This is a genomic window from Pseudomonas sp. CFBP 5748 (assembly GCF_053850495.1).
On record NZ_JBSPTN010000003.1, the window covers coordinates 603,320 to 644,831 of the forward strand.

General features: G+C 63.3%; 10 protein-coding genes (1 of these 10 only partly in view). 4 read left to right on the forward strand and 6 right to left on the reverse strand.

Going from position 1 to position 41,512, the window contains the following annotated elements; translation table 11 throughout:
* The 3 genes from ACWNZ1_RS09945 to ACWNZ1_RS09955 form a co-directional block, all read right to left on the reverse strand.
* Window positions 1–26,233, reverse strand: the 5' portion of a protein-coding gene (locus tag ACWNZ1_RS09945) for a non-ribosomal peptide synthase/polyketide synthase (protein WP_456027613.1). 2,864 nt of this gene lie to the left of the window's left edge; 26,233 of the gene's 29,097 nt are visible here — the first part of the coding sequence; it begins with the start codon at window positions 26,231–26,233; its stop codon lies beyond the left edge, outside the window.
* 390 nt (window positions 26,234–26,623) lie between these two features.
* Window positions 26,624–28,330 (reverse strand): cyclic peptide export ABC transporter, encoded by a 1,707-nt coding sequence (locus tag ACWNZ1_RS09950; protein ID WP_135845727.1) that lies wholly within the window; start codon window positions 28,328–28,330, stop codon window positions 26,624–26,626.
* 34 nt (window positions 28,331–28,364) lie between these two features.
* Entirely contained in the window at window positions 28,365–29,426 is a 1,062-nt protein-coding gene (locus tag ACWNZ1_RS09955) for a TauD/TfdA family dioxygenase (RefSeq protein WP_135845728.1), read from the reverse strand.
* Window positions 29,427–29,769: 343 nt separating this feature from the next.
* On the opposite strand from ACWNZ1_RS09955, the gene syrB1 reads away from it, so the two are divergent.
* The 3 genes from syrB1 to syrC all read left to right on the forward strand — a co-directional run bounded on the left by syrB1 (window position 29,770) and on the right by syrC (window position 33,840).
* Complete coding sequence (gene syrB1, locus ACWNZ1_RS09960) at window positions 29,770–31,617, forward strand: syringomycin E biosynthesis L-threonine--[L-threonyl-carrier protein] ligase SyrB1 (RefSeq protein ID WP_256453221.1); 1,848 nt, start codon at window positions 29,770–29,772, stop codon at window positions 31,615–31,617.
* 17 nt (window positions 31,618–31,634) lie between these two features.
* The gene (gene syrB2, locus ACWNZ1_RS09965; protein WP_135845730.1) at window positions 31,635–32,567 is read left to right on the forward strand and encodes a syringomycin E biosynthesis L-threonyl-[L-threonyl-carrier protein] 4-chlorinase SyrB2; all 933 of its coding nucleotides are present in this window, start codon (window positions 31,635–31,637) and stop codon (window positions 32,565–32,567) included.
* 61 nt (window positions 32,568–32,628) lie between these two features.
* Window positions 32,629–33,840, forward strand: coding sequence for a syringomycin E biosynthesis aminoacyltransferase SyrC (gene syrC / locus ACWNZ1_RS09970; RefSeq protein ID WP_135845731.1), 1,212 nt, complete (start codon window positions 32,629–32,631; stop codon window positions 33,838–33,840).
* 379 nt (window positions 33,841–34,219) lie between these two features.
* Here syrC and ACWNZ1_RS09975 read toward each other — a convergent pair whose 3' ends face one another.
* The 3 genes from ACWNZ1_RS09975 to ACWNZ1_RS09985 all read right to left on the reverse strand — a co-directional run bounded on the left by ACWNZ1_RS09975 (window position 34,220) and on the right by ACWNZ1_RS09985 (window position 37,358).
* Complete coding sequence (locus ACWNZ1_RS09975) at window positions 34,220–34,831, reverse strand: aspartyl/asparaginyl beta-hydroxylase domain-containing protein (RefSeq protein ID WP_210644676.1); 612 nt, start codon at window positions 34,829–34,831, stop codon at window positions 34,220–34,222.
* A 155-nt stretch (window positions 34,832–34,986) separates the two neighbouring features.
* The gene (locus ACWNZ1_RS09980) at window positions 34,987–36,357 is read right to left on the reverse strand and encodes an MFS transporter (protein WP_456027614.1); all 1,371 of its coding nucleotides are present in this window, start codon (window positions 36,355–36,357) and stop codon (window positions 34,987–34,989) included.
* Window positions 36,354–37,358, reverse strand: coding sequence for a cupin-like domain-containing protein (locus tag ACWNZ1_RS09985; RefSeq protein WP_135845734.1), 1,005 nt, complete (start codon window positions 37,356–37,358; stop codon window positions 36,354–36,356). Before ACWNZ1_RS09985 ends, ACWNZ1_RS09980 begins: the two co-directional genes overlap by 4 nt.
* A gap of 297 nt (window positions 37,359–37,655) precedes the next feature.
* On the opposite strand from ACWNZ1_RS09985, the gene ACWNZ1_RS09990 reads away from it, so the two are divergent.
* On the forward strand, window positions 37,656–41,512 hold a 3,857-nt coding region (locus ACWNZ1_RS09990), incomplete at its 3' end, for a non-ribosomal peptide synthetase (RefSeq protein WP_456027615.1).

Here is a 41,512-nt window from a genome sequence, read left to right on the forward strand (position 1 = left end):
GCTCGACCGACTCGACCACCAGCCGCGCCTCACGCCAGACCACCTGCATCGGCTCGACCAGGCCCTCCCAGAGCACACCGGTGCGCAGGATATCGTGACGGGAGACGACGGCTTGCAGTGCTTGGGTGAAATGGTCCACGTGGACGAAGCTGTCGAACGCGAACATCACGTATTGCAAGTAGGGATCGCCCTGGGCGGCGGCGATGTGGTGATACAGGATCCCTTCCTGCAACGGCGCCAGGGCGTAGATATCCTGCACATTCGTCACGCCACCTGGCACCGTGGCCACGATGCGGTCGATGGCGTCCTGGTCCAGATCGGCCAGGGGCAGCATGTCCGGGGTGATCCGCGTGCAACCGTCCGGAATCGCGTTGCCCGGCACCACGACTTCTGTGTGCCCGCCCACGGCGGCGGCCAACGCGGCCAGCGTCGGTTGGCCGAACAGCACCCGCACATCGGCACTCAAGCCGACGTGGCGCATGCGCTCGATCAGCTTCACCGCCAGCAGCGAATGACCGCCCAATTCGAAGAAATTGTCGTGACGACCGATCCGCTCGAGGTCCAGCAGGTCTTGCCAGATCGCGGCGATGATCGTCTCGGCCTCGCCTTGCGGCGCTTCGTATTCACGGGTCGCCACCGCCGATTGATCCGGCACCGGCAAAGCCTTGCGGTCGAGCTTGCCGTTGGTGGTCAGCGGGAACGCCTCGAGGACCACGAACGCGCCAGGCACCATGTAGTCCGCCAGCGAAGCCAGCAATTGTGTACGCAGCTCGGTGGCTGACGGTTGCGCGCCGTCTACGGCAATCACATAACCCACCAGGCGCTTGTCGCCCGGCGTGTCTTCACGGGCAATCACCAGCGCCTCGCTGACCCCCTCGCAAGCGGCCAAGGTCGCTTCGATCTCGCCCAACTCGATACGGAAACCGCGGATTTTCACCTGGTCATCGTTGCGGCCCAGGTATTCGATGCTCCCGTCCGCCAGCCAGCGACCGAGGTCACCGGTCCTGTACAGGCGCGCCCCTTCACACCCGCTAAAGGTGTCGACGATAAAGCGTTCCTGGGTCAACTCGGGACGATTCAGGTAACCCCGTGCCACACCCGCGCCGCCCACATACATCTCACCCACCACCCCCACCGGCACCGGCTCGCGCTGGGCGTCGAGCACGTACAGTTGCAGGTCGGGAATGCGCTTGCCGATCGGGCTGACGCCGGTCAACTGCGCGTCCGCCGCTTCTAGCGGGCGATACGTCACGTGCACCGTCGTCTCGGTGATGCCGTACATGTTCACCAACTGTGTCCCGGCGTTGGCTACACGGGCATACCAGGGCTTGAGAATGCCGGTTTCCAGCGCTTCGCCACCAAAGATCACCTGGCGCAGGCTGTGACGCAGATCGCTTTCGCCCTGGGCCACGATCAGTTGCCGGAAAGCGCTCGGCGTCTGGTTCAACACCGTGACGCCGGCCTCGCATAGCAGTGCGTAGCAGTCTTGCGGGGAACGGCTGACCAACTGCGGTACCACCAACAGGCGGCCACCATGGATCAACGCCCCCCAAATCTCCCAGACCGAGAAGTCGAAAGCGAAGGAATGGAACAGCGCCCATACATCCTGCTGGCCGAACTCGAACCAGGGCTGGGTCGCCGAGAACAGCCGGGCGACGTTGCGGTGCTCGACCATCACGCCCTTGGGTAACCCGGTGGAACCGGAGGTGTAGATCACGTAGGCCAATTGCGACGACGTCAGGCCAGGCACTTGCGGGTTGACGGTGGACTGGCTGCGCAACGCCGGGTTATCGAGCTCGATCACCCGTATGGACTCTTCGGCCAGCAGCACATGGGTGGCGGCATGCACCACGATCGCCACGGGGGAACTGTCCTCGAGCATGTAGGCAATGCGTTCGGCCGGATAAGCCGGATCCAGCGGCACATAACCGGCGCCGGACTTCAAGATGCCCAGCAGGCCGACGATCATGTCCAGGCCGCGTTCGACACAGATCGCCACCCGGTCATCCGGGCGAATGCCCAGCGACAGCAGGCGATGGGCGAGCTGGTTGGCCTGGGCGTTGAGCTCGCCGTAGGTCAGCGCCTGATCCTCGAACACCACCGCTACCGCGTCGGGTTGCGTCGCGACCTGGGCCTCGAATTGACGATGGATCATCGCGTCATGGGCATACGCCGCCTCTGGCGCATTCCAGGTTTCCAACAGTTGCTTGCGTTCGGCCGGTGGCAATACCGCGAGGTTGCGCACCGCCGTCTGCGGCGCGTGTTCCAGGGAGTCGACCAGGCTCTGCAGGGTCACCTGCACATAGTCACAGATACGTTGCGCACCGATCCGGGACTCGACCTGCACCGTCAGGCTGAAGCCTTCGCCCAGGTCATCGACGTTCAGCGTCAGCGGATAGTTGGTGCGCTCCTCGCTGGACAACATTTGCATGCCGCTCCAGGCCGACAACCCCTCATCCGTCACCTGCAGCGAACTGTGGCGGAAGTTCAGCAGCGTGCTGAACAGTGGCGCTGGCGAGGCCACGTCACTGCAGCGTTGGGCCAAGGCCAGGGACGCATGCTCATGCCCCAGCAACCCGGTCAGGCGTGCATGGGTGGTCTTCACTGCATCCCGCACGCTCCGCTCATCCACGGGCACGCAGATCGGCAAGGTGTTGATGAACATGCCCAGGGCCCGGTCAGCCCCGTCGCCGCCTTGCAACCGTCCCAGCAGGACCGTGCCGAAGACCACGTTCTCCTGGCCCGAGGCCACGGCCAGGACCCGGGCCCAGGCCAGATGGACCAGGCTGGCGGCACTGACACCAAGCTGGCGGGCTTGAGTCCGCAGGCGCAGGCTCAAGGCGTCATCGACAAACACTTTCACTTCCTCGATGCCATGCCCGTCGCCCTGGACCTGGGCCAGGCCGAATGGCAGCGTCGGCTCGTCGATATCACCGAGCATCTCGCGGAAGAATTTTTCGTGTTCCTCTTCGCTCGTCCCCAGACGGGCCTGGGCCACGTAGTTGCGATAAGGCACCGATGCGCTCAGGTGTTCATCCTGACCCAACAGGTACATTTGCATCTCGTGCTGCATCACATCCAGGGCCGTGTGGTCCAGGGCCATGTGATGGAACAGCAGGATGGCGACCCAGCGATCCAGGGCCTCGTCCCGGGCGTAAGCCAGGTGCAACAGCGGGGCCCGGCCCAAATCCAGGCGGCTGTGCCGCGCATCGAATCGACTGGCCAGTTGCGTGGCGATGTCGCCGGCCGAGGCATCGAGAACAATGCACTGCGGCGCCAGCACCACCTGGCGCCAGACCACTTGCACCGGCTCATCCAACCCTTCCCAGACCACACTGGTGCGCAAGATATCGTGGCGATCGATCACCACTTGCAACGCCCCGATGAAGGCGTCGAGGCGTTCACGGTTGTCGAAGGCGAACTGGGTCTGCAACACATAGGGGTCGCCTTGCTCGGCGGCCAAGTGGTGATAGAGGATGCCTTCCTGCAACGGTGCCAGCGGGTAGATGTCCTGTACGTTACGAACGCCACCCGGCACGCTGGCGACGAGTCGGTCGACGGCGTCCTGGCTCAGGTTGACCAGCGGCAACAAGTCCGGGGTGATGCGTTCGCAATCCAAAGCAATCAGGTTCGCCGGAACACTCACCTCCCTGCCGCTGCCAATCGCCGCGGCCAGTGCGGCCAGGGTCGGTTGGCTGAACAGCACGCGCACATCGGCGCTCAAGCCGGCCTGGCGCATGCGTTCGATCAACGTCACCGCCAGCAACGAGTGGCCACCCAGCTCGAAGAAATTGTCGTGGCGACCGATCCGTTCCACCTTCAACAACTCGGCCCACATGCCGGCCAAGGCCTGTTCGACCTCACCCTGCGGCGCCTCGTAGGCCTGGCTGGCGTAAGCCTCGGCATGCGGTGCCGGCAAGGCCTTGCGGTCCACCTTGCCGTTGAGGGTCAATGGGAACGCCGGCAGCATCACGAACGCCGCGGGCACCATGTAGTCAGACAGGACCGTGGACAATTGCTCGCGCAACGCGGCAACGCTCAGCGTGACCTGCGGCTGTGCAATGACATAGGCCACCAGGCGCTTCTCACCCGACTCGTCGGCCCGCACCATGACCACTGCGTCCTTCACGCCATCGCAGGCGACGAGTTTGGCTTCGATCTCGCCCAGCTCGATGCGGAAACCGCGGATTTTCACCTGATCGTCGTTACGTCCCAGGCATTCCAGGTTACCCTCCGGCAACCAGCGCCCGAGGTCGCCGGTGCGGTACAGCAACGCGTCCGGTTCATGGCTGAACGGATCGGCGATGAATTTTTCCGCGGTCAGGTCAGGTCGATTCAGATACCCCTTGGCCACGCCCTTGCCGCCGATATACATCTCGCCGACGACACCCAATGGCGCCAGTTGCTGGCGCGCATCGAGCACATAGACCTGGGTATTGCCAATTGGGCCGCCGATGGGCACGCATTCGGCGTCCGCCGCCACGGCCTTCACCTCCAGGGTGGTGGCGTAGGTGGTGGTTTCGGTCGGGCCATAGCAATGCACCAGGCGCAAACTGGGCGCCAGGTCCAGCAAGCGCCGGAACGACGCTACGTCAGCCCGTTCGCCGCCGCACAACAGGATGCGCAAGCCGCCAATGGCCTCCGGGATCAGTTGCACGTACTGATTGAAAATCGCCGTGGTCACGAACAGCACCGTGACGCCCGCGTCCTCCAGCACTTGGGCGAACTGCGCAGGCTCCAACAAGGTTTCGTGGTCGATCACCACCACCTGGCCGCCATTGAGCAAGGCGCCCCAGACGTCCATGGTGCTGGCGTCGAACGCCGGGTTGGAAGCAAAGGCGATCCGGTCGCGCTCATTGAAATCGGCGTAACCGTTGTTGATCACCAGGCGGTTGATGGCCCGGTGCGGCACCAGCACGCCTTTCGGGGTGCCGGTGGAGCCCGAGGTGTACATGATGTAGGCAATCGATTCACTGGACTGCGCCAGCGCCGGGTTATGCCGCAGCCCCTGGTCGTCCAGCGTGTCCAGGTCGATGCGCGAGGCGCCCTCAGGCACAGTCTCGGTACTGAACGTCAGCAGGCACCGGGCCTGGCAATCCTCGAGCATGAAGCCCTGGCGTTCCAGGGAGGCATTGCGGTCCAGCGGCACATAGGCCGCCGCACACTTGAGGATCGCCAACTGACTGGCCAGCAGCTCGATGGAGCGTGGCAGCAGGATCGCCACGCAGTCGTCCGGCTGCACGCCAAGACCGATCAAGTGATGGGCCAGGCGATTGGCCCGCTCGTTCAGCTCTGCGTAAGTCACTTGGCGCTGCCCGTGCACCACTGCAATTGCATGTGGCAGGTGCGCCGCCTGGGCCTCGAACAGGGCCAGCACGGTCTGGTCCTGCGGATAGGCACGCTTGGTGGCGTTGAAATCCACCAGCAGCTGGTTGCGCTCGCTTTCCGGCAGGATCTCCAGGCGGTTGAGTGGCGTCTGGGGCGCGTGTTCGAGGGCCTGTACCAGGCTTTCCAGGGCGGTGTGCATGTAGGCGCAGATGCGCGCCGCACCAATCCCCTGCAATACCAGGGCACTCAACAGGAAGCCATCGCCCAGGTCATCCACCGACAGGGTCAGTGGGTAGTTGGTCCGTTCTTCGTTGCCCAGGAACTCAATACCCTCCCACGCGGCCAGGGTTTCATTCAAGACCTCGGTCGCTGCGCCGGCGCTGTGTCGATAATTGAGCAGCGCGCTGAACAGCGGCAACGGTGCAACCACGCCGCTGCAACGCTGGGCCAAGGCCAGCGAGGCGTGTTCATGTCCCAACAACCCGGTCAGCCGTGCGTGGGTGGTTTTCACCCCCTCGCGCACGCCTTGGCTGCTCACTTCAACCCGCAACGGCAAGGTATTGATGAACATCCCCAGCGCCCGGTCGGCGCCATCGCCGCCCTGCATCCGGCCCAGCAGGACCGTACCGAACACCACATCGTCCTTGCCTGACACACGCCCCAGTACCTGCGCCCAGGCCAGGTGGACCAGGCTGGCGGCACTCACGCCCAACTGCCGGGCTTGAGCCCGCAGCCGCAGGCTCAACGTCGCCTCGACAACTTGCCGGGCGTGCTCGATGTCCTGCCCGTCGCCGCTCACGTCCTGCAAGCCGAACGGCAAGGTCGGCTCGTTGACATCGCCGAGCATCTCGCGGAAAAACCCTTCGTGTTCTTGTTGACTCACACCCAGGCGTGCTTGCGCCACATAGTTGCGATACGGCATCGCCACAGGCAGTTGGTCGGCCTGGCCGAGCAGGTGCGCCTGCATCTCTTGCTGCACGACTTCCAGCGCCGTGTGGTCGAGGGCCATATGGTGGAACAACAACACCGCCACCCAGCGCTGGTTGACCGCGTCTTCGGCAAAGACCAGACGCATCAGCGGCGCCTGGGTGATGTCCAGCCGGTAGTGTTGCGGGTCGAAACGCTCCTGCAACTGCGCCGCGATCTCGCCCTCGGCAATGTCCAGGGCAATCTCTTCCAGATGCAATTTGGCTTCGCGCCATACCACTTGGATCGGTGCGTCGAAGCCTTGCCACACCACACTGGTGCGCAGGATGTCGTGCCGATCGATGACGTGTTGCAACGCGTCCACAAACGCCGCCAACCGGTCGCGACTTTGCAGTTCGAACACGGTTTTCAGCACATAGGGGTCGCCCTGCTCGGCGGCCAGGTGATGGTAGAGAATACCGTCCTGCAGCGGCGCCAGTGGGTAGATGTCCTGCACGTTCGGCGCCCCTCCTGGCACCGTCGCCACGACCCGGTCAATGGCCGCCTGATCAAGCTGTATCAGCGTGAGCATGTCCGGGGTGATCCGTTCACAGGCCGGGACAATCCGGTTCACCGGAACAGCCACCTCGCGGCCACTGCCGATGGCCGCACCCAGTGCGGCCAGGGTCGGCTGGCTGAACAACACCCGCACATCGGCGCTCAAGCCGGCCTGGCGCATGCGTTCGATCAGCGTGACCGCCAACAGCGAATGGCCGCCCAGTTCGAAGAAATTGTCGTGACGCCCCACTTGGTCAACCCGGAGCAGCTCGGCCCAGAGTTGTGCCAATAGCTGCTCGATCTCGCCTTGCGGGGCTTCATATTCGCGGCTGACGTAGGCGTCGCTGTCCGGCGCCGGCAGTGCACGGCGGTCGAGCTTGCCGTTGGCGGTCAACGGCAGTGCGTCGAGGCGAACATAGGCCACCGGAATCATGTAGTCCGGCAATTGCCCTTGCAGGTGAGTACGCAGGGTTTCGATGTGCGGCGCAACGTCCAGTGCCTGCGGCGTGAAATACGCCACCAGGCGTTTCTCGCCCGGGGCGTCTTCACGCACCAGCACTACCGCTTCCTTGACCTCGTCATGCAGGTTCAACCGCGCTTCGATCTCGCCCAATTCGATACGGAAACCACGGATTTTCACCTGGTCGTCGTTACGCCCCAGGTAATCCACCGTGCCGTTCGCCCGCCAGCGCGCCAGGTCGCCGGTGCGGTAGAGCAAGGCACCGGGATCGGCATTGAACGGATCGGCGACGAACTTCTCGGCGGTCAGTTCAGGGCGATTCAGATACCCTTTCGCCACGCCGTCGCCACCGATGTACAACTCGCCGGCCACGCCGATGGGCACGGGTTGCCGGTTGGCATCCAGCACATAGACCCGGCTGTTGCCAATCGGTCGGCCAATCGGGACTCCACCCTCGCCCACGGTTTTGATCTCGTGGGTGGTGGTGAACGTGGTGGCTTCGGTCGGGCCGTAGCCGTTGAGCAGATGAGCCGGTGCGCCTTCCTTCAGGACGCGGCCGATCACCGCCGGGTCGAGCACATCGCCGCCGACGATCAGGTAGCGCAACTGGGCGAACACTGACATCAGTCCGGCGGCGTACTGGTGGAACAGGCCGGCGGTCATCCACAGCACGCTGACCGATTGCTCTTGCAGCAGTGCCGCAAAACGTTCCTGTGTCAGCAACACGTCCTGGTCGACCACCACCACGCAACCGCCGTTGAGCAACGGCGCCCAGACGTCGAGGGTACTGGCGTCGAATGCCGGGTTGGAGGCAAAGGCGACGCGGTCCTTGGTGTTGAAGTCGGCGTAACCGTTATTGATTACCAACCGGCTGATCGCCCGGTGCGGCACCAGCACACCTTTGGGGGTGCCGGTGGAACCGGAGGTGTACATGATGTAGGCCACCGATTCGGTGCTTTGCGTCAGGTCGAGGTTATCGGCGACTTCATTGACGACCAGCGTATCCAGGTCCACCCGTTGCGAGGCTTCAGGCGCTAGCGCCGTGCTCAACGTCAGCACGATCTGGGCGCCGCTGTCCTGGACCATGAACTGCTGACGCTCCAGCGGTGCGCTGATGTCCAGCGGCACGTAGGCGGCGGCGCACTTGAGAATCGCCAGTTGGCTGACCAGCAGCTCAATCGAACGCTCCAGCGCAATCGCCACTCGATCGCCCGGTTGCACACCGAGGCCGACCAAATGGCGCGCCAGGCGATTGGCCCTGCGGTTCAACTCGACGTAGCTCAGGCTGTACCCGTCGTGCACAGCTGCAATAGCCTGCGGACGCTCCTTGGCCTGGGCTTCGAACAGGCCATGAACGGTCCTGTCCTGGGGATAGCGACGGGTCGTGGCGTTGAAGTCGATCAGTATCTGTTGACGCTCGGCTTGCGGCAGTACCGTCAGGGTCTGCAAGCGCGATGCCGGGTTGGATTCCAATGCGGTGGCCAGGCTGTGCAACGCGGTCGCCATGTAGGCACAGACCCGCTGCGCACCGACGCCACTCGTGGCCAGGACGGTCAGGGCGAAGTCTTCGCCCAAGTCGTCGACACACAGCGTCAAGGGATAGTTGGTACGCGCTTCGCCACTCAGCGTCTCGATGCCGTGCCAGGCCGACAGCGCCGCCTCGGTATCGGCCTGCTCGCTGGAGTTGCGGTAGTTCAACAAGGCGCTGAACAGCGGCAGCGGCGCGGCCACGCCGCTGCAACGCTGGGCCAGTGCCAGCGAGGCGTGCTCATGGCCCAACAGGGCGGTCAATTGCCCGTGGACCGCCTTGACACCGGCCTTGACGGCCTGGTCGCCAACGCTCACGCGCAGCGGCAAGGTATTGATGAACATCCCCAACGCACGGTCAGCGCCCTGGCCGCCCTGCATCCGGCCCATCAGCACGGTACCGAACACCACGTCCTGCTTGCCGGACGCCTGCGCCAATACTTGCGCCCAGGCCAAGTGATGCAAGCTCGCGACGCCCACGCCCGCTTGGCGTGCCAGGCGCCGCAGCCGGCGACTCAAGTCGCTGTCGAGCAGCAGGCTCGCATCCTCGATGTCATCCTGCACCTGCTGCAAACCGAATGGCAGCGTGGGCTCGTCGACATCGCCAAGCATGTCGCGGAAGAACGCTTCCTGCGCTTCATGATCCCCACCCAAGCGAGCCTGGGCCACGTAGTTACGATACGGTACCGGGACGTCCAATTGATCGGTCTGCCCCAGCAGGTACGCCTGCATCTCGGCCTGTACGACTTTCAGCGCCGCATGATCGAGGGCGATGTGATGGAACAACAGCATCGCCACCCAGCGCTGGTTGGGCTTGTCCTGGGCAAAGGCCAGGCGCATCAGCGGTGCCTGGGACATGTCCAGGGCATAGTGCCGGGTGTCGAAACGGTCCTGTAGCTGTTGGGTGATCGCTCCGGCTTGCGGGTCCAGCAGCAGTTCTTCAAGGCCCAGCCGCGCTTCACGCCAGACCACTTGTCGAGGCGCGTCGAGACCTTCCCAGAGAATGGCGGTGCGCAAGATGTCGTGACGGTCGATGACACTTTGCAGGGCCTGGGTGAAAGCGTCGAGGCGTTCGCGGCTGTCAAAGGCAAACTGCGCGTGCAAGACATAGGGATCGCCCTGCTCGGCCGACAGGTGATGGTAAAGAATGCCCTCCTGCAACGGTGCCACCGGGTAAATCTCTTGCACGTTGCGGGCACCACCCGGCACCGTCGCCACGATGCGGTCGATGGCGTCCTGGTCGAGGTTTGTCAGCGTCAGCATGTCAGGCGTGATGCACTCGCAACCGGACGGGATGCCGTTGACCGGCACGTCGATTTCAGTGCCGCCCCCCACTGCCGCCGCCAGCGCGACCAGGGTCGGTTGGCTGAACAGTACACGTACATCGGCGCTCAAGCCGGCCTGACGCATGCGTTCGATCAGGCTGACCGCCAGCAGCGAATGCCCGCCCAGTTCGAAGAAATGATCATGACGGCCCACGCGCTCGACCTTGAGCAAGTCCCGCCAGATCTGCGCCAGGACGGTTTCGACTTCGCCTTGTGGGGCTTCGTAGCCACGGGTGATGACGGCATCGAGGTCCGGCGCCGGCAAGGCCTTGCGGTCGAGCTTGCCGTTGGGGGTCAGCGGTAAGGCATCCAGGCGCACGTAGGCGGCGGGCACCATGTAAGCCGGCAGTTGCGCTTGCAAGTGCGTGCGCAGGCCTTCGATGTCCAGCACTTCGTCTGGTGAATGCTGGGTGAAATAGGCCACCAGGCGCTTGTCACCCGGCACGTCTTCACGGGCCAGGACCACGGTTTCCTTGATGGCAGTAGCCTGGGCGAGCTTGGCTTCGATCTCCCCCAGTTCGATGCGGAAACCGCGAATCTTGACCTGATCGTCGTTGCGACCCAGGTATTCGATGTTGCCGTCCGCCAGGTAACGGCCCAGGTCGCCGGTTTTGTACATGCGCGCGTTCGGGGCCGTGCTGAACGGATCCTTGAGGAAACGCTCGGCGGTCAGGTCATCGCGATTCAGGTAACCCCGCGCCACCCCGGCACCACCGATGTAGATTTCACCCGGCACGCCCAACGGCACCAGTTGTTGGTGCTCATCCAGCAGGTAGAACTGGGTGTTCGCCACCGGTTTGCCGATGTGTGCAGCGAAACCGTCCTCACGGGCCATCGACACCCAACTGGAGTAAGTCGTGGTTTCCGAAGGGCCATAGAGGTTGCACAGGCGCTTGACCTGGGTCTGTTCGAACAGCGCTTCCACCAGGCTGCGCTTGAGCGCTTCACCGGCGACGTTGACCGTGTCGACGCCCTCGCCTACACCGCCCGACTCCAACAAGGCCTTGAGCGCCGACGGCACCGTGTTGATCAAGGTGATGTCGTGCTCGCCCTGTTGCAGTTCCAGCACATTAGTGACCACGTCGATGCTGCCGCCCGACGTCAACGGCGCGAAGCATTCGTAGACCGCCAGGTCGAAGTTCAGCGAGGTCGAGAACAGGGTTTTCGACAGGGTTTGAGCATCAAACGAACGATGGGCCCAAGTCAGGAAGTTCACCGTGTTGCGGTGTTCGATCATCACACCCTTGGGCAGACCAGTGGAACCGGAGGTGTAGATCACGTAGGCCAGATGTGCGGACGTCAGCTCGGCAACCTGCGGATTCTGGACGGACTCGTCCTGCCACAGCCCGCTGTCGAGATTGATCACTGGCATCGAGGCGCCGGCCAACAGTTCAACAGTCGCGGTCTGGGCCAACACCGCTGCTGGGGCACTGTCTTCCAGCATGTAGGCAATCCGGTCCAGCGGATAGGCCGGATCCAGCGGCACGTAACCGCCGCCGGCCTTCAGAATCGCCAGCAAGCCTACAACCATGTCCACGCTGCGCTCGACACAAATCGCCACTCGAGAATCGGGTTTCACCCCTTGCGTGCGCAGGTAATGCGCCAAGCGGTTAGCCCGCTCGTTCAGTTCCCCATAGCTCAGGCGTTGCTCGCCGCGAATCACCGCAACGGCATCCGGCGTACGCTGCACCTGCTCTTCGAACAACCCATGAATGGTCTGCTGCTGTGGGTAATCGGCTTCGGTGGCGTTGAACGTTACCAACAGTTGCTCACGTTCCGAGGCTGGCAGGATCGACACGCGCTGCAAGGACAAGTCCGGCTGCTGCTCAAGCATATCGACCAGGTTTTCCAGGGTGTGCTGCACATAACCACAGAGTCGCTGCGCACCAATGCGTGCCGGGGTCATGACGGTAAAGCTGAACGCCTCGCCCTGGTCATCCACCGACAACATCAGTGGGTAGTTGGTCCGCTCTTCGCCGCCCAACACCTGAATGCCGTTCCAGGCCGACAGCGCCTCGGCCGAGGTCGACACAGCGGTGTGGCGGTAGTTGAGCAAGGCACTGAACAACGGAGTCGGCGCCTCTACGCCGCTGCAGCGTTGCGCCAGCGCCAAGGCGGCGTGTTCATGACCGAGCAATGCGGTCAGGCGAGCGTGAGTCGCTTTCACACCCGCACGAACGCCGCTTTGCCCGACACCCACTCGCAACGGCAGGGTATTGATGAACATCCCCAGCGCCCGGTCGGCGCCCTCGCCGCCCTGCATCCGGCCCAGCAGGACCGTACCGAACACGACATCATCCTTGCCCGATACCTTACCCAGGACCTGCGCCCAAACCAGGTGATACAAGCTCGCCGCGCTCACCCCGAGCTGACGTGCCTGGGCCCGCAACCGACGACCGAGGTCGGCTTCCACCTCATGGCGGGCTTCCTCGATGTCGCTGCCATCGCCTTGCACATCCTGCAAGCCGAACGGCAACGTTGGCTCATCGACGTCACCGAGCATGTCGCGGAAAAACCGTTCATGGGCCTCAGCGCTCACACCCAAGCGGGCCTGGGCCACATAATTGCGATACGGCATCGCGGCGCCCAACTGATCAGCCTGCCCCAGCAGATGCGCCTGCATTTCCTGTTGCACCACCTCCAGCGCGGTGTGGTCCAGGGCCATGTGGTGGAACAGCAGCATCGCCAGCCAACGATCGTTACTGGCATCGTGGGCATAAACCAGGCGCAGCATCGGTGCCCGGGTAATCTCCAGGCGGTTCTGCCGCGAATCGAAGCGCTTATGCAACTGCACGGCGACGTCTCCGTCGGCCGGGTCCAGGATCGCCTCTTGCTGAATCAGCAGCGCCTTGCGCCAGACCACTTGCACCGGTTGTTCGAACCCTTCCCACAGCACCGACGTGCGCAGAATGTCGTGACGGTCGATGACCTTTTGCAAGGCTTGGGAAAAGTCTTCCAGGCGCCCACGGTTGTCGAAGGCGAACTGCGTCTGGAGCACATAGGGATCGCCGCGTTCGGCGGCCAGGTGATGGTAAAGAATGCCTTCCTGCAGGGGCGCCAGCGGGTAGATATCCTGCACGTTGCCGGCACCGCCCGGTACCGTCGATGCGATCCGGTCGATGGCGTCCTGGTCCAGATCGACCATCGGCAGCATGTCCGCCGTGATGTATTCGCAATTCAACGGAATCAGATTCGCCGGGACACGGACCTCGCGGCCACTGCCGACTGCTGCCGCCAATGCCGCCAGGGTGGACTGGCTGAACAGTACGCCGACGTCGGCACTCAGCCCTGCCTGGCGCATCCGCTCGATCAGGCTGACGGCCAGCAGCGAATGCCCGCCCAGCTCGAAGAAATGGTCGTGTCGGCCGACGCGCTCAACCTTGAGCAGCTCGGACCAGATCCGCGCCAGTGCCGTTTCGACCTCGCCTTGCGGGGCTTCGTAACCGCGGCCCGAATAGGCCTCGCTGTCCGGGACAGGCAGGGCTCGGCGGTCGAGTTTACCGTTCGGGGTCAGGGGCAAGGCGTCCAGGCGCATATAGGCCGCAGGCACCATGTGGCTGGGCAAATGCACTTGCAATTGTTCGCGCAGGCGCTCGGCTGTCAACGCTTGATCCAGACTGCCGTGCGCCGTGTAGTACGCCACCAGGCGCTGGTCATCCGCAGCCTCTCCCACCGCGATGACAACAGCTTCCCGCACACCGGGGCACGCACCAAGCCTGGCCTCGATTTCACCCAGTTCGATACGCAGGCCACGGATCTTCAGTTGGCTGTCGTTGCGCCCCAGGTAGTCGATATTGCCATCCGGCAAGTAGCGCGCCAGGTCACCGGTGCGGTACATCCGCGCGTCCTGGACGGTGCTGAACGGGTCCTTCACAAAGCGCTCGGCGGTCAACTGCGCACGGTTCAAGTAGCCCCGGGCAACGCCAGCGCCACCGATATACAACTCCCCCGCCACGCCGACCGGAACCGGCTGCAGGTGGGCATCGAGCAAGTAGACCTGGGTGTTGGCCACCGGTCTGCCGATATGCAACACCGCCTGCGAGGCATCGATCCGCCCCGAGGTGGCCACCACCGTCGCTTCCGTAGGACCGTAGTTGTTGATCAGTTCAAAAGGCAGATCGGCCGGTAGCTTGCGCAGGCGGTCGCCGCCAATCAGCAAGGTGCGCAGTTGATCGTGCGCCATGTCGCGGCCAAATGCGTATTCGGCAATGGGCGTGGGCAGGAAGCACACGTCCAGCGCCTGGGCCTGCCACCAGTCGAGCAGCGCGCCGACGTCCTCGCTGCCCGCATGGGCCGGCGGCAACAGCAACGTCGCCCCCGCACACAACGAAGGCCAGATCTCCCAGGCCGCCGCATCGAAACCGAAACCGGCGACACTGGACGTGCGGCTGCCGCGCTTCACATCGAAGGCCTGGCAATGCCAGCCCACCAGGTTGCTGAGGTTGCGATGCTCAACCATCACGCCCTTGGGCAGACCGGTCGAACCGGACGTGTAGATCACATACGCCAGATGGCTGGCTTCGAGCCCCGGCACCTCTGGGTTGGAGACGGATTCGTCCTGCCAATCGCCGCTATCGAGATCAATGACCGGCGCCGAGCCGACGGCCAGTAAACCGTGGGTGATGCTCTGCGCCAACACCGCGACCGGTGCACTGTCCTGCAACAGGTAGCCGATACGTTCCGCCGGGTAGGCCGGGTCCACGGGTACATAACCGGCTCCGGCTTTCAGCACGCCCAACAGACCGACGACCATTTCCAGGCTACGCTCGACACAGATCGCCACCCGATCATCGGGGCATACGCCCAGGGCCAGCAGACGGTGCGCGACCTGATTCGCCCGGGCGTTGAGTTCGCAGTAGGTCAGTGTCTGGTCGGCATACACCACCGCCACCGCTTGCGGGTGCGCGGCGGCCTGGGCTTCGAACTGCCGATGGATCAGCGGGTCATGGGTATAGGTCGCCCCCGTCGCATTCCAGGTTTCAAGCAATTGCTTGCGTTCGGCCGGCGGCAAGATCGCCAGGCTGTGCAACGGCGTCTGTGGCGCATGTTCCAGCGCATAGACCAGGTTTTCCAACGCCACTTGCATATAGCCACAGACACGTTGGGCACCGATCCGGGATTCGACCAACGCCGTCAGGCTGAAATCTTCACCCAGGTCATCGACACTCATCGTCAGCGGATAATTGGTGCGCTCTTCGCCTCCCAGTGCCTCGATGCCCTGCCAGGCGGAGGAGGTTTGCAGCGCGATGGGCGCGGCGACCGAATGCCGGTAATTGAGCAACGCGCTGAACAACGGCGTCGGGGCCATGACGCCACTGCAACGCTGGGCCAACGCCAGGGAAGCATGTTCATGGCCCAGCAGGCCGGTCAGCCGTGCGTGGGTCGCCAGTACGCCGTCGCGCACGCTTTGCGCACCGACCTGCACGCCAATCGGCAAGGTGTTGATGAACATCCCCAATGCCCGGTCGGCACCTTCGCCGCCCTGCATCCGCCCCATCAGCACCGTGCCGAACACCACCGCTTCGCGCCCCGACACCCGGCCCAGCACCTGGGCCCAGGCCAGGTGATGCAAGGCGGCCGCGCTCACGCCCAAGCGGCGGGCCTGGGTACGCAGGCGGCGACTCAAATCCGTCGCGAGACCCTGTCGGGCTTCCTCGACAAGGCTGCCATCGCCGCGCACATCCTGCAGGCCGAACGGCAGTGTCGGCTCGTCGATGGTGCCGAGCATTTCACGGAAAAAAGCCTCGTGTGCTTCGCGACTCACACCCAGGCAGGCCTGGGCCACGTAGTTGCGATACGGCACCGCCTCACCCAGTTGGCCGGCCTGGCCCAACAGGTGCGCTTGCATCTCGTGCCGCACCACGTCCAGCGCCGTATGGTCGAGCGCCATGTGATGGAACAGCAGGGTCGCCACCCAACGTTGGTTGAGTACATCCTCGGCAAACCGGATGCACATCAATGGCGCCTGCCGGATGTCCAGGCGATATTGCCCTGCGTCGAAGCGCGCCTTCAGCCGGCTGGCGATGTCGCCGTCCCCAGCGCCGAGGACCACTTGCTCGACACCCAGCGATGCCGTGCGCCAGACCACCTGCAGCGGCTCGTCCAGGCCTTCCCAGGCCATGGCGGTACGCAGAATGTCATGGCGATCGATCACACCCTGCAAGGCCTGAGTGAAAGCGTCGAGACGTTCGCGGTTGTCAAAGGCAAACTGTGCCTGCAAGACATACGGATCGCCCTGCTCGGCGGTCAGGTGATGGTAGAGAATGCCTTCCTGCAACGGCGCCAGCGGGTAGATGTCCTGCACATTGCCCGCGCCGCCCGGCACGGTCGCCACGATGCGGTCGATGGCGTCCTGGCTCAACGCGGCCAGCGGCAGCATTGCCGGGGTGATGTGGGTGCAACCCAGCGGAATCAGGTTGGCCGGAACGGCGATTTCATTGCCATCATGACCAACGGCTGCCGCCAGCGCGGCCAGGGTCGGTTGATTGAACAGCACGCGCACGTCGGTGCTCAAACCGACCTGACGCATCCGCTCGATCAGGCTGACCGCCAACAGCGAGTGCCCGCCCAGCTCGAAGAAGTGGTCGTGTCGACCGACTCGCTCAAGCCCAAGCAGGTCCTGCCAGATTTGCGCCAGGACGGTTTCGGTTTCACCTTGTGGGGCTTCGTAGCCACGGGAGATGACGGCATCCAGATCCGGTGCCGGCAGCGCCTTGCGGTCGAGCTTACCGTTGGGGGTCAGTGGCAGCGCGTCCAGTCGAACGTAGGCCATCGGGACCATGTAATCCGGCAGTTGCGCTTGCAAGTGCCTGCGCAGGGTTTCGATGTCCAGTGCTTGATCTGGCGAGTGCTGGGTGAAACAAGCCACCAGGCGCTTGTCACCCGGCACGTCTTCGCGGGCCAGGACCACGGTTTCCTTGATGTTTGGAGCCTGAGCGAGCTTGGCTTCGATCTCCCCCAGTTCGATGCGGAAACCGCGGATCTTGACCTGATCGTCGTTGCGACCCAGGTATTCAATGTTGCCGTCCGCCAGGTAACGGCCCAGGTCGCCGGTTTTGTACATGCGCGCGTTCGGGGCCGTGCTGAACAGATCCTTGAGGAAACGCTCGGCGGTGAGGTCATCGCGATTCAGGTAACCCCGCGCCACCCCGGCACCACCGATGTAGATTTCACCCGGCACGCCCAATGGCACCGGCTGTTGGTGCTCGTCGAGCAGGTAGAACTGGGTGTTCGCCACCGGCTTGCCAATGTGCGCGGCAAACCCGTCTTCGCGAGCCATCGACACCCAACTGGAGTAAGTCGTGGTTTCCGAAGGGCCGTAGAGGTTGCACAGACGCTTGACCTGGGTCTGTTCGAACAGCGTTTCCACCAGGCTGCGCTTGAGCGCTTCACCGGCGACGTTGACCGTGTCGACGCCCTCGCCTACACCGCCCGACTCCAACAAGGCCTTGAGCGCCGACGGCACCGTGTTGATCAGGGTAATGTCGTGCTCACCCTGTTGCAGTTCCAGCACATTAGTGACCACGTCGATGCTGCCGCCCGACGTCAACGGCGCGAAGCATTCGTAGACCGCCAGGTCGAAGTTCAGCGAGGTCGAGAACAGGGTTTTCGACAGGGTTTGAGCATCAAACGAACGATGGGCCCAAGTCAGGAAGTTCACCGTGTTGCGGTGTTCGATCATCACACCCTTGGGCAGACCAGTGGAACCGGAGGTGTAGATCACGTAGGCCAGATGTGCGGACGTCAGCTCGGCAACCTGCGGATTCTGGACGGACTCGTCCTGCCACAGCCCGCTGTCGAGATTGATCACTGGCATCGAGGCACCGGCCAACAGTTCAACAGTCGCGGTCTGGGCCAACACCGCCGCCGGCGCACTGTCTTCCAGCATGTAGGCAATCCGGTCCAGCGGATAGGTCGGGTCCAACGGCACATAACCGCCGCCGGCCTTGAGGATCGCCAGCAGGCCCACAACCATGTCGATACCACGTTCGACACAGATCGCCACCCGCGAATCGGGCTGCACACCCTGTTGGCGCAGGTAATGGGCCAAGCGGTTGGCCCGTTCATTCAACTCGCGATAGTTCAGCCGTTGCTCGCCACGGATCACCGCAACGGCATCCGGCGTACGCTGCACCTGCTCTTCGAACAACCCGTGAATGGTCTGCTGCCGCGGATAGTCCGCCACGGTGGCGTTGAAATCGCGCAACAACTGCCAACGCTCATCTCCAGGCAAGATATCCAGCTCGTTGACCAGCGATCGAGGCGCGAACTCCAGCGCCTCCACCAAGCTCGCCAGAGCTGTCTCCATGTAGGCGCCAACCTGCCGGGCATCGACCGCGCCAGCGGTCTGCACACTCAACAGGAAGCCCTCGCCCTGATCATCGACCGACAACATGCACGGATAATTGGTCCGTTCCATGACCGCCAGCACTTGCGCACCCGCCCAACGCTCGATGCCGTCGTTCTCCTGGAACGGGCTGTGGCGGTAGTTCAGCAAAGCGCTGAACAGCGGCAACGAAGCCGGCACGCCGCTGCAGCGCTGGGCCAGTGCCAGCGAGGCGTGTTCATGACCGAGCAACGCGGTCAGTCGCTCATGGGTCGCCTTGACGCCGGTACGTACATCCTCGGCGCCCACTTGCACTCGCAGCGGCAAGGTATTGATGAACATGCCCAGCGCGCGGTCCGCGCCTTCGCCGCTCTGCATGCGGCCCAACAACACGGTGCCGAAGACCACGTCTTCACGACCGGACAAGCGTCCCAGCACCCTGGCCCACGCCAAGTGATGCAAGGCCGCCGGGCTCACCCCCAACAGGCGCGCCTGTCGCCGCAGGCGCAGGCTCAATGTGGCATCGAGGTTCAACTTGACCTCTTCGATGCCCCGGCCGTCGCCCTGTACTTCACGCAGCCCGAACGGCAGCGTCGGCTCCTCGACATCGCCGAGCATGTCGCGGAAGAAGCCTTCGTGTTGCTCGCGGCTGACGCCCAGCAAGGTCTGCGCCACATAATTGCGGTACGGCATGGCGGCGTCCAGGCGCTCGGCCTCACCGCTGAGGCACGCCAGCATTTCCTCCTGCATCACGTCCAGTGCCGTATGGTCCAGGGCGATGTGGTGGAACAGCAGGATCGCGACCCAGCGCTGCTGGACGCGGTCCCAGGCACACGCCAAACGCATCAGTGGCGCCTGGCCCAGGTCCAGGCGACAGTGCCGAGGGTCGAAAAGCGCTTGTAGTTGCGTGGCGATATCGCCTTGGGCCGAGTCCAACAGCGGTTCTTCGAGTAGCAGTTCGGTACGGCGCAGGACTACTTGCAAGGGCTGGTCGAAGCCTTCCCAAAGCACGGCGGTCCGAAGGATGTCGTGGCGGTCGATGACCGCCTGCAAGGCCTGGACGAACCCATCGAGCTGGGCACGGCTGTCCAAGGCAAACACGGCTTGCAACAGGTACGGGTCGCCCGCTTGCGCGGCAATATGGTGGTAGAGAATCCCCTCTTGCAGCGGAGCCAGCGGGTAGATGTCCTGCACATTATCGACACCGCCGGGCACCGTGGCGACAATCCGGTCGATGGTTGGCTGATCCAGCGACACCAGCGGCAGCATGGCCGGCGTGATCCGCTGGCAACCTGCGGTGATGGCATTGGCCGGCACCACGATGTCAGCGCGACCGCCCACAGCCGCGGCCAGGGCGGCCAGGGTCGGTTGACCGAACAATACACGCACATCGGCGCTCAGACCGGCCTGGCGCATGCGTTCGATCAGTTTCACGGCCAGCAGCGAATGTCCGCCCAACTCGAAGAAATGGTCATGGCGCCCCACCCGCTCCACACCCAGGACCTCGGTCCACAGCCGGGCGAGAACAGTCTCCACCTCGCCCAGCGGTGCTTCATAGGCACGGCTGGCAAAAGCGTCCGCCTCGGGCGCTGGCAGCGCCCGTCGGTCCAGCTTGCCATTGGGTGACAGGGGCAGTTTTTCCAGTCGCACATAGGCCGCCGGGACCATGTAGTCCGGCAAGAGAGCCTGCAGATGGGCGCGCAGCGAATCGGCGTCGGGCCACAGGTCCGCGATCGCAGGCGTGAAGTACGCCACCAGGCGTTTGTCGCCAGGGCTGTCTTCGCGGGCAATGACCGCCGCCTCTTTGATCCCGGCGTGCTGGCAAAGCCTGGCCTCGACTTCCCCCAGCTCGACGCGGAAACCGCGGATCTTGATCTGATCGTCGTTGCGCCCCAGGTATTCAATGCAACCGTCGGGCTGGTAACGCCCCAGGTCACCGGTCTTGTACAGACGCGCCTGGCCATCCACCGCGAAAGGATCGCGGATGAAACGTTCGGCACTGAGGTCGTCGCGGTTCAGGTAGCCACGGGCAACGCACACGCCGCCGATGTGGAGCTCGCCGGCCACGCCGGCTGGAACCGGACGCAGGTGTTCATCCAGCAGATAGATGCGCGTATTGGCCACCGGGTACCCGATGGCCGGTAGCGTTGGCCAGGCGGCGACATCGTCCGGTAAGGTCAGCGCGGTGGCGACGTGGGACTCGGTCGGGCCGTAGTGGTTGTGCAGGCGGCAGGCGTCCAGGCGGGCGAAAAAGCCACGGATCTGTGGCGTGATGCGCAGTTGCTCGCCCGCGGTGATGACGTCGCGCAGCGGGCAGGCCAACGGACCGCTCTGGCCATCGCCCAGCACCGCCTCGGCCAACGCCTGCAGGGCGACACACGGCAGGTAGAGCCGTTCGATGCGCTGCTCGCGGATGTGCTGGAACAGACGATGGAAATTCAACCGGATATCGGCATGGATCAACGACAGTTCGCCACCGGCGCACAGGGTGCTGAAAATCTCCTGGAAGGCAACGTCAAAGCCCAGCGCCGCGAACTGCAAGGTGCGTGCCGCCGCGCGGCCCTGCTGCTGAGCCTGTGCGATTTGCCACTGCATCAGGTTGACCAGGGCCCGGTGCGGCATGGCCACGCCCTTGGGCTGGCCAGTAGAACCGGAGGTATAGATGACATACGCCAGGCTGTCGGGGCTCAGGCCGTTCACGTGCGGAGGGGTTTGCGGCTGGGCGCTGATACCGGCGGCATCGCGTTCCTCGACGTCGAGCAACAACACCGGCATGCTCGGTTGCGGGAAACGCGCCTGCAAATCGCGCTGGGTCAGCAGCACCTTGGGCGCGCTGTCGTCCAGCATGTAGGCCAGGCGTTCGCTCGGATAGGCCGGGTCCAGCGGCACATAACCGGCACCCGCCTTGAGAATCCCCAGCAGCCCCGCGACCATTTCCAGGCTGCGATCCACGCAGATCGCCACGCGATCATCGGCGCCGATCCCCTGCTCGATCAGCCGATGGGCAATCTGGTTCGCCAGCCGATTCAGCTCACCGTAGCTCAGGCGCAAGTCCTGATACGTCAGCGCGACAGCTTCCGGCCGGGCCTGGGCCTGGGCTTCGAACAACTGATGAATCAACACTCCTGCCGGATAGGCCGTATCGAAGGCATTGAAGTCCTCGATCAATTGCCGACGCTCATTGGCGGGGACAATATCCAGGCCATGCAGCGGTGTGTCGACCGCCTGATCGAGCGCATCGGCCAGTGCCTCGAGCACGGTATTCATATAGCCGCAAACGCGCTGAGCACCAATACCGGCCACGGCTTGCACCGTCAGCCCGAACGACTCGCCCAGGTCGTCTATGGACAGCGACAGCGGGTAGTTGGTCCGCTCCTCGCCGCCCAGGATCTCGACACCGGCCCAGGTTCGCGCCAGGCCGGCGTCCTTGGGTGCCTGCGCGGCCACCGCGGTTTGCCGGTAGTTCAGCAATGCGCTGAACAGGGGCGTCGGTGCGGCGACCCCGCTGCAGCGCTGCGCCAGGGATAACGGCGCGTGTTCGTGACCAAGCAGTGCCGCCAGGCGCTCGTGGGTAGTCTTGAGAGCCGCCAGCACGCCCTGGCCCCCTGCCTCGACGCGCAGCGGCAGCGTGTTCACGAACATGCCCAGGGCGTGTCCATCGTCCTGGCCGCTGTGCAAGCGGCCCATCAACACCGTACCGAACACCACATCCTGACGACCGGACAAACGCCCCACCACTTGAGCCCAAGCCAAATGGTGCAGGCTCGCCGTGCTGACCCCAAGGCGCCGTGCCTGAGCGCGCAGGCGCTGGGTCAAGTCGGCAGCCAGCGCCAGCGAAGACTCTTCGATACCGGTGCCGTCGCCCTGCACATCCTGCAAGCCGAACGGCAGGGTCGGCTCGTCCACGTCCCCGAGCATTTCACTGAAGAACGCTTCATGTTGGCCAGGATCGCTGCCCAAGCGGACCTGCGCCACATAGTTACGATAAGGCACGGATTTGGGCAGTTCACCCGAACGGTTTTCCAGGTGTGCCTCGATTTCCTTGCCCAGCATGCCCAGGGAAGTGGCGTCATCGATCAAGTGATGGAACAGCAATACCGCGACCCAACTGCCGTTGGCGAGGTCTTCGGCCACGTGGATGCGCATCATCGGTGCCTGACGCAGGTCGAAGCGGGTATGGCGAGGATCGAAGCGGGCCTGCAATTGCTCGGCGATGTCGCCTTCGGCCGCCTCCAGGACGAGTTCTTCTACAATCAGCCGGGCCTGGCGCCAGACCACCTGGACCGGCTCGCCCAGGTCTTCCCACATCACCGACGTGCGCAGGATGTCGTGCCGCTCGATCACCGCCTGCAAGGCTTGCACGAACGCATCCAACTGTTCGCGACTGCCCACGCGCAACAGTGCTTGCAGCAGATAGGGATCGCCCTGGGTCGTCGCCAGGTGGTGATACAGGATGCCTTCCTGCAACGGCACCAGCGCGTAGATGTCCTGGACGTTGCTCACCCCACCCGGTACCGCCGCGACAATACGGTCGATCTCGTCCTGGGTCAGCGTGGCCAGTGGCAGCATGTCCGGCGTGATGCGCTCGGCATCGTGGGCAATGGCGTTGTCCGGTACGACGATGCCGCCGCTGGTCCCCGTGACGGCCGCCAGTGTCGCCAGGGTTGGCTGGCCGAACAGCACCCGCACGTCGGTGTCCAGATTGACCTGGCGCATGCGCTCGATCAGCTTGACCGCCAGCAGCGAGTGACCGCCCAGTTCGAAGAACCGGTCATGGCGCCCCACCCGCTCGACGCCGAGCAGTTCAGTCCAGAGCCCGGCCAAGGTTATTTCCACGTCGCCTACCGGCGCTTCGAACACGCGATGGGCATAAGCCTCTGCATCGGGCGCCGGCAGCGCCTTGCGATCGAGCTTGCCATTGGTGGTCAGCGGGAATCGTTCAAGGACCACGAAGGCACTGGGCACCATGTAGTCCGTCAACGAACCCAGCAGGGTTGAACGCAGTTCGACCACCGACAGCCGTACGCCTTCATTGGCGATCAGATAGGCCACCAGACGTTGATCGCCCGACGCGTCTTCACGGGCGACCACCACCACTTCACGTACACCTTCGCACGCCGCCAGCTTCGCCTCGATCTCGCCAAGCTCGATACGGAAGCCGCGAATTTTCACCTGCTCGTCGTTACGCCCCAGGTATTGCAGCTCACCGTTCTCCAACCAGCGGCCCAGATCACCGGTGCGATACATCCGCGCCCCGGCGGCGCTGTCGAACGGATCGGCGAGGAAGCGGGTGTCATTGAGTTCGGGCCTGTTCAGGTAGCCTCGCGCCACCCCCGCGCCAGCGACATACAGCTCACCTTCCACGCCCACCGGCACCGGTTGGCCATACGGGTCGAGCAGGTACAGGCGCAAATCCGGAATTCGCTTACCGATCGGACTGACCCCGATCAACTGCGCGTCGGCCGGTTCAAGCGGACGATACGTCACGTGCACCGTCGTCTCGGTGATGCCGTACATGTTGACCAGCCGTGTCCCGATGTTGGCTACACGGGCATACCAGGGCTTGAGAATGCCGGTTTCCAGCGCTTCGCCACCAAAGATCACCTGGCGCAGGCTGTGACGCAGATCGCTTTCGCCCTGGGCCGCGATCAACTGCCGGAAGGCGCTCGGCGTCTGGTTCAACACCGTGACGCCGGCCTCGCACAGCAGCGCGTAGCAGTCTTGCGGGGAACGGCTGACCAACTGCGGTACCACCAACAGGCGGCCACCATGGCTCAGCGCCCCCCAAATCTCCCAGACCGAGAAGTCGAAAGCGAAGGAATGGAACAGCGCCCATACATCTTGCTGACCGAACTCGAACCAGGGCTGGGTCGCCGAGAACAGCCGGGCGACGTTGCGGTGTTCGACCATCACCCCTTTGGGCAACCCGGTGGAACCGGAGGTGTAGATCACATAAGCCAAGTGATGCGACGCCAGCGTCGCGACGTCAGGGTTGTGCGCCGGCTGCGGGGCGATCCCCGCGCTGGCGGGCTGATCGAGCCATAACACCGGGGCAGACAGCGCCGGCAGTTGCACCTCCAGCGCCGACTGAGTGAGCAACGCCACCGGGGAGCTGTCCTCAAGCATGAAGGCCAGGCGTTCCGGGGGATAGGCCGGGTCCAGCGGCACGTAACCGGCGCCGGACTTGAGGATACCCAGCAGGCCGACGATCATGTCCAGGCCACGCTCGACACAGATAGCCACCCGGTCATCCGGGCGAACCCCCAACGCCAGCAGGCGATGGGCAACCTGGTTGGCCCGGGCATTGAGCTCACCGTAGGTCAATGCCTGCTCTTCGTATACCACCGCCAGCGCATCGGGTTGCGCGGCCGCTTGCACTTCGAACAGGCCATGGATCGTGCGGTCATGCTCATAGTGCTGCCCATCGTTGGCGTTCCAGGCCTGAAGCTGACGGGCTTCGGCCGGCGTCGGCAGCACAAACTCGCGGATCGGCAATGCGTCATTGCTCAAGCCTTGCTCCAGCACCTGCATGAAGCGCTCGGCCATCGCCTCGATTTCACCCTCCTGGAAAAATGCTGCGTTGTAGATCCAGTGCAACCAGGCGTTATCGTCGTGCGGGTTGCTCCGGACGTGGATGGCCAACGGCATCTGTTCATGGCCGTTCGAGCATTTCACCGAACGGGCCGGGGCTTGCCCGAACATGAACTGATGATCGTCCAACTCATAGGAGAACGATATGTCGAACAATTGCGCGCGATTGCCCTGCAGCAGCTCCAGCGAACGGTTCATATCGCTCAGGGGGAAGCGCTGGTGGCGATAGTCCTGTTTGAGAGTGCGCGCCACTTCGTGGACCAGCTCACCGAATGACAGGTCGGCGCTGAAGCGCAGGCGCACGGCGCTCACCTGGGTGAACATGCCCATGGTTTTCTTGAACGTCGCGTTGGAGCGGTTCAAGACTGGCAAGCCGATCACCAGCTCTTCGCGCTGGGTGGTGCGAACAAAATAAACGTGCAGCGCGGCCAGCAGCACCGCCGAGCGTGACGACTGATGCAGTTGCGCCAAGGCGTCGATCCGCTCGTTCAGTGCCTGGGCATAGGGCCATACGACATGGCCACTGGGGGCCACGCCGCCAGGGTAGCGATCACGGTTGCGGGCAACGAACAAGGGCGGTGGCACTTCCTGGTATTTTTCCAGCCAGTACTGCCGTTCACGGGCAAACCGCGGGGAATCGCGATAGCGGGCATCGTCTTCGATGAATGCCACGTAGGACGGTGCTGTCACGTCCGGTGCCTGGTTGCTTTCCAGCGCGCTGTAAAGCTCGCCGAGCTCCTTGAACATCAAGCCGATGCTCCAACCATCCAGGACGATGTGATGAACCTGGATAACGAAATAGAACGATGCGTCATTGAGCTTGAGCAGCGCCAGGCGGAACAGCGGCCCCCCATCCAGTGGAAACGCCATCGCCATCCGCTGCTCGACCCAGGCCTGCGCCGATGCTTGCGGGTCGCGCTGATCAGACAAATCATGCACAGGCACCTGCACCACCAGCGTATCGGCCAGCGTCTGCATCGGCACGCCGCCTGCGTCGGCTTCGCAGAGCAATACCGTGCGCAGGGCATCATGCTTTTGCACCAACAGGTCGACCGCCTGCTGGAACCGCTCGGGGTCAACCACACCATCGATGTGCAGGTATCCGCCGATGTTGTACAACGGGGAGTCGCCCTGGACCATTTGCTCCAGCCAGATGTCTCGCTGGGCGGCGGTCAACGGGTAGGTTTGCGAGAACTGCAGGGACTGGTTCATACCCGCCCCTCCGACACCCGAACGCGGACCGACAACGGACTGCCCTGGGCCATCCTGCCCGGTTGCTGTCCATCGCACCGGTTGGCCAAACGGCCGGTTGCAACAACGTCACCCACCACACGCGCAAAGAAAAATTTCATACGGTCCTTCTCAGAGATTTGTCAGTGCTGCCCGGGTTGAATGCAACAGGCACGCCTGGAATTGATGCAAATCCGCGCGGGTAGTCGGCGCGGCATTGGGTCGGTCGAACGACCGGAGCGTTCTTGCATGGCGCAGGCACCCGGCGCCGGACTCACGTCTGCCGGGTGGGGGCGGTGCCAAGCGGTTTCACGGGTGTTCAGCAGTACTGTCACGACATCGCGGGCCGGACCCTGGGACCTGAATGGACATTCAGGCTCGCTTGTCGCGCAGGGCGCAGTTGATATCGGAAACGATCTGGCCATCCGATAACTTGATGATGCGATCGGCCAGTTGGAAATACTGGTCGTCATGGGTAATGATCAGCACCGTCTTGCCACGACGCTTGAGGTCGGGCAGCAGTTCCTCGTAGAAGAACTTCTTGAACGGCGGGTCCTGGTCCGCGGCCCATTCGTCCAGTACGTAGACCGACCGGTCTTCCATGTAGGCGCACACCAGCGCCAGGCGTTTTTGCTGGCCATAGGACAAGGCCTTCAAGGTTGAATACCCCTGCCCTTCGATCTTGATCTTGTCGGCCAGCCCCAGGGTTTCGAGGTACTTGCTCGCCAGCGTCGGGCTGCCGTCCTCTTCGTCGGGGCCGATGAGACGGTTGAACAAGTGGAAATCGGAAAACACCGCAGAGAACAAATCACGATAGTCATTGCGACTTTCATCGGTGATGGGCTTGCCATCGAGCAGGACCTCACCATCCTGGGGGATGTAGAGCCCGCAGAGGAGCTTGGCCAAGGTGCTCTTGCCGCAACCATTGCCACCGACGATGTAGATCAACTCGCCTGCCTGCACCGTCAGGTCGATGGGCCCCAGGGAGAAACCGGTCTCCGCATGCATATCCTGGTAGTGCATGCGCACGGCTTTCAATTCGATGCGATTCCACGACTTCTTGTGCTCCAGCAGATGAACCTTGGGCACGTCGGTCTCGATCGGCTCCGGATGCGGATCGTTGATCGAGAAACCAAACTCCGAAAGACGTGTACAGGCCACCCGGCCCGCCGCCAGCAAGGGCATCGCCCCGACCAGCAACGACAACGGGCCCATGATGTACAACACGGCCAGGACGCTGGCGGTCATGATTTTCGGATCGACGGCACTGACCAGGGGCGCGGCGAACAGCAGACAACCGATCAGCAACGACAGCGTGAACTGCCCGACGTTGTCGGCGGCGGTGTACCACAGGCGCTCCACGAAGTTGTAGCGCGCCACACGGGTGGAAGACGCCTCGATGGCCGAGCGACCGAACCAACGGCGCCGCACGCCATTGAGCTTCAGCTCCTTCAGGCCGAACACCAGCGCGTGGGTGTACTCATTGAACGCGGTGTATTCATCCCGTACGCGGGACGTGTTCCTGACGCCACAGGAAAAGAAGAACAGATACAGCCCCACTCCCAGGATCATCAGTGAAACCGTCAAGGCCAAAACCACCCACGACAGGTAAGCCAGGTAGGCGATGCCGAACAGAAAGACCGTCGTCTCCACCAGGATCGTGGGCATGATGATCAACGTGGTATTCAATTGCGGGATGTCGTTGGTCAACATCGTCAGCACATTGGGCGGGCCGCGCCGGTCCACTTCTTCCAGCGGCGTGGCGAGGATCTTGCGACACAGCGCAATGCGCAGGCGCGTCATGATCCGCATGCTGGCGTAAGCCGGGAACAAGGCTGCACCGTTGCGCAAGATCAGCGCCGTGGCACTGAGCCCGATGAACCAGTACAGCGCGTGCAGGCGAGAGCCGTCATTGTGGATCGCATCGTTGATCACACTCACCACCGCGATAGACGCGACCCCGCTGATGACACCGCAGACCAAGGTAAAGAGCGTCAGCCAGGGGTGGTTGCGCCACAGCAGGCGCATGACCGAGCCTGGTCTGGGCTTCTTCACTTTCTTCGCTTTCTTCTCTTTCATCGGTAGCTATCCTCGAGTGGAGTCGCGAAAAGGCTCACGCCGGCTGCCATACGTCGCCGCGGGCGGTCATCTCGCCCATGGCCACGACAATCAGGCGCGGCTCCTCGTAAGGATCGCGAGCATGGGCGGCCAACATGTTGTCGAGCATCACCACATCGCCCTTGCGCCAGGCGAACCTGACGGCACAGGCCTCATAGGCCTCGCCGAGCAACGCCATGACGTTGTCTTCTATCGGTGTTCCGTCGCCATAACTGACCATGCGTGGCAGACGATCGGCGCCGAACATATCGAGCAGGTCTTCGCGCATTTCCTCGCCCAGACAAAACGGATGGTGCAGCTGGACCTGGTTGAAGAAGGCGCGCTCGCCGGTCACCGGGTGCTTGATGACCGCCGGGCAGAGGGTGCGCACTTGCAGGGTTTCGCCGTCGAGCCATTCGAAATCGGTGCCCTGCTCCCGGCAACGCTGCTCGACAGCCGCGCGGTCGGTGGTGCCAAAGAACGACTCCCAGCTCGGCTCGACACCGACGGTAAAGGTGCGGCTGTACATCAAGCCTTTCTGTTCGAAGCGCGCCACCACCTCCGCCGGCAGGCATTGCAGTACCTGCCGGATGTCCGCCAGGGGGGTCGCGCCGCCGACCCGTGACGGCTGCTCGCAGTAGAACCATTGCTTGCGCGGCCAGCTTTCCAGGTGCGAACTCTCGTTGTGATAGAGGATCATCTCGCGCTCGGGGTAAGGCGTGGAGCGATAGACGTTGCGTCCGCCCTCCTTTTTCGGCAGGTCGCCGTAACTGCCATGCAGCCCGGGCGACAGGGCTTCGGCGAACGCCTCGAAGTCCGGCACCGAGGCCAAGTCAAAACCGCGAAACAGCACCGCGCCGTGGCGACACAGCAACGCCTCGATCGCCTCGCGATGGGTGCTGGCCCACAGCGACGGGTCCAGCCCCGGCTCGATGGGTTCTATCACCACCGGCAAACTCAAACCGTCGGCGAGCGACGACAGCCTTACCGATTCGCCGGCGCCGTGACCGGGCCAGACGAGCGAATCCGCCACCCCGTCAGAGGGCATGACGGGTGAAGCGTCAGTTTGAAGACTCATGCATAACTCCTGAACCACAGATCCTCGGATCCACGTCGCAGGGCCAAATCAATACGCCCCACCATCGGGCAAGGATAAAAACACTGATCCGCGATGGTGTCTGGCACCGCAAACCGGGACAGAGCCCGGCACCTGTCGCTACACCGACACGGTCGATCCGCATCAGGATCGTTTGTCCCCATTTCCCCCGACAGACGCAGACACGAAGTCGGTGCTGAAATGCGCCAGCTGCGATTCGCACAGGTACCTCCAACGATCCCGTGGGCCGCAGTGACGTATCGAGTGCAGCGGTTTGCGTACCACGCAAACACGCTGCACGTGGCATTTAACAGGAGCGTTAGTCATGCCGATTAAGAACACTGGCGGATCGGTCAACCCCGCGCCAGCCCCCCTCACGTCTGGTGCATTGCTGCATGAAATATTCACCGCCCGGGCCCGTGAATTCCCCGAGCGAACCGCGGTATCCGACGCCTCGCGCTCATTGAGCTATGCCCAACTCGACGCGGCGTCGTCGAAGCTGGCGGCCCGGCTTCGCCAGGAAGGCGTCCAGGACGGCATGCTGGTGGGGATGTGCCTGCCACGCGGCGTCGACCTGGTCATCAGCCTGCTGGGCATTCTCAAGGCCGGTGGCGCTTATGTCCCGGTCGACCCGCAGTACCCTGGCAAGCGTGTCGAACACATCGTTCGCGACAGTGGCCTGAACCTGGTGATCGGCGAACTGGCCGACCTGCCGCAGAGCGCGTCCGTGCGCGTCCTGCCCCTCGCCGATCTGCTGGTCGGTCCGGACCTGGCACCACTTGCCGACAGCGACCGTCGCCACCCCGACGAGGCCGCGGCGTACGTCATCTACACCTCCGGCTCAACCGGGGAACCCAAGGGTGTCCTGGTCGCGCACGGCAATGTCAGCCGTCTGCTGGAAAGCACCCAGCGTTCGTTCGCCTTCAACGAGAACGACGTCTGGTCGATGTTCCACTCCATCGGCTTCGATTTTTCGGTCTGGGAAATCTGGGGCGCCCTCGCCCACGGCGGCCACGTAGCCGTAGTGCCTTACGAGGTGTCGCGCTCGCCCGATGACATGCGCCAATGGTTGGCGGACCAGGGTGTGACAGTCCTGAGCCAGACACCCTCGGCGTTCCGTGGCCTCGATGAAGCCGACCGCTCCGCCCCTGCCCCCCTGGCGCTGCGCTATGTGGTGTTCGGCGGCGAGGCGCTACCGGCCACCGTGCTGCGCCCATGGGTCGAGCGTCACGGCGATCAGAAGCCGGCCTTGATCAACATGTACGGCATCACCGAAGCCACCGTCCACACCACCTTCAAGCGCGTGCTCGGCCAGGACCTGGAAAGCGCCGCCATGGTTTCCATCGGCGCGCCACTGGATGGCTGGCGTTTGCATCTGCTCGACGCCGATCAGCAACCGGTGCCCCAAGGCAACGCCGGTGAGCTGTACATCGAAGGTGCCGGTGTAGCGCTGGGCTACCTGAATCGCCCTACCCTGAATGCCGAGCGCTTCGTCCAGTTGCCGGGCACCTCGAGCCGTGCCTATCGCACCGGAGACCTGCTGGTCCTGGGGGATGACGGCGAGTACCGCTACGCCGGACGTTGCGATGAACAATTGAAGATCCGTGGTTTCCGGATCGAGCCGGGAGAAGTCGAGGCTTGCCTGCAAACCAGCCCGGCCATCGCTGCGGCCCATGTCGTCGGCCACGATTACGGCGAGGGCGACTGGCGCCTGGTCACCTACGTGGTGCCGTCGCAGGGCGTCGACGCCTGGACCGAACAGACCCGCAACGAAGTGGCCGCGCTGGTGGCCGCCAGTCTGCCGGACTACATGCGTCCTTCAGCCTACATTGCATTGGCGCAATTGCCGGTCACGGACCACGGCAAGATCGACAAGGCCCGCCTGCCCTCGCCTGACTCGGTACCTTCGAGCGTGGAACATGCCAGCGAACCCGGCCTCACTGAACAGGAGCAGTTCGTGCTCAAGATCTGGTCGGACGATATCGGCCTGAAGAACATTGGCCTGAACGATGACTTCTTCGATTTCGGCGGCACCTCCCTGGCCCTGATCCGCTCGCTGAGCACGCTCAAGGCCCATTACCGGGTCAACCTCGACCCAGGCGTGCTGGCAGATGGCGCGACCGCCAAGGTATTGGCCGGTTGCATCCAGCGTTCCCTTGTTCAAGCCCATTGATCGAAAAGGAAAAGCCCATGAGCAAAAAATTCGCCTTGACCCCGGAAGAACGTGCGTCCTTTGAAAAGAACGGTTTCATCGGCCCGTTCGACGCCTATTCGCCAGAAGAAATGAAAGAGACCTGGAAGCGCACCCGTCTGCGCCTGCTCGACCGCAGCGCCGCGGCATACCAGGATCTGGATGCGATCTCCGGCGCCACCAACATCGCCAACTATGATCGCCACCTGGACGACGAATTCCTCGCCAGTCACATCTGTCGCCCGCAAATCTGCGACCGCGTCGAGAGCATTCTCGGCCCGGATGTATTGTGCTGGCGTACCGAATTTTTCCCTAAATACCCGGGCGACGAAGGCACCGACTGGCACCAGGCCGACACCTTTGCCAATGCGTCGGGCAAGCCGCAGATCCTCTGGCCGGAAAATGAAGACTTCGGCGGCACCATTACCGTCTGGACCGCCTTCACCGACGCCAACATTGCCAACGGTTGCCTGCAATTCATTCCAGGCACCCAGAACAGCATGAACTACGATGAAACCAAGCGCATGAGCTACGAACCCGAGACCAACAACTCGGTGGTCAAGGATGGTGTGCGACGCGGTTTCTTCGGCTACGACTATCGCCAGCTGCAGATCGACGAGAACTGGAAACCTGACGAAGCCGCCGCCGTGCCCATGCAGATGAAAGCCGGTCAGTTCATCATTTTCTGGTCGACCCTGATGCACGCCTCCTATCCCCACAGCGGTGAGTCCCAGGACATGCGCATGGGCTTCGCTTCGCGCTATGTGCCGTCGTTCGTGAAGATTTATCCGGACTCCGACCACATCGAGGAATACGGCGGTCGTATCAGCCTGGAAAAATACGGAGCGGTCCAAGTGATCGGGGACAAGACCCCGGAATACAACCGCCTTGTCACCCACACCACCCGAGGCAAGAAATTCGAAGCGGTCTGATTTTCTCAGTGCCATATGACAGTTGGCATGCGTAACGTGCCTGACAGGAGTCCCCCAATCCATGACTATTTCCACCGACGCAGCCACGCGCCTGTGTGAGACCGTGAGGATGCTTAGGCACCTTGCCATCCATCTGCCCGATCCTATCTGCCTGAGCTTTCTCGCCCAGGGGAGCGACCTGACACCCGATCAGTCCTCCCCTAGCGTCAGAGCCACGGAGCGGGCGGTCAGTACCGCCTTCGCGCGGATCGGCGTCAAGGCCGTGCAGTACTTGCACGACGGCGAGACGCAACTGTCGTCCTTCGAAATGTTTATCAGCAAGAAAATCTGCCAGGCGCTCGATTTCTCCTACGACCACTTCGACGACGTCGACAGTGCCAAGGAGTTCGGACGCCTGGTCAGACACTTCGATTTCAGCGGTGCAGTGCCCGAGGTCGAGACACTGCACCTGATCACCCGCGACAACGTGGCGCTATCGGTCCACGCCAGTACCGAGCGCCAGCGCCCGGCCATCGTCCTGGCCCTGCCCTGTGGCATGCCATTCGACTTGTGCCGCGAGTGGTTCAACGCATTGAGCGAGCGGTTCTTCGTGGTCACCTGGGAAACCCGTGGGCTATTCGGTTCCTGCACCTCGTTCGACCAGTTGTCGGTGGATACCGACGCCCAGGTCGGCGACCTGATCAACGTGATGAATCACTACGGATTGCAGAGCGCGCACCTGATGGGCATCTGCGGCGGGGCGGTGATTGCGCTGAGCGCTGCCGCCACCTATCCGGATCGGGTCAACTCCCTGAGCCTTTGGCATGGTGATTACAACCTGGGCGACGACAGCCTGCGCACCGCCCACCAGCAGAACTTCGAATGGCTGATGGAATCGGCCGCCGTGGACCGTAACGAAGCCAGCGACTTGCAGGCGTTGTTCCTGGACCAGGCGACACTGGCGACCATTCCGGACTCCATCGCCCATGCGGCGCTCTATCCTTACGTCAATGAGGAGCTGTTCTACCGCTATGCACGGCTCAACGATGCGCTGAACAAGACCGAGTTGAAGTCGCGCCTGGAACAGATCACCGTGCCCACCCTGGTGGTCGCCGGCGACGCCGATGAAACCACTCACATCGGCGGTTCCCGGCTCATTGCCGAGGCCATCAGCGACGCCCTGCTGCATGTGGAACGCAACGGCAGTCATCTGGCGTTCTTCGAGTCCACCCAGCGCTCGAAGCACACCGCTTTCCACTTCCTGGAATCGACCCTCGAAGCGACGGCTGTTTGACCTCGGCGAACCTGGGCAAAGCAAAACCTGTGGGAGCGAACTTGCTCCCACATTGGTTCTCGGTGGGCCACAGACTTGGCGTTCGCCACAGATCCCGTGGGAGCGAGCCTGCTCGCGATGAAGCCAGGCCAGTCACCATCACCAGTGACTGACCCACCGCTATCGCGAGCAGGCTCGCTCCCACACGAGTTTCTCCAGCATTAATAAATCCGGTGTCCTCCACTCGTACGTGTGGGAGCGGGCTTGCCTGCGACGGGGCCGTGTCAGTCGCCATCCCAGTGACTGACCCACCGCCATCGCGAGCAAGCTCGCTCCCACAATGGAATCGCGGCGACCTCAATCTCCCGGTCGCCACCCTCCCCCCTGCCACAGATCCACCTCAAGCCACCATGTGCTTCTCACGATGAAACTCAAGATACAGCACAGTCCGGTGCGCCCGAGAAGCGTTGACGGCAAAGTGGTCGAGAGAGCCGTCGAAGATCACCAGGTTGCCGTTGGTGCTCTGGTTGAAGCTGCCGTTGACGTTGAGGTAGGCATAGTTCTGGGTGGTGGGCGCGTCGATGGTCAGTTGCATGTGCAGCAAGCCTTCTTCCCAGGTACCGGTGTGGGAGTGGGTACCGAGGAACACATTGGGCTCCATGCGCAGCAAGGCACAAAGCTTGATGCCGGGGATTTTCTTCAACAGTTCGATGGTGCCGGGCATGGCGGCCTGGGCGTAGGGGATCGGTGTGTCGTAGGCGACCAGGCCATACTGGGTCCACTCCGGCATGACGTCCATGTCGTCACCCCATCCCCAGAGCCAGCCATACTCGCCGCCGGCCTCCATATGCGCGGTCACTTCGTCGACGATCTCGGTAATCGACTTGCCCACACGGTTGATGGTCAGGGTCGGCGCATCGAGGGCAAGAAATTCCTCGCGGATCACTTCCCAGTTGTCAGCCAGGTTCTTGAGTGCCGGAAAACGGCTGGGTTCATAAAACGACGGGCGCATAGTTGCTCCTTTTATTGAGGGTTGTCGATTCCGATGACGCTGCGAAGGCAGCCCTGCCCGCGTGATACGGGCACAGCAGAAGAGCCTGCAAAGGTTGACCCACCGGGCCCGACCTGTCTGTCACGGGAATCCGGTACAGCAGGCCACGCCGGGCATTACAGCGGCTCGACCTGCGGGTTGTCGGCCAGCCGTACGACGGCCGCCTGCGTGGGCGTCTCGTCCAATCGGCGCATCGGCCCATAGAGCAAAACGCTCAAGGGCAGGAGCGCAAACAGTCCGCCGGCCACGACGAACAGCAATCCGACGCCACGCCCCGGCCCTACGCCCAGCCAGCGCCCGATCGACTCGGCATAGAGGCCACCCGGCATCAGCGCCGGCTGGAACCAGTGATCCACCAGGAAGCCACCGACGATCACCGCCAGGCTGGTGGTGGCAATGGTCAACATGCTGATCAGCGCAAAGACACTGGCCCGGCTGCTGGCGGGAATCCTGCGCATCCAGAGCGAGTTCACACTGGCATCGGCGATACTCGCCATGGTGATGGCGACAAAGGCCAGCGCGCAGTACGCAACGGCCTGCGACACCATCCCCAGGGCAACGACACAGGCCGCCAGCAACAGATCGGCCACCGCCACCAGCGCCATCAAGCGTCGCGGGTTGCCCATGGAAATCAGCAGTCCCGCACCGGCCAAACCACCCAGGGCCGCCCAGGTGTAAGCCATGCCCAGCGTCTGGCTGCCCAGGGTCGACAGCAGCAACGGCGTCATCATCAAAGTCGCCAGCGACAATAATGCGGTGCGCATCATGGTGTAGACCAGCAGCCCAGCCATCAGCCGTTCGGCCACGAAAAACTTCAGTGCCGCCGCAACGTTGCTCACCGCGCCCCCGAACACCGAGCCTTTGCCAGTACGCTCATGACGGTCTGACCCACCGCGCACATGGGAGAACGCCTTGATCACCAGCAAGGTGCCGGAACAGAAGGTGATCAGGTCCACCGCCAGGATCGTCACCAGCCCGGCGCTGGCCATGATCGCCCCGGCCAGCAGCGGCGCCACCAGGGCCGAAGCGTTCTTGCTGATGCTGATCAACCCCGAGGCCCGGGTGAACTTGTCAGGGGCGACAATGGTACTGACGGCGGCCTGATAGGCCGGTTTGCGAAAGGCCCCGACAATGGACGCCAGGCAATTGAAAATGTACAGGTGCAGCGGCTCCAGACGTTCGAACCAGAGCAGTGTCATCACCCCCAGGAGCAATACCGCCAGGCTCACATCGCAACAGACAATGATCACCCGGTGGCTGATCCGGTCGGCCAGCCCGCCCGCCAGCGGCAGGAACAGCACCGCCGGCAAGGTCGCTGCCAGCACCACGTTGGCGAAGGCCACCGCCGAACCGGTATGGGTATACACCCAGACGCCCAGGGCGAACTCCATCAACGCGGTGCCGATTACCGCCAGCGACTCACCACACCAGAGGAAATAGAAACCTCGCCCCAGATCAAAGCCCCGGCGACCACTGCCCAAGCTCATGGGCGCACATCGCGAGGCATGGCGACATCGATTAACTTGCTCAACAACCGATAACCCAGGGAATAGGCCACCGCACCCAACACCACCGGCGCATAACGGGAAAACAGATAGGTGCGCAACACCCGCCTGGCGATAGGCGAACTGATGTCGCCGCTGACATGCAAGGGCGTCGGGAAGGTCGCGGCGACGGTGGCGCCGAATTCATCGTCCATCGATTGCACCGCATGCCACCAATAGACCGGGATGTACAACGCATCTCCCGGCTCCACCACCGTGCGCAGCGCTCGCAGTTGCCGAGTACCTGGAAAACGCCCGGTGTCGATGTCGTACAGGTAGCCCGCCTGTTCGATCACTGGTTGCAACGCACGCCAACTGGTTTCGTCCGGCGGCAACAGCAGCACCTCCTTGGCTCCGACCACCTGGGCCATGAACGTTTCATCGACGACATGGAAATGCCAATCGGTGTAGGAGTTGCGGTACAGGAAACTGCGATGGGGCGGGTAATGCCGGGACTTGCCCAACTGCGGCATGAACGGTAACCCACCGACGTCCTCTTTCATCTGCTCGATGGCCGAGCCTTCGGAAAACCGGCAACTGTCGGCCACCCAAGGCCCATCACCCTCACCCAGGCCGTCGAGGAATTCGTGGAACGGCATTTCCCGGTAGACGCTGTTCGCATACTCGGTCAACTCGGCCTTGACCTTGGGACTGGACCAACCGATGACCTCGGAGACGATCTGCGAACGCACCACCACCGCGCTGTTGCGTGAATGGGCCTTGAGGTAATCCAGGCGCTTCCATTTCTGAAAAGCCGGCCAATGTCGCACTGCATTCTTGACCAGGCAGGGGCGGTTGCGATTGACGTACCGACGGGTGAAGTCCTCTTTGGAGATCGACAGCGCATCGATCACTTCGACCGGGCCTGCCTGGGGGTGGTTGGGAAAACGGGACAGGCTCCAGAACTTCGATACCGGGCGGTCCGGTTCGGCAATTAGTGGCATTTTCGACCCTCGCAAGCACACTCAGGGCCGTTGGTATAACAGACTCACGCGACCACGCCCAAGCACCGCCAAGCCCCGTTCCTCGCCGTTGTCCCTGCTTCCCATGACAGACAGTCCCCACCGGATGCTCTAATTTTTTCTCACTTTGTGAAGGGACTCCAGGCGCCCGCGCGCCACCGCCAAGGTCCTTACTCACGGCTATTGATCCGCCGACTGGCAGTCGCCCAGGCCTCCACACATCGCTGCCTTTCGAACGGAGACAAAACCTCAATTGATTCTGCAAGCAGGTGCTCCGATATGGATTCGTCGACCGATATGTCGCTCTCGCAAGATTGCGTGTCCCATGAGCTGGCCTCAGTCCAGCAGGGCATCTGGCTGGACCAGATCGCGCACCCTGACCTGCCCTACTACAACATCGGCATGTCCCTGGAGATCAGGGGTGAGATCAACATCCCATTGTTCGAGAAAGCCATCGAGCTGGTCGCCAACCGTCACGATGCCCTGCGCCTGAGCTTCAGTCATGAGGGTGGCATCGGGCGCCAGCGAGTCCTGCCCGAGGTCAAGGTGAACCTGCAAGTGGTGGAGTTCTCCGAGGAGCAGGCTGCCGCCGGCCTGGCCATGGACTACCTGCGCGACGCTTTCCGCCAGCCGTTCGAATCGCTGACCGGCCAGCTCTGGGAGGCGCGCATGGTCCGTTGTGGCCCGAACCTCCATTACTGGCTCAACCGCTACCACCACCTGGTCACCGACGGCATTGGCGTGGCGCTGATCGGCCACGCCGTGGGCGCGGCCTACAACGGCCTGCTGGCCGGCAATGACGAAGTCGCCCAAGGGCATTCCTACCTGTCGTTCCTGGAAGATGACCGGGCTTACCTCGCATCGTCCCGCTACGAGCGCGACCGCCAGTTCTGGCAGGAAACCTACGCGCAAATGCCGCCATCGCTCTTGCAACGCCGCGCTGACTTCAAGACCGGCCAGGCCAATGCGCTGGCGCCCAGCGCCCAGGTGCAGGCGATGCTTCCCCGGGCGCTGTACAACGCCCTGACGCAATTCGCCAGCGAGCGCAGCCTGTCGGTCGCCCATGTGCTGATCAGCGTGGTGGCCACCTATTTCTGCCGCACCGTGGGGGTCGATGAAATCGTCATCGGCATGCCCGTGCACAACCGCACCACCGCCCGTACCAAAGAAACCGCGGGCATGTTTTCCTCGGTCAGCCCGATCCGCCTGCCTGTCGACTTCGACGCCTCACTGCTGGACCTGATGCATACCGCCGGTGGACAACTGCGCCGCTGCTACCGCCATCAGCGCTTCCCCATCGCCGAGCTCAACCGCAGCCTGCGCCTGGCACAGAGCGGACGTCGGCAACTGTTCGACATTTCCTTGTCGTTCGAAAGCCTGGACGGCGACGATCAGTTCGGCGGCACCTCGTCCACCGTCATCACCATGGATAACGGCTACGAACAGACGCCCATGGCGATCTTCGTGCGCGACTACCATCCGTTCGAAGACGTCCATCTGGACTTCAACTTCAACACCGCCTATTTCAGCCTGGAAGAAGCCCGACTCCTGCAACAACGCATGCTCTCGATGCTCGAAGCGGTGCTGGAGCACCATGACACCGCCGTGGGCCATTACCCGCTCATGAGCCAGGCCGAGCGGCAACGCCTGCAAGTCGAATTCAATGCCACGGCCCGCGACTATCCGCAGGACGTGCTGATCCATCAGTTGTTCGAACAGCAAGCCGAGCAGCGCCCGGCTGCCTGCGCCGTGCGCGACGACACCGGTCCTTTGCTCAGTTACGGCCAACTCAATCGCCAGGCCAACCGGCTCGCCCATCGCCTGATCGAACTGGGGGTGAAGCCGGATGACCGGGTGGCCGTGAGCCTCAGACGCGGGCCGGAAATGGTCGTCGCCCTGCTGGGCATACTCAAGGCTGGCGGCGCCTACGTGCCTATCGACCCGGACCTGCCGAGCGCCCGCCAGGCGTTCATGCTTGCCGACAGTGCCCCGCGAGCCGTGCTGACCAGCCAGGCACTGCTGGCCCAGCTGCCGCCGTTGGATGTTCCGCTGCTGGCACTCGATGGCGACGAAGATCACGCGCAACTGGCCACGCAGCCCGAGCATGACCCGGCGCCACACGCCCTGGGGCTGACACCCCGGCACCTGGCCTACGTGCTCTACACCTCAGGTTCCACCGGCAACCCCAAAGGGGTGATGAATGAACACCTCGGGGTGGTCAACCGCCTGCTGTGGGCCAGGGACCAATACGGCGTCGATACCAGCGACCGGGTGCTGCAAAAGACCCCGTTCGGATTTGACGTGTCGGTCTGGGAGTTTTTCCTGCCGTTGCTGGCCGGCGCCGAGCTGGTCATGGCCCGTCCGGGCGGCCACCAGGAGCCGGATTACCTGGCCCGACTGATGCGCCAGGCCGGCGTCACGCTGCTGCACTTCGTACCGTCGATGCTCGACCTGTTCCTCGAACACCACGACAGACAGGACTTCCCTGCCCTGCGTCGGGTGCTGTGCAGCGGCGAAGCCCTGCCTCGCGGCCTGCAACGGCGCTTCGAACAACAACTGGCGGGGGTCGAGCTGCACAATCTCTATGGTCCGACCGAAGCGGCCATCGACGTCACCGCCTGGCAGTGCCGCCCCAGTGATCCCGGCGAAAGCGTGCCCATCGGCAAGCCGATCGCCAACATCCAGATGCATGTCCTCGACGCCCGGGGCGAACCCCAACCGTTGGGCGTCGCCGGGGAGCTGCACATCGGCGGCATCGGCGTCGCCCGAGGCTACTTGAACCAAGCGGAACTGAGCGCCGAACGGTTCATCGCCGACCCGTTCAGCACTGAACCGAACGCACGCCTGTACAAGACTGGCGACCTTGGCCGGTGGCTGGCCAACGGTGCATTGGAGTACCTGGGGCGCAACGACTTCCAGGTTAAAATCCGCGGCCTGCGCATCGAGATCGGCGAAGTCGAAGCGGCCCTGGCCCTGTGCCCCGGCGTTCGCGAAGTGGTGGTCATTGCCCGGGAAGACCATCCTGGGCAAGCGGACAGCAAACGCCTGGTTGCCTACGTCTGCGGCGAGCCGGTGCCGGCCGAGCAACTGCGTAGCACCCTGCTCAAGCACCTGCCCGAATACATGGTGCCCAGCGCCTTCGTGCACCTGGACACCCTACCCCTCACCGCCAACGGCAAGCTCGACCGCCGCGCCCTGCCTGCGCCGGGCCTGGAATCCCTGGCGAGCAAAACCTACGAAGCGCCCCAGGGCGACACTGAACTCGCCATCGCCGAAATCTGGAAACACCTGCTTGGCCTGAACCAGGTCGGCCGTCACGACGGTTTCCTCGAACTCGGCGGTCACTCGCTGCTGACCGTGCAACTGCAAGCGCGTCTGCACCAGGACCTCGGTGTCGAGATCGACCTGCGCACCCTCTTCGCCCAGACCTCGTTGAGTGAACTGGCCCAACGGGTGGAACAGGCCGGCCAGTCCCAGGTCCAGCCGATTGCCGTGGTGTCCCGCGAGCAAGCATTGCCGCTGTCCCTGGCCCAACAACGCCTGTGGTTCCTCGATCAACTGGACCACGCCGCCAGCGTCGCCTATCACATGCCCGCTGCCCTGCACCTGCGCGGCCAGCTGGATCGCCACGCCTTGCAACGCGCCCTGGACCGCATCGTCGCCCGCCACGAAAGCCTGCGCACCACCTTCGAGCGCCATGACGGCGAGGTTCGCCAGCGCTTCGCCGCCGCCGACATCGGCTTCGCCTTGCAGGAACACGACCTGCAAGCCCTCGACGTCGAGGCCCGGCAGGCGGCCGTCGAGCAATTGACCCAGGCCGAAGCGCGGGACGCTTTCGATCTGAGCCAGGGACCGCTGATTCGTGGCCGCCTGCTGCGCCTGGACGCCGACGAACATATTCTGCTGGTAACCCAGCACCACATCGTCTCCGACGGTTGGTCGGTGGCGGTGTTGATCGGTGAATTCAACGCGCTCTATGCCGCCTTCAGCCAGGATCTCGACGATCCACTGCCGGCCCTGGCCCTGCAATACGCCGACTATGCCGCCTGGCAACAGCAACACCTGCAAGGTGAACGCCTGCACGCCCAGGTCGGCTTCTGGAAGGAACACCTCGCCGGTGCCCCGGCACTGCTGGA

What these genes read in the sequence shown, in the direction of transcription:
- ACWNZ1_RS09950 (WP_135845727.1), bottom strand. Translation starts at nt 28,330, where the DNA reads ATGAAAGAGAAGAAAGCGAAGAAAGTGAAGAAGCCCAGACCAGGCTCG.
- ACWNZ1_RS09955 (WP_135845728.1), bottom strand. Translation starts at nt 29,426, where the DNA reads ATGAGTCTTCAAACTGACGCTTCACCCGTCATGCCCTCTGACGGGGTG.
- syrB1 (WP_256453221.1), top strand. Translation starts at nt 29,770, where the DNA reads ATGCCGATTAAGAACACTGGCGGATCGGTCAACCCCGCGCCAGCCCCC.
- syrB2 (WP_135845730.1), top strand. Translation starts at nt 31,635, where the DNA reads ATGAGCAAAAAATTCGCCTTGACCCCGGAAGAACGTGCGTCCTTTGAA.
- syrC (WP_135845731.1), top strand. Translation starts at nt 32,629, where the DNA reads ATGACTATTTCCACCGACGCAGCCACGCGCCTGTGTGAGACCGTGAGG.
- ACWNZ1_RS09975 (WP_210644676.1), bottom strand. Translation starts at nt 34,831, where the DNA reads ATGCGCCCGTCGTTTTATGAACCCAGCCGTTTTCCGGCACTCAAGAAC.
- ACWNZ1_RS09980 (WP_456027614.1), bottom strand. Translation starts at nt 36,357, where the DNA reads ATGAGCTTGGGCAGTGGTCGCCGGGGCTTTGATCTGGGGCGAGGTTTC.
- ACWNZ1_RS09985 (WP_135845734.1), bottom strand. Translation starts at nt 37,358, where the DNA reads ATGCCACTAATTGCCGAACCGGACCGCCCGGTATCGAAGTTCTGGAGC.